General features: G+C 60.0%; 49 protein-coding genes and 1 riboswitch (1 of these 50 cut by a window edge). Of the genes, 27 read left to right on the top strand and 22 right to left on the bottom strand.

Translation table 11 applies throughout. The annotated features are described in order from the left end of the window. Positions 1-176 precede the first annotated feature (176 nt). On the top strand, positions 177-1,427 hold the full coding sequence (gene aztD, locus F3H58_RS08425; RefSeq protein ID WP_149741874.1) for a zinc metallochaperone AztD: 1,251 nt from the start codon (positions 177-179) through the stop codon (positions 1,425-1,427). A 69-nt stretch (positions 1,428-1,496) separates the two neighbouring features. On the opposite strand, the gene F3H58_RS08420 is transcribed toward aztD, so the two are convergent. The 4 genes from F3H58_RS08420 to F3H58_RS08405 are packed head-to-tail and all read right to left on the bottom strand — an operon-like array spanning position 1,497 to position 6,349. Then, entirely contained in the window at positions 1,497-2,495 is a 999-nt protein-coding gene (locus tag F3H58_RS08420) for a TRAP transporter substrate-binding protein (protein ID WP_149741873.1), read from the bottom strand. A 16-nt stretch (positions 2,496-2,511) separates the two neighbouring features. Next, entirely contained in the window at positions 2,512-4,344 is a 1,833-nt protein-coding gene (locus F3H58_RS08415; RefSeq protein WP_188128831.1) for a TRAP transporter large permease, read from the bottom strand. Positions 4,345-4,373: 29 nt separating this feature from the next. After that, a complete protein-coding gene (locus tag F3H58_RS08410; RefSeq protein ID WP_149741872.1) occupies positions 4,374-5,501 on the bottom strand; it encodes an LLM class flavin-dependent oxidoreductase in 1,128 nt (375 codons plus the stop codon). Beyond that, a complete protein-coding gene (locus tag F3H58_RS08405) occupies positions 5,498-6,349 on the bottom strand; it encodes an ABC transporter substrate-binding protein (RefSeq protein ID WP_149741871.1) in 852 nt (283 codons plus the stop codon). The genes F3H58_RS08410 and F3H58_RS08405 overlap by 4 nt, the downstream gene beginning before the upstream one ends. Before the next feature lie 211 nt (positions 6,350-6,560). On the opposite strand from F3H58_RS08405, the gene F3H58_RS08400 reads away from it, so the two are divergent. Together F3H58_RS08400 and F3H58_RS08395 are read left to right on the top strand one after the other, a co-directional pair. Beyond that, positions 6,561-6,926, top strand: coding sequence for an ArsR/SmtB family transcription factor (locus tag F3H58_RS08400; protein WP_149741870.1), 366 nt, complete (start codon positions 6,561-6,563; stop codon positions 6,924-6,926). A gap of 1 nt (position 6,927) precedes the next feature. Beyond that, positions 6,928-7,557: a glutathione S-transferase family protein gene (locus F3H58_RS08395; protein WP_149741869.1), complete on the top strand. Its 630-nt coding sequence runs from the start codon at positions 6,928-6,930 to the stop codon at positions 7,555-7,557. On the opposite strand, the gene F3H58_RS08390 is transcribed toward F3H58_RS08395, so the two are convergent. Beyond that, positions 7,554-9,389, bottom strand: coding sequence for an ABC transporter ATP-binding protein (locus F3H58_RS08390; protein WP_149741868.1), 1,836 nt, complete (start codon positions 9,387-9,389; stop codon positions 7,554-7,556). The genes F3H58_RS08395 and F3H58_RS08390 overlap by 4 nt on opposite strands. 203 nt (positions 9,390-9,592) lie before the next feature. Continuing rightward, the gene (locus F3H58_RS08385; protein ID WP_149741867.1) at positions 9,593-10,789 is read right to left on the bottom strand and encodes an aminotransferase class V-fold PLP-dependent enzyme; all 1,197 of its coding nucleotides are present in this window, start codon (positions 10,787-10,789) and stop codon (positions 9,593-9,595) included. Between the two features lie 88 nt (positions 10,790-10,877). Here F3H58_RS08385 and F3H58_RS08380 point away from each other — a divergent pair, with 88 nt between their 5' ends. Further along, on the top strand, positions 10,878-11,714 hold the full coding sequence (locus F3H58_RS08380) for an IclR family transcriptional regulator (RefSeq protein ID WP_149741866.1): 837 nt from the start codon (positions 10,878-10,880) through the stop codon (positions 11,712-11,714). A gap of 6 nt (positions 11,715-11,720) precedes the next feature. On the opposite strand, the gene F3H58_RS08375 is transcribed toward F3H58_RS08380, so the two are convergent. The 5 genes from F3H58_RS08375 to F3H58_RS08355 all read right to left on the bottom strand — a co-directional run bounded on the left by F3H58_RS08375 (position 11,721) and on the right by F3H58_RS08355 (position 17,080). Next, the gene (locus F3H58_RS08375; protein WP_003519868.1) at positions 11,721-12,215 is read right to left on the bottom strand and encodes a RidA family protein; all 495 of its coding nucleotides are present in this window, start codon (positions 12,213-12,215) and stop codon (positions 11,721-11,723) included. A gap of 88 nt (positions 12,216-12,303) precedes the next feature. After that, positions 12,304-13,527: an amidohydrolase/deacetylase family metallohydrolase gene (locus F3H58_RS08370; RefSeq protein ID WP_149741865.1), complete on the bottom strand. Its 1,224-nt coding sequence runs from the start codon at positions 13,525-13,527 to the stop codon at positions 12,304-12,306. Between the two features lies 1 nt (position 13,528). Further along, complete coding sequence (locus F3H58_RS08365; RefSeq protein ID WP_065655629.1) at positions 13,529-14,404, bottom strand: ABC transporter permease; 876 nt, start codon at positions 14,402-14,404, stop codon at positions 13,529-13,531. Further along, positions 14,404-15,345: an ABC transporter permease gene (locus tag F3H58_RS08360; RefSeq protein WP_188128830.1), complete on the bottom strand. Its 942-nt coding sequence runs from the start codon at positions 15,343-15,345 to the stop codon at positions 14,404-14,406. Before F3H58_RS08360 ends, F3H58_RS08365 begins: the two co-directional genes overlap by 1 nt. Before the next feature lie 208 nt (positions 15,346-15,553). Further along, positions 15,554-17,080: an ABC transporter substrate-binding protein gene (locus tag F3H58_RS08355; RefSeq protein ID WP_149741864.1), complete on the bottom strand. Its 1,527-nt coding sequence runs from the start codon at positions 17,078-17,080 to the stop codon at positions 15,554-15,556. A gap of 502 nt (positions 17,081-17,582) precedes the next feature. Here F3H58_RS08355 and F3H58_RS08350 point away from each other — a divergent pair. From F3H58_RS08350 to F3H58_RS08330, 5 genes are all read left to right on the top strand, one after another. After that, positions 17,583-18,707, top strand: a complete 1,125-nt coding sequence (locus tag F3H58_RS08350; protein ID WP_149741863.1) for a glycosyltransferase family 4 protein — start codon at positions 17,583-17,585, stop codon at positions 18,705-18,707. A gap of 54 nt (positions 18,708-18,761) precedes the next feature. Continuing rightward, positions 18,762-19,769 carry an acyltransferase family protein gene (locus F3H58_RS08345; protein ID WP_188128829.1) on the top strand — a complete coding sequence of 336 codons (1,008 nt, stop codon included), beginning with the start codon at positions 18,762-18,764 and terminating at the stop codon, positions 19,767-19,769. A 521-nt stretch (positions 19,770-20,290) separates the two neighbouring features. Further along, complete coding sequence (locus tag F3H58_RS08340) at positions 20,291-21,487, top strand: polysaccharide biosynthesis/export family protein (protein ID WP_149741861.1); 1,197 nt, start codon at positions 20,291-20,293, stop codon at positions 21,485-21,487. Between the two features lie 289 nt (positions 21,488-21,776). Next, positions 21,777-23,054 carry an efflux RND transporter periplasmic adaptor subunit gene (locus F3H58_RS08335; protein WP_149741860.1) on the top strand — a complete coding sequence of 426 codons (1,278 nt, stop codon included), beginning with the start codon at positions 21,777-21,779 and terminating at the stop codon, positions 23,052-23,054. Then, the gene (locus tag F3H58_RS08330) at positions 23,051-26,191 is read left to right on the top strand and encodes an efflux RND transporter permease subunit (protein ID WP_149741859.1); all 3,141 of its coding nucleotides are present in this window, start codon (positions 23,051-23,053) and stop codon (positions 26,189-26,191) included. The genes F3H58_RS08335 and F3H58_RS08330 overlap by 4 nt, the downstream gene beginning before the upstream one ends. Before the next feature lie 102 nt (positions 26,192-26,293). Here F3H58_RS08330 and smoA read toward each other — a convergent pair whose 3' ends face one another. Genes smoA through F3H58_RS08315 form a run of 3 tightly spaced genes read right to left on the bottom strand, consistent with a single transcriptional unit; the run spans position 26,294 to position 28,868 of the window. Continuing rightward, positions 26,294-26,818, bottom strand: a complete 525-nt coding sequence (gene smoA, locus F3H58_RS08325) for an NADH-dependent FMN reductase SmoA (protein WP_003519878.1) — start codon at positions 26,816-26,818, stop codon at positions 26,294-26,296. Then, entirely contained in the window at positions 26,818-27,711 is an 894-nt protein-coding gene (locus tag F3H58_RS08320) for an aldo/keto reductase (protein ID WP_065655621.1), read from the bottom strand. Before F3H58_RS08320 ends, smoA begins: the two co-directional genes overlap by 1 nt. Next, positions 27,711-28,868: an LLM class flavin-dependent oxidoreductase gene (locus tag F3H58_RS08315; protein ID WP_003519880.1), complete on the bottom strand. Its 1,158-nt coding sequence runs from the start codon at positions 28,866-28,868 to the stop codon at positions 27,711-27,713. Before F3H58_RS08315 ends, F3H58_RS08320 begins: the two co-directional genes overlap by 1 nt. 100 nt (positions 28,869-28,968) lie before the next feature. Between F3H58_RS08315 and F3H58_RS08310 the strand changes: the two genes are divergently transcribed. The 6 genes from F3H58_RS08310 to F3H58_RS08285 all read left to right on the top strand — a co-directional run bounded on the left by F3H58_RS08310 (position 28,969) and on the right by F3H58_RS08285 (position 36,339). Beyond that, complete coding sequence (locus F3H58_RS08310) at positions 28,969-29,673, top strand: GntR family transcriptional regulator (RefSeq protein WP_149741858.1); 705 nt, start codon at positions 28,969-28,971, stop codon at positions 29,671-29,673. Between the two features lie 335 nt (positions 29,674-30,008). Next, positions 30,009-31,085 carry an ABC transporter ATP-binding protein gene (locus tag F3H58_RS08305; RefSeq protein WP_149741857.1) on the top strand — a complete coding sequence of 359 codons (1,077 nt, stop codon included), beginning with the start codon at positions 30,009-30,011 and terminating at the stop codon, positions 31,083-31,085. Between the two features lie 52 nt (positions 31,086-31,137). Continuing rightward, entirely contained in the window at positions 31,138-32,388 is a 1,251-nt protein-coding gene (locus tag F3H58_RS08300; protein ID WP_137004687.1) for an ABC transporter substrate-binding protein, read from the top strand. A 173-nt stretch (positions 32,389-32,561) separates the two neighbouring features. Continuing rightward, complete coding sequence (locus tag F3H58_RS08295; RefSeq protein WP_020810525.1) at positions 32,562-33,473, top strand: carbohydrate ABC transporter permease; 912 nt, start codon at positions 32,562-32,564, stop codon at positions 33,471-33,473. A gap of 4 nt (positions 33,474-33,477) precedes the next feature. Continuing rightward, positions 33,478-34,332 (top strand): carbohydrate ABC transporter permease, encoded by an 855-nt coding sequence (locus F3H58_RS08290; RefSeq protein WP_003519886.1) that lies wholly within the window; start codon positions 33,478-33,480, stop codon positions 34,330-34,332. A 12-nt stretch (positions 34,333-34,344) separates the two neighbouring features. Then, positions 34,345-36,339 (top strand): alpha-glucosidase, encoded by a 1,995-nt coding sequence (locus F3H58_RS08285; protein WP_149741856.1) that lies wholly within the window; start codon positions 34,345-34,347, stop codon positions 36,337-36,339. Between the two features lie 25 nt (positions 36,340-36,364). On the opposite strand, the gene F3H58_RS08280 is transcribed toward F3H58_RS08285, so the two are convergent. Further along, entirely contained in the window at positions 36,365-37,654 is a 1,290-nt protein-coding gene (locus F3H58_RS08280; protein ID WP_149741855.1) for a pilus assembly protein TadG-related protein, read from the bottom strand. Positions 37,655-37,873: 219 nt separating this feature from the next. Next, positions 37,874-37,976: riboswitch (TPP riboswitch) on the top strand. 124 nt (positions 37,977-38,100) lie between these two features. Between F3H58_RS08280 and F3H58_RS08275 the strand changes: the two genes are divergently transcribed. From F3H58_RS08275 to thiD, 5 genes are read left to right on the top strand one after another with little or no spacing between them, the layout of a single operon-like run. Continuing rightward, complete coding sequence (locus F3H58_RS08275) at positions 38,101-38,886, top strand: ABC transporter permease (RefSeq protein ID WP_149741854.1); 786 nt, start codon at positions 38,101-38,103, stop codon at positions 38,884-38,886. Continuing rightward, entirely contained in the window at positions 38,883-39,833 is a 951-nt protein-coding gene (locus F3H58_RS08270) for an ABC transporter substrate-binding protein (RefSeq protein ID WP_188128828.1), read from the top strand. The genes F3H58_RS08275 and F3H58_RS08270 overlap by 4 nt, the downstream gene beginning before the upstream one ends. After that, the gene (locus F3H58_RS08265) at positions 39,830-40,570 is read left to right on the top strand and encodes a hydroxyethylthiazole kinase (protein ID WP_149741853.1); all 741 of its coding nucleotides are present in this window, start codon (positions 39,830-39,832) and stop codon (positions 40,568-40,570) included. The genes F3H58_RS08270 and F3H58_RS08265 overlap by 4 nt, the downstream gene beginning before the upstream one ends. Then, positions 40,557-41,219, top strand: a complete 663-nt coding sequence (thiE, locus tag F3H58_RS08260) for a thiamine phosphate synthase (protein WP_149741852.1) — start codon at positions 40,557-40,559, stop codon at positions 41,217-41,219. Before F3H58_RS08265 ends, thiE begins: the two co-directional genes overlap by 14 nt. Continuing rightward, positions 41,216-42,013, top strand: a complete 798-nt coding sequence (gene thiD / locus F3H58_RS08255) for a bifunctional hydroxymethylpyrimidine kinase/phosphomethylpyrimidine kinase (RefSeq protein ID WP_149741851.1) — start codon at positions 41,216-41,218, stop codon at positions 42,011-42,013. Before thiE ends, thiD begins: the two co-directional genes overlap by 4 nt. A gap of 218 nt (positions 42,014-42,231) precedes the next feature. On the opposite strand, the gene F3H58_RS08245 is transcribed toward thiD, so the two are convergent. Further along, positions 42,232-42,690: an Lrp/AsnC family transcriptional regulator gene (locus F3H58_RS08245; protein ID WP_003500727.1), complete on the bottom strand. Its 459-nt coding sequence runs from the start codon at positions 42,688-42,690 to the stop codon at positions 42,232-42,234. 127 nt (positions 42,691-42,817) lie between these two features. Here F3H58_RS08245 and alr point away from each other — a divergent pair, with 127 nt between their 5' ends. Then, positions 42,818-43,984, top strand: coding sequence for an alanine racemase (gene alr / locus F3H58_RS08240; RefSeq protein WP_149741850.1), 1,167 nt, complete (start codon positions 42,818-42,820; stop codon positions 43,982-43,984). A 7-nt stretch (positions 43,985-43,991) separates the two neighbouring features. Continuing rightward, a complete protein-coding gene (locus F3H58_RS08235) occupies positions 43,992-45,248 on the top strand; it encodes a D-amino acid dehydrogenase (RefSeq protein ID WP_149741849.1) in 1,257 nt (418 codons plus the stop codon). A 47-nt stretch (positions 45,249-45,295) separates the two neighbouring features. Here F3H58_RS08235 and F3H58_RS08230 read toward each other — a convergent pair whose 3' ends face one another. Then, positions 45,296-46,006, bottom strand: a complete 711-nt coding sequence (locus tag F3H58_RS08230) for a GntR family transcriptional regulator (RefSeq protein WP_003519916.1) — start codon at positions 46,004-46,006, stop codon at positions 45,296-45,298. A 179-nt stretch (positions 46,007-46,185) separates the two neighbouring features. On the opposite strand from F3H58_RS08230, the gene F3H58_RS08225 reads away from it, so the two are divergent. Beyond that, complete coding sequence (locus F3H58_RS08225) at positions 46,186-46,662, top strand: BA14K family protein (RefSeq protein WP_149741848.1); 477 nt, start codon at positions 46,186-46,188, stop codon at positions 46,660-46,662. A 223-nt stretch (positions 46,663-46,885) separates the two neighbouring features. On the opposite strand, the gene F3H58_RS08220 is transcribed toward F3H58_RS08225, so the two are convergent. Both F3H58_RS08220 and F3H58_RS08215 read right to left on the bottom strand, forming a co-directional pair. Next, positions 46,886-48,250, bottom strand: a complete 1,365-nt coding sequence (locus F3H58_RS08220; protein ID WP_149741847.1) for a sigma-54-dependent transcriptional regulator — start codon at positions 48,248-48,250, stop codon at positions 46,886-46,888. 1 nt (position 48,251) lies between these two features. Further along, complete coding sequence (locus F3H58_RS08215; RefSeq protein WP_149741846.1) at positions 48,252-50,093, bottom strand: sensor histidine kinase; 1,842 nt, start codon at positions 50,091-50,093, stop codon at positions 48,252-48,254. Positions 50,094-50,329: 236 nt separating this feature from the next. Between F3H58_RS08215 and F3H58_RS08210 the strand changes: the two genes are divergently transcribed. Continuing rightward, complete coding sequence (locus F3H58_RS08210; protein ID WP_149741845.1) at positions 50,330-51,676, top strand: dicarboxylate/amino acid:cation symporter; 1,347 nt, start codon at positions 50,330-50,332, stop codon at positions 51,674-51,676. A 183-nt stretch (positions 51,677-51,859) separates the two neighbouring features. Then, positions 51,860-52,297, top strand: coding sequence for an EamA family transporter (locus F3H58_RS08205; protein WP_065655604.1), 438 nt, complete (start codon positions 51,860-51,862; stop codon positions 52,295-52,297). A gap of 39 nt (positions 52,298-52,336) precedes the next feature. Here the strand turns inward: F3H58_RS08205 and F3H58_RS08200 are convergent, their stop codons facing one another. Both F3H58_RS08200 and F3H58_RS08195 read right to left on the bottom strand, forming a co-directional pair. Further along, a complete protein-coding gene (locus tag F3H58_RS08200; protein ID WP_149741844.1) occupies positions 52,337-53,689 on the bottom strand; it encodes an aspartate aminotransferase family protein in 1,353 nt (450 codons plus the stop codon). Between the two features lie 36 nt (positions 53,690-53,725). After that, a complete protein-coding gene (locus F3H58_RS08195; RefSeq protein WP_065655602.1) occupies positions 53,726-54,460 on the bottom strand; it encodes an SDR family NAD(P)-dependent oxidoreductase in 735 nt (244 codons plus the stop codon). Positions 54,461-54,694: 234 nt separating this feature from the next. On the opposite strand from F3H58_RS08195, the gene F3H58_RS08190 reads away from it, so the two are divergent. Both F3H58_RS08190 and F3H58_RS08185 read left to right on the top strand, forming a co-directional pair. After that, positions 54,695-56,341 carry a GNAT family N-acetyltransferase gene (locus F3H58_RS08190; protein WP_149741843.1) on the top strand — a complete coding sequence of 549 codons (1,647 nt, stop codon included), beginning with the start codon at positions 54,695-54,697 and terminating at the stop codon, positions 56,339-56,341. A 60-nt stretch (positions 56,342-56,401) separates the two neighbouring features. After that, positions 56,402-57,556 (top strand): amidohydrolase, encoded by a 1,155-nt coding sequence (locus F3H58_RS08185; RefSeq protein WP_149741842.1) that lies wholly within the window; start codon positions 56,402-56,404, stop codon positions 57,554-57,556. A gap of 37 nt (positions 57,557-57,593) precedes the next feature. Here the strand turns inward: F3H58_RS08185 and F3H58_RS08180 are convergent, their stop codons facing one another. After that, a protein-coding gene (locus tag F3H58_RS08180; RefSeq protein WP_188128827.1) for a tetratricopeptide repeat protein crosses the window boundary here: on the bottom strand, positions 57,594-57,671 show its 3' portion. The gene runs 2,256 nt beyond the window's last position; 78 of the gene's 2,334 nt are visible here — the last part of the coding sequence; the start codon falls outside the window, past its right edge; it ends in the stop codon at positions 57,594-57,596.

Here is a 57,671-nt window from a genome sequence, read left to right as displayed (position 1 = left end):
CTCCCACCTCACGGCCCCATCCAGATTTTTCCGCGCCAGTACGTCGGCGTCGGTTGACATGGCCCCCGCACGTAATGCTAATACGCAATCTTGTAACGTAATAACATTACAATCATCCTTCAGAACCTGTACCGGTTCAACTCCGCAAGAGGATGACAACGTCTGGAAGGAACACCATGAGATTTTCCCTTCATCACCATCTCGGCATGAGCGCGCTTGCAACATGCCTTGCCCTCGCCATGCCCCTTGCCCCAGGCATGGCGCTGGCCGAAGAAAGCGGCGACAGCGTCAAGGAATGGCGGCTGTTCGTCGCCGATCACAGCCAGCCCGTGGTGCGCGCAATCAATTTCGAAACCGGCAAGGAACTCGGACGCTACGATCTCAAGGGCTATGCGGCGCTGACCGCCAGCGCCTCCGGCAAGACGGTCTTCGCGACGCAATCGGATGCCGACATGGTGCATGTGATCAAGACCGGCATCGTTTTCTCCGATCATGGCGAACATCGCGATCTGGATGTGGAAGATGCAGCGCTTTTGCCCATCACCTTCAAAGGCAAGCGCCCTTTCCACGTCGTGCCGCATGACGATCATGCCATTCTTTTTTATGACCGTGGCGGCAAGGCAGAGATCATCGATGAGGCTGCCCTGCTGGACGGCAAGGCCAAGGTCCGCACCGTCGATACGACCGCCCCGCATCACGGCGTGGCGGTGACGATGGGGCGTTACGTTCTGGTTTCCGTGCCGAATACCGAGGTCGAAACGAAACCCGATACGCTGCCGCCACGCATCGGGCTGCGTGTTCTCGACAGGGAGGGCAAGCAGGTCGGCGAACAGGCGGCATGCACCGATCTGCATGGCGAGGCGACATCCGCGCGGCTTGTCGCTTTTGGCTGCAAGGAAGGCATTCTCGTTGCCCGCCCCGGCGGCACCGATGGCCCCAAGCTCGAAATGCTGACCTATCCGGAAGATTTCCCGAAAGCCTATACCGGCACGCTTCTTGGCGGCAAATCCATGCAGTTCTTCCTCGGCAATTACGGTGAGGACAAGGTCGTCCTGATCGATCCGGACAGCAAGGACGCCTTCCGTCTGGTGGAACTGCCGACCCGGCGGGTCGATTTCATTCTCGATCCCGCCAATCCGCGCAACGCCTACATCCTGACGGAAGACGGCGACCTGCATGTGCTTGACGTGCTGGAAGGCGCCATCACCCGCAAGGCGAAGGTGACCGAACCCTACAGCAAGGATGGCCATTGGCGCGATCCGCGTCCGCGTCTCGCCGTTGCCGACGGGCAGATCGCAATTTCCGATCCGCGCCATTCGCTGGTGCGCGTGGTGGATGCGGAAAGCCTGACGGAAACCCGCACGCTTGCGGTGGAAGGTCAGCCCTATTCAATCGTTGCCGTTGGCGGCTCCGGCGCTTCGCACTGATACCCAACAAAAGAAACCCCGTGCGCCTGAGGGACACACGGGGTTTCCTGATTTTGATGGGCCGTATTATCAGGCCGACTGCACAGCCTGTATCTTCTCGATGCCGCCGACAATGTCTGAGAAATCCTGCCAGACGCCCTGCGCGCCCTTGCGCCATTCGTCCAGCGCTTCCGGCTGCAGCACCTTGCCGCCCTTCGAAAGCGCAAGCTCGACGGACTTCACTTCGTCCTCGACGATCAGCTGGTTGAAATATTGCGCGCCTTCGCTCGATGCTTCCAAGAGAACCTCCTTCTCTTCGTCGTCCAGCTGGTTCCAGAAAGTCGCACCGTAATAGACGACGCCTGAAGCCCAGATGTGGCCGGTTTCCGTCAGATAGGGCACGACCTCGTAAAGCTTGAAGCCGGCATAAGCGGACTTGGTGAGATCCATGGCATCAGCCACGCCGGTTGCCAGCGCATTATAGGTCTCGGTGATCGGAATACCGACCGGGGTGGTGTCGAAGGCGCTCCAGAGCTTGGTGTGCAGCGGGCTCTGGATAACGCGGATTTTCTTGCCTTCCAACTGCTCCGGTCGGGTAATCGGCTCCTTGGTCAGAAGATGGCGTGCGCCGTAATTGATGAAATCGACGGCGATGAATTGCTGGGCGGCGAGCTTCGTCTTCAGATCAGTGCCAGTCTCGCCCGTCACCACCTTGCGCACATGCTCGGCATCGCGGAACAGGAAGGGCAGATCGAGGATCTGCAATTCCGGTACCCAGCCGGAGAGCGAAGAGACGGTGGAAAGGCTCGCCTGAACCGATCCCAGGCGGATATTTTCCGCCACTTCCTTTTCGCCGCCCAGCGCGCCGCTCTTGACGATATTGAAACGGAAACGGCCGGGCAGCTTCGCCTCCACCAGCTCGCTGATCTTCACCCAGATTTTCGTTTCCGGCTTGTCGTCGGCGAAAAGCGACGCGACGGTGAGGCTGCGGGTTCTGGCATTTGCCGTGCGCACAAAGGCGGGCGCGGCGAGCGTTGCCGCGCCAATGGCGGAGAGTTTGAGGAGATTGCGGCGGTCGATAATAGTCATGAATGAAACCCCGGATTTAGAAGAAAATGGCCCAGGCGCACAGAATGGCGAGGGAAACGAGAAGGGAGACGAGATAGGGAACAACAGCCCGGAAAAGTGCTGTCGCCGGAATGCGGGTGACGCCGCTGACCACAAAGATCAGCATGCCGAGCGGTGGTGTCAGGCCATGGATCATCAGATTGACCACGAGGATGACGCCGAAATGGATGGGATCAATGCCGGCCGCCACGGCAGCGGGCAGCAGGATCGGCCCGAAAAGCAGGATGGCCGCACCAATGTCCAGCACCAGTCCCACCACGAGCAGGATGAGGTTGGAGAGCAGCAGCACCGCGATCTTGCTGCCGCCGAGCAAAGTCACAAAATCCGTGACGAGGCCCGAGACATTATCAACCGCCAGCAGGAAGGCGAAAGGCCCGGCCGTGCCTATCAGAAGACCAATGGCCGCCGCCTCACCGGCCGATTGCCGGAAGGTCGCAAAAATGCGGCCCGCCCCCAACCGGTAACCGAAGCCGAGAAGCAGCGTGTAAAGTGCGGCAAGTGCTGCCGCTTCCGTGGTGGTGACGATGCCGATGCGGATGCCGACCACCACGATGACGCCAAGACCGAAGGCCGGTATGGCGGCGACAGCCGAGCGCCAGCGCTCCGCACCCGTGGCACGCGGCAAGGTATCGACGCTGCGCACGCTGAAATGGATTGCCGCTGCAAGGCAGACCGCCATCAGCCCGCCGGCAAAAAAGCCGCCGACCAGCAGCGAGCCGACCGAGAGATTGGTGGCCGTTGCGAGGATGAGAAACGCGATGGAGGGCGGAATGACATTGTCCAGCACGGAAGTGGCGGCAATGATCGCACCGGCCTGCGCCGGCGGATAGCCATGTTTCACCAGTTCCGGCTGGAAGGTGGAGGCGCCAAAGGCGGCATTGGCGACCGATGAGCCGGATGCGCCGGAAAACAGCACGCTGGTCAAAAGCGTCGTCTGCGCCAGCCCTGCCCGCCGGTGCCCGACCATGGAGGCGGCGAAACGCACCAGCTGGTTGGCCACGCCCGATTCCGTCAGCAGGCTTCCGGCCAGCAGGAAGAAGGGAATGGCGAGCAGCAGGAATTTCGACATGCCGGTCACGGTTGACGAAACGATGGCCGGCTCCGGCAAGGTGCTGCCGAAGGCAATCGCCACATAAGCGGCGGCAAGGAAGGCATGGGCAAGCGGCGCGGCGAGCACCAGCCCCACGGCCGCCGTCAGCGCCAGAAACAGGCTCGGCGGCAGGTTCGTATCGACGAAAACTTCCGGCAGGCCAACATAGGCCACCACTGCGATGGCGAGAGATGCGAGAACGGCAAGCGCCTTGCCTTCACTGACACGCTGAAGCGCCAGATAGAGAAGGATAAGCGCGCCGCCTGCGCCGAGAAAGCCGAAACGCACCCATTCCGGCAGACCAAGCGTCGGAGACGTGCCGCCAAGCATCGCCGCGATCTCCACTCCGCCGAAAGCGAGGATGAGTGCTGCGATAAAGGAGAAGGCATCGGCCAAAACTTCGGTCGCCGCGTGAAATCGTTGCGGAAGGAACCGCACGAAGACATCGAGCCGCATGGCGAGCGCACTTTTGAGACTGAGCGGCGCACCGACAGCGATCATGGCCACATGCAGCCAGATGCCGAAGTCTTCCGCGCCGATGAAGCCTGTATGAAACAGATAACGCAGCGTGACATTGACCAGCACCACCACGAGCAGCGCTGCAAGGATTGCTGCCGCGACCGCGCCGAGCACCGTGTCCAGAACGGCGAGCACCCGCTCGGCCACGCGTTGCGGGCCGATGCGTCTTTGTGCGATTGTCGTTGCCGGACTTTCCGTCATGGGTTTCTTCTCCACTCCCGAAGCCATGCTCAGGAGGCCTTGGCCGAGAGGTCACGGTCGAACAAAGTCGACCATGTGAATTGTTTTGCCGCCGAGACCTCACGCGATACGTCGAGCCGCGGCAGAACCTTTTCGCCGAAGCGGAAAGCCTCTTCCAGCAATGGCATGCCGGAAAGGATGAAGGTATTCACGCCCGCCTTCTTATAGGCCTCCAGCGTGCGGATAACAGTATCCGGCGAACCGACAATCGCGGTTCCCGGTCCCGGCCGCACGAGGCCGATGCCGGCCCAGAGGTTGGGCGCGATTTCAAGATCGCGCAGGTTCTCCGGCTTCTGGCCGCCGTGCATCGCCGTCATCCGCTGCTGGCCGACGGAATCGGTCTTGCCGACGAAACGCTGGTTGGCGGCAATGGCCCGCTCATCCATGCGGCCGTATAGATCGGCCGCAGCGGCCCAGGCCTCTTCATCCGTATCGCGGACAATAACATAGAGACGAATGCCGTATTCCAGTTCGCGACCGAGCTTTTCCGCGCGCGCCTTGACCAGATCGACCTTCGCGCCGATCTGGTCCGAGGTCTCACCCCAGGAAAGATAGGTCTCGACATGTTTGGCCGCAACATCGATGGCCTTGTCCGAGGAACCGCCGAACCACAAAGGCGGCGGCTCGATGCCCTGCCCGACCGGAAGAGCGAGCTTTGCGCCCTCCGTCTGGAAATGCCGGCCCTTGAAATCGACCGTTTCGCCGGCAAAAAGACGGTGCCAGATTTGCAGATATTCATCCGCCATATCGTAGCGCTCATCATGCGGCATGGTCATGCCGTAAGCGCCGAGCATCTTCGCATCGCCCGAGACGACATTTATCAGCAGGCGGCCGCGCGAAAACTCCTGAAGCGTCGCCGCCATCTTGGCGAGCAGCGTCGGCGCGACAAGGCCCGGATGAATGGCGACCAGAAACTTCAGCCGCTCGGTATAGGAAAGCAGCGCGCCCGCCAGAACCCAGACATCATGCGCACCGGTGGCAAACAGCGCACCGGTATAACCCAGCTCGTCATAAGCGAGCGCCAGCTGTTTGTAATAACCGAGATCGACCTTGCGGGACCCTTCCGGCTGCCAGGGATAGGCACCATCGGGTGCGCACATGTACCAGAAAACATTCATCTGCCGCCTCCCGTGCTGGCTGATTGCCCGGTCAGAACCGGTAAAGAGAAATGACCGTGCCTGTAAAGCGTATCGGCCTCCTCCTGCTGTTCGGCAAGGATATTTTCGGCAGCGGCCACGACAGAAAGGTCTCGCGACCTCAGCACCTTGGCCCAGGACTGTGCATCACCCTCGCTGCCCGGTTCGGCGGCGAGAAGGGCAGCGGCTTTGTCGATATCCGCCATCACGGCCCGGCCAACGCGATCCAGTTCGGCCGCAATTGCCTGCCCTGTCTCGCCCGCTATGTTGTGGCGCGCAAGCGTCCAGAATAGCGAACGGTTGGGAATGGTGGAGCCGCAACGGACAAGAAGGCTGATCTCCTCATGGGTCAGAGCCTTTTCCAGCCGCGGCGACATCGTCACCCAGGCATCGACACGGCCTTCCACGAGATCGCGCAGGCTGTCGCTGTCGCCGCTTTCGATACGGGTCACATCCTCAAGGCCAAGCCCCGCCCCTTCCAGGCTGCGCGCCAGAAGATAGGTGTGAAACGATCCATCGATCAGCGATATGCGCTTTCCCGAGAGATCAGCGGCTGAGCGGATCGGGCTGTCGCGCCGCACGAGGATTGCGCCATTTGCGGGCCTCGGTGCGGAAGCAGCGATATAGACCGCTGAAAGCCCGCGCGCATCCGCTTCTATGGGCGGCGTCGAGCCGGTGCCACCGAAATGGATGTCGCCCTTTTCCAGCAGAGCTGCCGTATCGCGGCCTTCACGATAGGCCACGAATTCCGGATCGAATTCTTCAAAGGCGCCGGGCCAGAGCCGGGCAAGACGTAAATGCAGATTGTTGGGATGAACCCCGATTTTCATGTCGACACCTCATTTCGCATTCAATCTACTTTTTTATAGAATGTTTTCGAGAAACGTTTTGGCGATCCTCCGCCGGAAAATGAAAGAGAAATCTACCAATCCTGTAGATTTTAAAAAATGCCGGATAGAGCTGAGATGAGACTCATTAAGCCATTGAAATTTATCACCATACAATCTACTTTTTTGTAGTTTGAAAAATGGGCCTGTAGTCGTGACGAAACCGGTTTCCAGTCTCATCTGCCGCAGCGTGGTGGACGCGAGCGAGCTTTTGAAGCTTGTCGCCAACGCCAATCGTCTGGCCATCGTCTGTTATCTCATGGAAACGGAAGCCTCCGTTTCCGCGCTGGAATATGAACTCGGTATCCAGCAACCCACGCTTTCGCAGCAGCTTGCCGAATTGCGCGACGCCGGTGTGATCGAGGGCTCACGGGAAGGTAAAGCGGTGATCTACCGTGTCACCGATCCGCGCATCGTCCAGCTGGTTTTGACATTGCGCGGTCTTTACACGGACCTCTCCGACGTGACCGGCAAGAAAGGCAGACGGGCACTGCCGCTGGATGAGGCAATGTTCGACTAGCATGATCGACCTTTACACCTGGATCACGCCCAACGGCCTTAAAATCTCGATTGCGCTGGAAGAACTTGGCCTGCCCTATACCAGCCACCCCATCGACATCGAACAAGGCGAGCAATTTGCCGCGGATTACGTCCGCATCAATCCCGGCTCGAAAATCCCTGCGATCGTCGACGATGAAAACGGCACCGTCCTGACGGAATCGAACGCGATCCTGATCTATCTGGCCGAAAAGGCGGGCCGGCTTCTGCCCGCCTCCGCGACCGAGCGACTGGTCGTCACGGAATGGCTGATGTGGCAGGCCGCCAATTTCGGCCCGACACTCGGTTATGCCCATTATTTCCTGACCTATCATGCCGGACAGGCCCCCTTTGCCGAGACGCGTTTCGCGGCGGATGTCGCGCGGCTTTACCGGACATTGAACGACCGCTTGAGCGGGCGGGAGTTCGTGGCCGGCGATTTTTCAATAGCCGATATTGCCATCTGGCCATGGGTCTCGCGTTTCGCGCGCCACAAAATCAATCTCGATGATTTTCCGGCGGTAAAGCGGTGGTATCGCCAGATTGGACAGCAGGAGAGTTTTCAGCGCGGTTATCGCGTCCCCTTCGCAATGTCGGACGTACCGGGACTTTAACAGGCGACGAGATGGCCGGGCGAAACCTCCCGATATTCACGCGGCTTGACGGCATAATCAACGGCGCGGATCGGGCTTTTCAGCTCGTCATTCGCCGCACCGCGCCTTGTGTTGCGGCGATCCGGATCCGGCACCGGCACGGCCGCCATCAGCTTGCGGGTATAGTCATGTTGCGGATTGTCGAAGACAGCAGCACGCGGACCGATTTCGACGATCTCGCCGAGATACATCACCGCAACCCGGTGGCTGACGCGTTCCACCACCGCCATATCATGGCTGATAAACAGAAAGGCAAGGTCGAGGCTCTGTTGCAGGTCCAGCATCAGGTTGATGACCTGCGCCTTGATGGAAACATCCAGCGCCGAAACGCTTTCATCCGCGACAATCACCTTGGGCTGGAGCGCCAGCGCGCGGGCAATGCAGATGCGCTGGCGCTGACCACCGGAAAATTCATGCGGGTAACGCGACGCCATGTCCGGTGAGAGACCAACCTTTTTGAGCATGTCGGCCACCACATCCTTCGCCTCGCGAGCGCTTCCCATGCGGTGTTCCAGAAAAGGTTCGGCGATCGCCGCACCCACCGTCATACGCGGATTGAGCGAGGCGAAAGGGTCCTGAAAGATCATCTGAACCGTCTTGCGCATGTCCCGCATGCCCGTCTTGTCGAGTGCGAGAATGTTTTCGCCGTTGATCACGACCGAACCTGCATCCGGCTCGATCAGCCGCATGATGGCGCGTCCGGTGGTGGATTTGCCGCAGCCGCTTTCGCCCACCAATGACAATGTTTCACCGGCCCTGAGATCGAAAGACACGTTTTCCACCGCATGCACCCGGCCGCTGAGACGCCCCAGAAGACCGGAGTGAATATCGAAGCGCTTGGTCAGCCCCTCCACCTTCAGGACCGGCTGTGCAGCTGCGTCAACGGTATCGGCCGGACGCGCCGGCTCCTGCGTTTCCCCCGTGGTGGTGTTGACGATGGGAAAACGGAGCGGTCTTTCCTCGCCTTTCATCGACCCCAGAACCGGAACGGCGGACAAAAGTGCGCGCGTATAGGGATGTTTGCCGCGATGGAAAATATCGGTCGTGGCACCGACTTCCACCTGCTCGCCGCGATACATGACGACCGTGCGGTCGGCGATTTCGGCCACAACACCCATGTCATGGGTAATGAACAGGACCGACGTGCCCTCCTCTTCCTGCAGCGTCTTGATGAGGTCGAGAATCTGGCCCTGAATCGTCACGTCGAGCGCGGTGGTCGGCTCGTCGGCGATCAGCAATTTCGGCTTTGAAGCAAGAGCCATGGCGATCATCACGCGCTGGCGCATGCCGCCGGAAAAGCGATGCGGATATTCATCGAAGCGCGAGGCGGCGGAGGGTATACGGACCTTTTCCAGCAGGCGGATCGTCTCTGCCCGCGCATCGGCTTTCGACATCGGCTGATGGCACAGCAGAGCCTCGGAAATCTGGTCACCGATGGTGAAGAGCGGATTGAGACTGGTCATCGGCTCCTGGAATATCATGGCCACCTCATTGCCCCGCACCCGCCGCATGGCGTCTTCAGAAAGGGAGAGCAGGTTGCGACCTCCGAGCAGTATTTCACCCTGCACCCTGCTGCTTTCCCGATCCAGCAATCGCATGATGGAAAGCGAGGTAACGCTTTTGCCGGAACCGCTTTCACCGACGATCGCAACAGTCTCGCCCGGCCCGACATCGAAGGAAATATCACGCACCACCGGTTTCCAGCCGCCATCCACGTGAAAGGACGTGGTGAGATTGCGGACGGAAAGCACGGCATCTTCGGCACCGAGCGGTGCTGCCTGCGGCATGGTCATGATCGTTCCCTTTTCTTTATTCTGGTTGCAATGCTTGGGCGGGCAGTTACCGCGGGTTTCTTCTCCCCGCCGGGGAGAAGGTGGCCCGAAGGGTCGGATGAGGGGGCAACGTCAGCGATTGACAGCACCCTTGCCCCCTCATCCCGCTGCCGCGACCTTCTCCCTCTCGGGGAGAAGAAATAAGCGGCACCCGCTCGTTTCACTTAGTCCGGCCAGCGCAGCATGCCGTCGAAGCGGTGGCGGCTGCGGTCCTCGAACGGTGTTGCAATCACCTCGTTGGAGGCGCGCGCCTTGTCCAGCTCCTCGGCCAGCCGGGAAGCCACAACGGTTTCCTGGCCGGGATGCAGGTTGCAGGGGTCGAGATAGAAATAGCGGTGCTCCACCTCGTGGTCGCGGGCAATGATCGGCGGGCTGCCTTTGGCCAGCGCCGTCGTCAGGTCCCAGGCGGTGATATGGGCTTCTTCGGCATCGATGATGACGCGCAGCCGGTCGAGCGGGTTGTTGGTCGGGTCGGGTTCGATCAGCGCCGTCACGCCAGGGCGTCCGTCCAGCGTCTTTTTCCAGAGGTTGAGGTAGCCGGTTTCACGCTCGCGAATGCCGGCATGGTCACGCTTTTCCCAGGCTTCCAGCGCCGCCATGACACCGTAAATGCTTTCCTTGCCGACCTTCATGCCGCGGCCGACGCCCATATTCTGCAGGAAGGTGCTGCGCACCAGCTCCTTTTTGCCGGCGACGATGCCGGAAGTCGGGCCACCGAGGAACTTGTGGCCGGAATAAAGCACCACATCCGCGCCCGTCGCCAGAAACAGCTTCAGATCATATTCGGACGCCGCATCCACGATGACGGGCACGCCCCTGGCATGGGCGATCTCGACGAATTCGGAAAGATGCAGCAGGCCATAATCCACCACATGGTGCGAGACGACGTAGACCGCCGCCGCCGTCTTTTCGGTGATGGCGTTTTCCATGTGGAAACGATGGGCCGATGTTGCCTGCCCGATCAGCACCACCTTGCCGCCGCCGAGGCGGATCGCCTGATCCACCGGCGCGCCATAGCTCACCACATGGCCCATCTGCACCAGAACCTCGTTCTTTTCCGGGGTCACATCGGGCAGCTTTTCGATGGCCAGCAGATTATTGCCGGTAATGGCGCCCGCCACCGCAAGGCTTATGCCCGAGGAGCAGGAGGCTGTGACGAAACCGGCCTCGCCGCCCGTCAGCCTCGATATCACCGCGCTTGCCTTGCGTTGCAGATCGTTGATCTCGACGAATTGCGGCAGGATGGCCGCCATGGCCTCGACCGCTTCCGGAACGACGATAGAAGCGCCGAGCGAGGTCATGGTGCCCGAGACGTTGATGACCGGGCGAAGGCCGATCCTGCTTCTGATATCCTCGGTCATGTCTTTCTCCTGTCTTTGCGATGCGATGGGCATCGACATATATGCCATAATAATGTAATAGCTTCTCAAAACCCATGAGGAGCCAAAATTGGACGCCCATAGACTGGACGAAACGCCTTCAACCGCCCTGTCCGACGCCGCCGAAAACGCAGACGCGAAGGCGGCCAAGCGCTCGCGCGTCAGCGGCATCGACCGCGCCCTTCAGGTTATTGATTATCTTTATGAAACCGGATCGCCGGCTGGCGCCTACGCCATCGCCAAGGCGATCAAGGCGCCGCTTTCCACCGTCTATGTGATCATCGACGATCTCATCGAAAAGAACATGCTGGCGCGCAATGCCGATGGCAATATCTGGCTTGGCGCGCGGCTTTACCATTATGGTCTTGCCTATGCCCGCTCGCTGGATTTCATGGGTGTCGCCACCCACGAAATGCACGATCTGTGCCGCCATGCGGGCGAGACCGTGCAGCTTTGCGGCCGCGATGGCGACCATATGCTGGTGCTGGCCATGGCCGATGGTCCGAGCCATTTTCAGGTCGCGTCGCGCGTTGGCACCCGTGTTCCCCTGAACTGGACGGCATCCGGCCGCCTGCTCGTCGGGCATCTGCCGGAGGTAGAGCGCCTCGAACTTTTCCGACGCTGCGCCCGCTCCTCCCCCACTGGCCGTGCGGAAATCAATCCCGAGACCCTGTCGCAATCGGCGGCGGCCGCTTTCCATGACCGGCTGTCGATACAGGTCGCCGAATCCGACTACGCCGTCGCCTGCATCGCCTCGCCGATCTGCGACAACAGGGGCGAATGCGTGGCGACGATTTCCATCGTGCTGCCGGAGCAGAAGGTGCTGGCGGACGAAAACCATTATACCGAACAGGTGAGGGTTTCGGCGGAACGGATCGAAAAGCTGATGGGCTGGCGCAACCATTGAACGGCCTCAATCCTTGAGTGCGACGATGGCTTCTATCTCAACGGTGATGTTGCCCGGCAGTGAGCCGAAACCCACGGCGGAGCGGGCGTGCTGTCCCGCATCGCCGAACACATCGATGAAGAGATCGGAACAGCCATTGATGACGCTCGGGTGATCGCGGAAATCGCTGACGGCATTGACCATGCCAAGCAGCTTGACCACTTTTTTCACCCGCGACAGATCACCCAGCGCCTCATGCATGACGGCAAGCAGATTGATGCCGGTGAGCCGTGCGTGGTTATAGGCCTCTTCCAGCCCGATTTCCGCGCCCACTTTACCGGCATAAAGATGGCCGTTTTCCTCCCGCGGCCCCTGCCCCGAAAGATAAAGCATGTTGCCTTCCACCACATGGGTGACGAAATTGGCGATCGGCGGCGGCGGCGGCGGCAGGGAGATGCCGAGCGCGGCGAGCCGGTCATAGGGCGAATGACGCCCCTCTGCCTCAAGCGAAGACTGTTTCACGCGAATTCCTCATAATACAGGGACGGGTATTCCTTAATCTCTGCGGAGGACGGAGGGGATTGGCCTCCTCCGCCTTGTCCATTTGGGTTCAGCGCCAGGAATAACCATGGCTGTGGCGCACGAGCTTGCGCGCCCTTGGAATGTAACGGCTGGCAGCAATCGCCTCCGCGCCGATGACCGCGTAACGCGGCTCGAACAGGCGCTTCAGGCGCGAGACGTCGCCATTGGAATCGGTCGCTTCCAGATCGGCATCGACAAGATCGAAAATCGTGAAATCGGCTTGGCTGCCAACATCGAGACGGTTTTCCATATCGAGGCGAATGACGGAGGCCGGATTGCGGGTAACGGCCTCGATGACATTTTCGAAGGGCATTTCGACCGACAGCAGCTTCGACATGGTGGTCGCCAGATCCCAGACCGGGAAATTCATCGAATGGCCATGCAAATCCGTGGAAATCGAGAACGGCAGCAGCCCGCGCGCAATCGCCGCTTCCGCCACCTTGAAGGAGAAGGATGCGCCGCCATGGCCGATATCCAGCCGAATGCCTTCGCCCGCGCAGCGTTCGGCAAGGTTGAACAGGTCCTCGTCTTCCATGATGCTGGAGCCAGACTTGCCGTTGAAGCAATGGGTCACGACATCGCCGGGGCCGAGAATTTCCAGCACCTCGTCATAAAGTGCGGGCGGTTCGCCGACATGCACCATCATCGGCACTTTCAGGATCTTGGCGATCTTCTTGCCGAGCTTGACCGGCGTAACACCCCAGGAGCCGGTGATAACATGGCTCGCCCGCACCTTGAGGCCGACAATATGTTCGCTGTTTTCGGCGTAACATTCGAGGATACGATCGAGATCGATATCCTTGATGTCGCGCAGTTCCGGCACGCGGTTACACGCGACCAGACCGATGGAACCGAGATTGAGGAAGGCCTTGATGCGTTCCCTCGAGGGCTCGATAATATATTCACGGAAACCGTGGAAATTCGCCTCACCCGCCGAACCGGCATCCACCAGCGTGGTCACGCCGCGCTCGGCCCCGCATTCGGAGGGGCGGATGGAGATATCGGTGCCGCCATGCCAGATATGCACATGCAGATCCACCCAGCCGGGCGAGACGAAGGCACCCTTGGCATCGATGCGCTGCGCATCAGCAGGCGCCTGAAGGCCCAGCCCAACCGCAGCAATCCTGCCATCGCCGCCGATCAGAATATCGGTCGAAGCCTGTGGCGCACCCTTTTCGAAACCGACGGGTTTGACATTGGTGAGAAGAATGGGAGCTTGGAGAGGCGTTTTCGCCTGTTCACCGGACGTCATATTACAAATCCCTTCGCAGTCTTGGGTCGAGCATGTCCCGCAGCCCGTCACCGACCATTTGCAGCGACAGCACGGAAAGAATGATGGCAAAGCCGGGGAAATAGGTCATCCAGTCCGCCTGGCCGATATATTGGCGGCCGGCGGAGATCATGGTTCCCCAGGTCGGAATTTCCGGGCTGACACCGAGCCCCAGAAACGACAGGCCGGCCTCGGCCAGCATGGCGCTGGCAAAAAGGAAGGTGCATTGAACGAGGATCGGCGAGACCAGATTGCGCAGCACATGCCGCGTCATGATGTGGAAGGTGGAAATGCCGAGCGCCTTCGCCGCCTCCACATAGGGCAATTCGCGGATGACCAGCGTCGAGGCGCGCACGATGCGGGCAAGGCGCGGCGAATAGACCACGGCAAGTGCAATGATGACAGTCGTCAGCGAAGGACCGAGCGCGGCGACCAGCGCGATGGCGAGCAGAATATCAGGGAAGGCCATCATCGCGTCGATCAGCCGCGCGATCGGCGTATCCAGTTTTTGGAAGAAACCGGCGAGCAGGCCGAGCGTAATGCCGATCAGCGCCGAAAGCGCCACCACGGCGGCACCGACCAGAAGCGACAGCCTTCCGGCATAGATGGTGCGCGAGAAGACGTCGCGGCCGAACTCGTCGGTGCCGAACCAGTAAAGCTCGCTTGGCGGCTTCAGGCGGTTCACGATCGACAGTTTCGACGGCGAATAGGGCGCAATCATCGGCGCGAAAACCGCGAGCAGCACGAAGACGAGCAGTACAATGAGACCGGCAGCGACCGTCTTGCGCTTCAGGAGACGCCGAATGAACAGGACGGTCGGATTGCGTGCCGGCGGAGCGGTGGAAACGATATCGGCCATCAGTAACGAACCCTCGGATCGACCAGCAGATAGAGCATGTCGATTGCAAAATTGATGAGCACGTAAAGCCCGGCGATGATGAGAAGCGCGCCCTGAATGACCGGATAATCGCGCCGGAGAACGGCCGAGACGACGAGATTGCCGACCCCCGGCAGACCGAAGACGGTTTCCGTCACGACTGCGCCGGAAATCAGCACGGCGGCGGTGAGCCCGAGTACGGTGAGGATGGGAATGAGCGCGTTTTTCAACGCATGTTTCATCACCACGCGGCGCTCCTTAACGCCTTTGGCGCGCGCGGTGCGAACATAGTCGTCACCTAAAACATCCAGCATCGAGGCGCGGGTGAAGCGCAGGATGAGGGCGGAGGAAACGAGGCCGAGCGCGATGGCCGGCAGGGTCAGGTGATACATGCGCTCAAGGAAGCTAGCACCCGGCCCGCCATAACCCGATACCGGGAACATATCGAGCCGGACGGCGAAGACCTGCATGAGGATAAGGCCGAGCCAGAAGCTGGGAATGCTCGCCGCCAGCATCGCCACCGTCGTCGCTGCCTGATCGACAAAAGAGCCACGCCGGTACGCGGCATAGATACCGATGGGAAGCGCGATGACGCTGGCGATCAGCAGCGAAAAAATCGTCAGGAAGAAGGTCGGTTCCGCCCGGTCCAGCAGGGCTGATCCCACCGGCATATTGAGGAAGATAGACTGGCCGAGATCGCCCTTCAGCAATTGCCCGATATAATAGACATATTGCACGCCGAGCGACTGATCGAGGCCGAGCCGGCCGCGCAGCTCCGCAATATCCTGCGCCGAGGCATCCGGCCCGAGCATCACGGCTGCCGGATCTCCGGGTGTTACGCGCAGGATGACGAAAACGATGGTTACGACGAGGAACATCACCACGATCATTCCCGCAAGTCTCTGGAAAATATACCGTATCACGTATGAAGGCTCCGAAGCGCGTGATTGCCGCTATCAGGCGACGGTTGAACCGGGTTGCTTAAAGATCGACTGCTCACTTCCGTCATGCCGGACTTGATCCGGCATCCGGCCACCACGCGTCCGCGTGGTGAAAAGGTCTCTTGCGATCAAGGACTTGATCGCGCTGGACCCCGGCTCAAGGCCGGGGTGACGGCGTGCGGTGCCGGCCTTATTTCGTAACCGATGCATTCCAGAAGTAAGGCCATGGAGCCGGATCGACGCCTTCCAGCTTGTTGGACTTGGCCGCCACGGCATTGAAGTCGCCGATCTTGATGAGCGGCAGCTCGGCATAGATCGTCTTCTGCACATTGGCCCAGAGCGAAACGCGCTTCTCCGGATCGGCCTCCGAGGTGAAGGCGTCAACCGCCGCCTTGCGCGCCGGCGTATCCCACCAACCCGGTGAGCCGGTGGAGAGCGCACCGATCAGCGCCGGCTCAGGCAGGAAGGGGCTGTGGGTGATGTAGATATCCCAGAGCTTCGGGTCGGCGCGGCGCTGCGTCAGCGTCGCCCAGTCCACCACCTGCATATCCACCTTGAACCCTGCAAGTTTCAGATATTCCGCCGCGACCTGCGCCATCTTGTAATGGAACTCATACTGGCGGCTGGTGAGGATGCGCAGCGGCTCGCCATTGTAACCGGCCGCCTTCAGCTTTTCGGCGGCGGCTTCCGGATTGCCGAGATTGTAATTGCCCTCGACACCCTCTTCCGAATGCCAGGAGAAATTATCGGGATAATAGGCGCCATCGAGCGCATAGAAATCCGTGCTGCCGAATGCGGCCGCCAGCATGTCTTCCATGTTCAGCGCTTCGGTCACCGCCTTGCGGACCTCCAGCTTGGAAGAAAGCCCCTCCTTCGTGTTGAACACGAAGACCGGATAACCGAAAGGCTTCAGCATCAAAGGCTGCGAGGCAGAGGACGACTTCACCTTGTCGAAGGATTCCACCGGAATGGAATCGACGTAATCATATTGCCCGGAAACGGCGGCTTCGACGCGAGTATTCGGATCGGGCACCGGAACGAAGCGGATTTCATCGAGATACTGATGGCGAGCGCCACCATAACCGTCGCTTTCGCCATCGCGGGACTTGTAGCCATCGAAACGGACGAGCTGGATATACTGGTCGGCCTTGCGTTCCTTCAGCATATAGGGCCCGGTGCCGATGAATTCGGCCATCGGCTCCGCCTGCTTTTCAGCGGGCAGGATGATGGCTGCGGAATTGTTGAAAGCGAGCAGCGAAGCGAGCGGCGCATAGGGCTGCTTGAGGGCGATCGTCACCGTTCCGGCATCCGGCGCGGAAATATTCTCGATAAAGCCTGCGGCCTGCTTGCCGCGCGAGGCGATCTTCATCCAGCGGCCGAGCGAAGCGACGACATCTTCGGATGTCATGTCGCTGCCATCATGGAACTTGATGCCCTGCCTGAGCTTGATCGTGTAGGTTTTGCCGTCCGCACTGATCTCGGGCAGGCTTTCCGCCAGAAGCGGCGTCACCTTCCAGCCCTTGTCGAAGGTATAGAGCGTTTCGAAAATATGCTGCGTGACGATACCGACGAGATCGGCGGTAGACGCCATGGGATCGAGGGTCGGCGGCTCGCCGATCGTGGCGACATTGATGACGCCGCCCTTCTCCGCAGCCATCATTACACCCGGTGCAAGCAGCAAAGCGGCGGTGGCGAGAAATGCAAGTTTACGTCTCATGGTCAAGCTCCCAGCTCTTATGTGTTCCATTATTATGTTATATGCATCTTTATAACAGAATATCTCGATAAGACGCCTTGTCAATGACAATGCGGCGCGATGATGGGTTTCCATGATCGGCAAAACGCAAGACAAGTCTTCAGGAGAGGCGGCAGCACCATTCAAGGCAATGAAAAAACAGGAGTTTCGCCAAAAATACGGCGCGCGGTGATATCCATCTCTTCCGGCTGGGAGAGAGGGAATGACGACCGTCGTCTAACTGCAAAGGAAGAAAGGGAATTAAGAAGGTTGGATATTTCGCATTTGCGAACAAAGTGCTATTAAAGAGCGGACTAACGCTAGGCCATCACAGACATACCCGCATATTCTTATTAATCGTTACGCCATTTGACGCCGTCAGCCGTATTTTCAAGGGCTGAAAACAGACCTGATATTCTAGACCGCCAAACTTTATTCCACGGCGGAACATAAATTTTTAGTACGTTGAGTTATTGAGGAAATTATGAAGACGGCAATCGTGCATGACTGGCTCACCGACAGAGGCGGGGCCGAAAAAGTACTTCACAACCTTCTTGAAATTTATCCTAACGCGGATCTGTACTGCCTTGTCGATTTCATGAGCGAGCGCGACCGGGGGTTTCTCGGCGGCCGTACCGTCAACACCTCCTTCATCCAGAAGCTGCCTTTCGCCCGGAAAAAATACCGCTCCTATCTGCCGCTGATGCCGCTCGCTATCGAGCAGTTCGATCTGAGCGGCTACGATCTGGTGATTTCCTCGAGCTATGCGGTCGCAAAGGGCGTCATCACCGGCCCAGGCCAGTTTCACGTTTCCTATATCCATAGCCCCATCCGCTACGCCTGGGACCTCCAGCACCAGTATCTCAAGGAAACCAGACTGACGCGCGGCTTCACCTCATGGATCGCGCGCGCCATTCTCCACTATATCCGCATGTGGGACATCCGCACCGCCAACGGCGTCGACCTGATGACGGTCAACTCCAAATTCATCCGTAACCGGGTGCGCAAGTGTTATGGCCGCGATTCCACCGTGATCTATCCGCCGGTGGACACGTCCCATCTTTCCCCGTCCGAGCTTAAGGGTGACTATTTCGTCACGGCGTCGCGGCTCGTGCCCTACAAGAAAGTGCACCTGATCGTGGAAGCCTTTGCAAAGATGCCCGACAAACGGCTGGTCGTCATCGGCGACGGGCCGGACATGAAACGCATCCGCGAAATCGCCACGCCGAATGTCGAAATTCTCGGTTTCGTCGGCAATGACGAGCTTCACAAATACATGGCCGAGGCAAAAGCCTTCGTTTTTGCAGCGGAAGACGATTTCGGCATCGTACCCGTCGAATCCCAGGCGCTCGGCACACCGGTCATCGCCTATGGCAAGGGCGGCGTGCTGGAGACCGTTGTTCCGCTCGGCGCCTCCAACCATCCGACCGGCCTTTATTTCGGTGAGCAGACACCGGAGGCAATCTGCGCCGCCGTACAGGAGTTCGTCGACAATTCCGACCGCTTCGACAAGAACGCCTGCATCAACAATGCCGCCCGCTTCTCACGCGAGCGTTTCCTGCGGGAATTCGCGGACACTGTGAATTTCGCACTGGCTGAGCGGGCGTAGTTAAGAAACGCCTTCGGCCAACATCTACACATGAAACTTCCATTGAGTGCTTGGATGAAACCTAAGAATCCGCGTGACTATAGTTATGATGTCGCCAAAGGTCTGTGTATAATCCTTGTTGTTTTCGGCCATGCGGAAAGAGGCCTAAATGGCTCTGTCGCGCCGCCGCACTTCAGTCTTATGGGCTTCGCCGACTATGCAATTTACACCTTCCATATGCCGTTTTTTTTCTTCGTGTCGGGACTGTTCTTCTCAGGACAAGATACCGCCCGTAGAGATTTTTTCGCCAAGCTCGTAAGAAATATCGCTTATCCCTATCTATTCTGGTCAGTCCTGCATGGCAGCCTGATGGTGGTGATGGGGCGTTTGGGTCTTACAAACACGACCATCGATTTTAACAGAGTCCTGGAAATCCTATGGAGCCCGATCAGCCCCTTCTGGTTTCTTTACTCACTATTTTTCTGCCAACTTGCCTCTCATGTATTCGTTCGGATGCCGACCCTCGTCCGAGCGGCATTCGCGCTTATTCTGTTCATTTTCTTTTATCTGCAAGACCAACAGGTCCCATGGGACATTGCGTACGGCTTGATCTATTTCACACTCGGCGTTCTCGCAAAACAATACGGCTTTCAGCAGAAGCGATACACGATGCCCTCATTTCTCGCGCTTCTGGCAGCCTTTGCGATTTCCACCTATGCCTCGTGGCAAATTGAAATCCCCGAACGGTTTCCTTTCTTATCGGCGGGTCTCGGCATAGTCTTAATGATCGCAATTTCGCAGGCGCTAGTTATTCGTGAAAGCCCTATTTCATCGATGGTCAAGACGCTCGGCCAGTTGTCCGTCGGAATTTATGTGATGCATATCATCGCCATCGGTTTTGGCCGAGCTGTCGCGGTCAAGTTGCTTCATGTAACGGACATAGCGAGCCTGTTGGCAATCACGACAATTATTGGCGTTGCCCTGCCGGCCATTGTTCAGATGGCCGCAATACGTTTCGGGATACATGAATGGGTGGCTCTGCCTGCTTCGGCATATCGCCGACACAATGCCAGTGCTGCATAGCAGTCCAAGGGTCTGACGAATAGCGTGGACGCGAACCTCGCGATTCCGGGACTTAAAGAACGACGTGAAGTTGCGGGCGGGCTCTTTATTGCATAAGCATTTATACTGAAATAAAAAAAATGTTCTATAAAACAAATGATTAGGTGTCACCTAAGTCCACAGCAAAAGAAACCGCGCAAGCGTGACAAAACTGCACTAGCGCAATGCAGCAATCAAAGAGATTATGGAATCCAACTGAATATTGAAGCGCAACAATACTGACACCATCAGGGGATTCGAACATCGTGCCTCGCCCGGAATTTTTCGGCGCAGTTGAGCGATGATGAACTTGAAGCATTGTCTGAAATTGGGCATATGCCTGAAAGGGGACGTAAACATCCCGGGATGCGATTCCGCTGAACGGATGTAATGCCGGTTTGGATTTCCTTTACCGGTGTCATTTATGAAGTGCTTATTTTTAAAAACTTATACGATGTCCGGATTATTTCTGCTTTCCGGACGGCATTCATTTCGAGGACCAAATGCGTTTATTGAATGTTTCGATTCTGCTTGCCTCTGCAGCACTGGCGGGTTGCACGGTGACCGCGGCCTCCGGCCCCGATGCAGCCTCGATCGAATCTAACGCTTCCGTGAAATTCGCGTCCAAGGACAAGAAGAAAACCGCCGGTGTCGACTACGCGCTGCTCGACATCAACAGCTCCGTCCTCAATTACGTCGGCGACACCACAACCACCACCCTGCTCGGCAGTTTCGGCGGCGGCAAGGGCGGTGTTCCGGCGCTGCCGATGGGTGTCGGTGACGTGGTGCAGGTCGCGATCTTCGAAAGCCAGGCCGGCGGCCTGTTCATTCCGAACGACGCGGGCAGCCGTCCCGGCAACTTCATCAGCCTGCCGAACCAGACCGTGGACCGGGAAGGCAATATCAGCGTTCCCTATGCGGGCAAGATTCGCGCCACCGGCCGCAACGTCGAGGATGTGCAGAGCGAAATCGAGGAACGGCTCGCCAACCGCGCCATCGAACCGCAGGTTCTCATCACCAAGATTTCCAGCCGCTCCGCACAGGCTTCCGTCTTGGGCGATGTCAAGGAGCCGACGAAGGTTCAGCTTTCGGAAGCGGGCGATCGGGTTCTCGACGTCATCTCCTACGCAAAGGGCCTCAGCGCCCCGAATATCGAATCCTATGTCACGCTGATCCGCCGCGGCAAGACCGCCCGCGTCAACTATAACCACCTCGTCAGCACACCGTCCGAAAACATCTATGTGGTTCCAGGCGACACGATCATGGTGGAGCGTGAACGCCGCACCTACCTTGCTTTCGGCGCTTCGGGCCTCAACGGACGTTTCGAGTTCGAGGATGCCGATCTCAAGCTTTCGGATGCACTCGGCAAAGCCGGTGGACTGCTCGATTCCCGTGCCGACCCGGCGCAGGTCTATGTCTATCGTATCGTCAAGCGCGATCTTCTCGTGAAGCTCGGCATCAATACGTCGAAGTTCCCCGGACAGGACGTTCCAGTCATCTTCCGCGCCAATCTGCGCGATCCGTCGACCTTCTTCGCCGCCACGAAGTTCCCGATGCAGGATCGCGACATCATCTATGTCACCAACTCGCAGGCCACCGAACTTTACAAGTTCCTGGATCTCGTCGGCTCCGTACCGGCAACGACCGGTAATGTCGCCGAGGACGTGCTGGCGACCCGCAACGCCATCCGGGCCTTCTAATCGGAGGCTTCTCGCCGTTCATACCAAAGCCGCCCCGGAAACGAGGCGGCTTTTTCTTTGGCCGGAACCAGCGGCGAAGAGAAACATGGCCAAGCATTGCCTGGGGCATGAACCGAAACCGTCTGCCTCCTGAAAGGCAAGGGATATAGCGACGGTCATTGTCGCCGCCATTACAAAAGTTTAAGGTGATTTCGCAGCGCATTGGGTGTCTTGTGGGGGAAAGCTGCTCCCAAGGCTTACCGCACATGTTCGGGAAACATGTATCGCTCTCATTACGCGGAATCGTCAGATGAAACGTTTCTGGACCGCTCTCAGCGTTCTTGCCATCGCAGCCGCCGGTGCCTGGTATTTCAAGGATCGCCTGCCGCTCGATCAAGTCCCCTATCTCAAGCAATTTGCCAGCGTGTCTCCCAGGGCCGACGCCGAAACGGCGACGCAGTCCTCCCAAAGCGGCCAACCAGCCCGGCAGCAGGGACAAAAACAGGGTGGAGGGCGGCGCAATGGCGGGCCACCCACCGTCAGCACCATCGCCGTCGACAAGGCGACGCTGCCGATGGATGCAACGGCGACGGGCTGGGCGGTTGCGGCCGACATCACCAATATCGCGCCGCTTCAGGCCGGCCTCGTCATGGAAATCGAGGCGAAGGACGGTCAGCATATCAAGGCGGGCGACCTTATCCTCAAGATGGATGACCGCATCGCCCGCGCCGCTGTCGACAAGGACAAGGCCAATATCGCCGCCGATCAGGCAACGCTGGAGCAGACGGAGGCCGCCTTCCAGCGCGCCGCCAATCTCGTCAAGCAGAGCGCGGAATCCCAGCAGGTGCTGGATCAGGCAAGGGCGGCGCGGGATAGCGCCAGCGCCAAAATCGACGCCGACAAGGCAACGCTTGCCTCTGACCAGGTGACGCTCGAGCACATGGAAATCCGTGCCCCCTTCGATGGGCGGCTCGGCGATATCAGCGTCAGCCCCGGTGCCTATCTCAGCGCCGGCGTCAATATCGTGACGATCACCAAATACGATCCGATTTCGGTCAGTTTCCGGCTCTCACAGCGCTATCTGCCGCAATTGCGCGAAGGTGTGGCGAAGAATACCGCAGTCGATGTCGACCCCGCGGCGACGGGGGGCGAACCGATGAGCGGTGTGCTGCGGTTCTACGACAATACGGTGGACCAGACCTCCGGCACGGTGCTGGCCAAGGCGGAATTCAAGAACGATCGCGGTCTTTTATGGCCCGGCCAGTCCGTCAACGTCACGGCGCACTTCGTTTCGGACGATGAAATGATCGTCGTGCCGACGGTTGCCGTGCGGCCGGGACCGAAGGGCAATTTCGTCTATACCGTCGATAGCGAGCATCATGCCCATATGACGCCGGTGGAAGTTGCCCGCTCGAATGGCGATCTTACCGCCATCGCAAGCGGCCTCAATGGCGGCGAGCATGTGATTATCGAGGGTCAATCCGAACTTGCCGACGGCCAGTTCGTGGTCGAGCAATTTTCCGACAAGGGCGGCGCGGCCGGCAATCTGGCCGCCAATATTCCGCAGGAAAAGGTTGGCGGCCAATGATCCCGAATTTCTGCATCAACCGGCCCGTCGCCACCACGCTTCTCGCCATCGGCCTGGTGCTGGCCGGGCTTGCCGGCTTCCGCCTGCTGCCCGTCGCCGCCCTGCCGAAGGTGGATTTCCCAACGATCAACGTTTCCTCGTCGCTGTCAGGCGCTTCGCCGCAAACCATGGCCACATCGGTCACCACACCGCTGGTCAAGCAGTTCGAGACCATTCCCGGCGTCAGCGAAATCAGCGCCACTAATACGCTCGGCAACAGCTCGATCGTGCTGCAGTTCGATCTTAACCGCGATATCGATGCAGCGGCGGCCGATGTGCAGGCCGCGATTTCCCGCGCACAACGGCAATTGCCGAGCAACATGACGACAACACCAAGCTATCGCAAGACCAACCCGGCCGATGCCCCGGTGCTGCTGCTTGCCGTCAATAGCAAGGAGATGCCGACCAGCAAGGTGGACGAAATCGCCGAGAACATCATTTCTCCGCTTCTTTCCACCATATCGGGCGTCGCACAGGTGAGCATCTATGGCGCGCAGACCTATGCCGTGCGTATCGGCCTCGATCCGGCCCAGCTTCAGGCAAGAGGGCTTGGCGTCGACACCGTCACCACGGCCATCGCCCAGGCGAATAATCAGGTGCCCGTCGGGGCTTTGCAGAACGACAATCAGCGCCTGACGATCGAGGCCGATACCCAGCGCACCAATGCGGCCGCCTTCCGCTCGCTGGTCGTCTCGACGAATAATGGCGCGCCGATCCATCTCGGCGATATCGCCAATGTCACCGACAGCATCGACAACACCAATGCCGGCAGCTGGTTCGACGGCGAACAGGCCATCGTTCTCGCCGTGCAGCGCCAGCCGGACGCCAATACGGTCGACGTGGTGGACGCCATCAAGGCCAAGCTGCCGGCGCTTCACCAGCAATTGCCGCCTTCGGTTAATATCAACGTCATGAATGACGCCTCGACCGCCATCAAGGACGCGATTTCGGACGTGCAGTTCACGCTGTTTCTCACCATCGGGCTGGTGGTTGCAGTCATCTATCTCTTCACGGGGCACCTGACGGCGACCATCATTCCGGGTCTTGCAGTCCCCCTGTCTCTCATCACCGCCTTCGGCATGATGTATGTTCTGGGCTATAGCATCGACAATATTTCGCTGCTCGGCCTGACACTTTCGGTGGGGCTGGTGGTGGACGACGCCATCGTCATGCTGGAAAACATCCTGCGCCTGCATGAAAAAGGCCTGCCCATGCGCGAAGCGGCCCTTCAGGGCGCGGCAGAGGTCAGCAGCACCATTCTCTCCATGTCCATCTCGCTGGTTGCCGTCTTCATCCCCATCCTGTTGATGGGCGGGGTTATCGGCAGGCTCTTCAACGAGTTCGGCATGGTCGTCACGCTCGCGATCATGGCCTCGGCGCTGGTCTCGCTGACGGTGACGCCGATGCTTGCTTCGCGCCTCTCCGGCCACTCCTCCAGACCACCGGCGATCATCCGCTGGTTCGATGCGGGTTTCGAACGGACGCTGCGCGCCTATGGCCGCGCCGTCGGCTGGTGCCTCTCCCATCGCCGCATCGTTTTGGCATCGTTTCTCGCCTCGGTCGCGGCATCGCTCTATCTCTTCGAAACCCTGCCCTCCAGCTTCTTTCCCCAGGAAGATATCGGCCGTCTTTCGGTTTCGACGCAGGCGCGTGAGGATATTTCCTATACCGCGATGCGCGATCTCCAGGCTCAGGTCGCCGATCAGATCCGCAAGAATCCGGCCGTGGTGCACGTCACCTCCATTGTCGGCGGCAATTCACGCAATCCGCTGAACAACGGCTCGATGTTCGTGGAGCTGAAGCCCAAGGAAGAGCGCGCGCCGCTCAGCCAGGTGCTGGCGGAACTGGGGCAGGCCACATCGAAAGTGGCGGGCATCCGCACCTATATCAATCCGCAGCAGAGCCTGCGTTTCGGCGGGCGCAGTTCCGCCAGCCAGTACCAGCTCGTCGTTCAGGGCCTGAATGCCGACACGACCAATGAATGGTCGAACAAGCTGATGGAAGCGATGCGCCGCGACCACACCTTTACCTCCGTCACCTCGGACGCCCAGAACGGCGCGATCGCCGCGACGATTTCCGTCGACCCGGAAAAGGCCGCCGCCTTCGGCATCACCAACGACCAGTTGCGCAAGACGCTGGAAATGTCCTTTGGCGGTTATACGGCGGCACAGATCCAGTCCACCGGCGACAGCTACGACGTGATTGTGGAATTCGACAGCTCGAAACCTTGGAATGATGATTTCCTCAGCGATATCAACATTCTTTCGGCAAAATCGGGCGTTCTGGTTCCGCTTTCAAACTTCGCCAGCCTCACCCGCACACAGGCGCCTGTCACCATCAACCAGACGGGCCAGCTCGTCTCCACCACCATCTCCTTCAACCTGCCGGATGGCGTGGCGCTTTCCGATGCCACAAGCCGGATCGATCAGATCAAGAGCACGATAGGCCTGCCGCAGGATGTCTTCACCAGCTATGGCGGCACGGCGGCGATCTTCCAGCAGAGCCAGGGCAATACCGGCCTCCTCATTCTGGCGGCGGTGCTGACCATCTATGTCGTTCTCGGCGTGCTTTACGAGAGTTTCATCCATCCGCTGACCATCCTCTCCGGCCTGCCGGCTGCTGCCTTCGGCGCGCTGGTGGCGCTGAAGGTGATGGGCATGGATTTCTCGATCATCGCGCTGATCGGCCTGCTGATGCTGATCGGCATCGTGAAGAAAAATGCGATCATGATGATCGACGTCGCGGTGGAACTGATGCGCGAAAAAGCCGAACCGCCCACAACCGCCATTCACGAGGCCTGCGTGCGCCGTTTCCGGCCGATCATGATGACGACCTTCTGCGCGCTGCTTGGGGCGCTTCCCATCGCGCTCGGCTCGGGCGCAAGTTCGGAACTGCGCCAGCCGCTCGGCGTCGCCGTGGTTGGCGGCCTTATCGTCTCGCAATTGCTGACGTTGTTCATCACGCCTGTCATCTTCGTGGAAATGGACCGGTTCGGCCATTTCCTCACCGGGCTGTTTTCCCGCCGGAAAAAGGCGGAAAAACACGCCGAACCGCAAAAGCCGGAAGGGACCGGCGAACCGGATTCTGTTGCCGCTTAACGCAGATCTTCGAGGCGCTTCAGCGCCTCGAAACCCGCTGCGGCACTACGGCTGCAATAACAGAGCCTCTGTCAGAGAATATAAAAATCCAGCCGGGCCCTTCTATTGCCGCGAAAACCTTCCAAAGGCTCCGCCCGAAAAGCATAGCGGGTCCCCGTCGCGATGGGCGGCGCGCAGCACCTCGCCGACGATAATAGTGTGGTCGCCCGCATCGTGGGACGCTGCCTGCCGGCATTCGAAACGGGCGAGCGTGCCGGGAATGACGGGAACGCCCTCGTCATTCATTTCCCAGTCGAGATCGTCGAAAGCGCGGCCATTGCGGGTAAAGCGGGCGCTCAGCACATCCTGATCGGCGCTCAGCACGTGGATGGCGAAATGGGTTGCCCCGCTGAAGGCCTGATAACGCGACGAGCTTTTGGCCGGCGACCACAGCACCAGCGGCGGATCGAGCGACACGGATGCGAAGCTGTTGACCGTCATGCCGATCGGCCCTTCCGGCGTCGTGGCGGTCACCACCGTGACACCTGTCGTGAAAGCGCCGAGCGCATTGCGGAAGCTGCGGCTGTTTTCGCCGCCGGGAACGAATACATGCTCATTGGGCATTTTGATCGCCTCTGCCACTGTCATCACGGCACCTCTTTTCCAATCGCAAGGGTGTAGAGTTCGAACCAGGTCTGGCGGTCCATCGTCACGTTGAGCGCATCGGCCGCCGTTCTGATACGCTCGATATTGTTGGTGCCGAGCACAGGCACGATTTTGGCCGGATGCCGCAAAAGCCAGGCGATCGCCACTGCCGTGGCATCCACGCCCTGTTCCTTGCCGATGCGCTGCAAGGCGGCCATGGTGCCGCCATGAGCACCGGAGAACAGCGAGCCGCCGCCAAGCGGCGACCATGCCATTGGAGAAACGCGCTTTTCCTGCAGGAAGGCCAGATCGCCATTGGTAAAGCAGTCCGTGGCAAGAAGGCTCATTTCGATCTGGTTGGTCACGAGCCGGTTGCTCATCGCCGATTGCAGCAGGGAGAAATCCCAGGGGCGGAAGTTGGAGACGCCGACGGCCTTGACCTTGCCGGATGCCACCAGCGCATCAAGCGCCTTGCCGGTTTCTTCCGCATCGATCAACGGATCGGGACGGTGAATGAGCAGCAGATCAACGTGATCCGTACCCATGTCGCGTAGCGACGCCTCGACCGAGGCGTTGATGTGGCCGGCCGTCGTATCATAGTGCTTGACGCGGGCGGCGGCGTGACGGCCTGCGGGTGCAACGATGCCGCATTTGGTGACGATTTCTATTCTGTCACGCAGCCCCGGAGCGGCTTTCAGGCCGGCACCCAGAATGGCTTCCGCCGTGTATCCGCCGTAAATATCGGCCTGATCCATGGTGGTGATGCCCTGCGCGAGGCAAGCCTCGATCTTGGCCTGCACGTGGGCGGGCGAGGTATCGGCATCGTCGCCGATGCGCCACATGCCGTAGACGATGCGGCTGAGTTCGAGTTTGTCGGAAAGAGCGATGCGTTCCATCAGTGGCGTTCCCCGTTGCCGAGCGGCGTGGCCGGCGTTTCAGAAGGCACCCGGCCATAGGCATGCGGCAGGGAGCAGGTTTTCATCTGCGGCAGAACCTTGGTGCCGAAGTGCTCCGCCTCATCGAGATGCGGATAACCGGAAAGGATGAAGGCGCGAATGCCCATCTTCTGGTATTCCTCCAGCGCCGAAAGCACCTTGTCGGTGGAACCGACCAGCGCCGCACCGCAGCCCGAACGCGCCCGGCCGATGCCGGTCCACAGATTGGGTTCGACATAACCGAACTTGTCGGCGAGTTCTCGGGCACGCGCCTGATGCGATACGCCGAGCGAGCCGCTGTCATGCGCGCGGTTGCGGATCAGTTGCCCATATTCGTCATCGAGCTTCGAGACAAGATGTTCGGCATATTCGCGGGCTTCCTGTTCGGTATCGCGCACCACCATATGGACACGCAGGCCGTAATCCAGCGTGCGGCCATGGGCGGCGGCGCGTTCATTTGCGGCACGCATGCGGTCTGCAAGCTGGTCCTTCGTTTCCGGCCACATCAGATAGACGTCGCATTGCGCGCCGCAGAGTTCGAGCGCATCCGGCGAATAGCCACCGAAATAAAGGAGCGGTCCGCCATTCTGCTGGTAGGGTCTTGCCGGCTCGGTGGAGACGCCCTTGAACTGGTATATTTCGCCGTCATGGTCGATGGTGTCGCGCGTCCAGGCCTGACGCAGGATCTCAACGACCTCGTGGCTGCGCTTGTAACGAAACGCACTATCGGCCACTTCGCCAGGGAAATCCGAGCTGATGACGTTGAGCGTCAGGCGACCTTTCAGCATGTGGTCGAGCGTCGCCACCGTGCGCGCCAGCATGATCGGCTGCATTTCGCCGCAACGGATAGCAGCAAGAAAATTGATGCGGTCGCTGATCGGCGCGCAGCCGGCGACGAAGCTCAGCGTATCCTGCCCGACCTGATAGGATGAAGGGCAGAGAATGTTGCGAAAACCGAGTTCTTCGGCCTTTTTGACGATATCGGAACAATGCTCGAAACTGGAGCGCAGGCTGCCATCCGGCACGCCAAGATAGGCGTAGTCATCGGAACACAAAGCGGAAAACCAGGAGACCTCGGCAGCATCGAGATCAGCGGATGTAACGGGTACGACGGTCATGCAATTCCTCCTCAGGGCCGCTCTCGTTTTTCTTGCATAACATCAAGAAATATGTAAATCAATGATGTATCAATTTTTGTTTCGGGGGAGGAAACGGCATATGAAACACACTGGCGGCAGCCTGCCAATGTATATGCAGATCGCCGAAATGCTGGTGCGCGAAGTGGCGGCGGGCCGGCTGATCGATGGCGAAAAGCTCGCGCCGGAGCGCGATATGGCGGCCGACCTCGGCATCGCCGTTGGCACGCTTCGCAAGTCGCTCGCCGAATTGCAGGAGCGCGGCCTGCTGGAGCGGGTGCAGGGTTCGGGCAATTACATTCGCGCCGTCAGCGATCCGCAAAGCGTCTACGCGTTCTTCCGGCTTGAACTGATCGAGGGCGGCGGCCTGCCGACGGCGGAGGTTCTGGATGTGGCCCGCCTTGCCAAGCCCGCCGACCTGCCCGCCTTCGGCACATCGACCGAAGGACACAGGATTCGCCGCCTGCGGCGCATTGCCGGCAAACCGGCGGCCATCGAAGAAATCTGGCTGGACGGTTCTTACGTCGACACCATCGCCATCGAGAACATGTCGGAGTCCCTTTATCTCTATTACCGCACCCGCCTCAACCTCTGGATATCGAAGGCGGAGGATCGCATCGATCTCGGCGAAGTACCCGAATGGACACCCGAGTTTTTCGGTCAGAAATCAGGCGCGCTGGTGCCGCGGGTGTTGCGTCTGAGCCAAGCGCAGGACGGTGCGGTGGCCGAAGTTTCATGGACCTGGTTCGATCATGCCGTTGCCCGATACGTTTCTCGCATACGTTGAGACTGCACAAAATTCGCGTGATCCAGATGAACGGAGAAATTTGACGGGAGGCAAGCAAGCAGCGGCCTGTCCTGGGGGCAGTTTTGCGACTATATTTCTTTAAATCAATGACTTAATAGTTTTTGATTTCTGTCAGAAATAAAATTGATACACTATTGATTTCCTTTTTTTGAAAGGTAATATCACCTCCTTAGGGAGACAGGCGTTTCGCCATCCCACGATATCGCCAGACAATCGGGATCGATTTTCGACGATGCGATGCGTGGAACTTGAAGGTTGATACCGGCAATGGCGTCCATCCAAATTCTGGACGCGCCGGTCGTGAGGAGGAAAATATGGCTTCGGTCAGCCTGCGCAAGCTGGACAAGAGTTACGGTGCGCTTCGCATTGTCAAGGGCATAGACCTTGAAATCAACGATGGCGAATTCGTCGTGTTCGTCGGCCCTTCCGGCTGCGGCAAATCGACGACGCTGCGCATGGTCGCGGGGCTTGAAAGCATTACCGGCGGCGAAGTGAAGATCGGCGACCGTGTCGTCAACCGGCTGCCGCCGCGCGAGCGTGACATCGCCATGGTGTTTCAGGATTATGCGCTTTATCCGCACAAGACGGTGCGCGAAAATATGGGTTTCAGCCTGAAGGTGCGTGGTGTCAGCGCCTCCCAGGCCAATGCCAGCATCGATGAAGCGGCGAAGATGCTCGGCATCGAGCACCTTCTCGACCGTCGGCCCGGCCAGCTTTCCGGCGGCCAGCGCCAGCGTGTTGCCATGGGTCGCGCCATCGTGCGCCGCCCGCAGGTGTTCCTGTTCGACGAACCCCTTTCCAACCTCGACGCCAAGCTGCGCGGACAGGTGCGCACGGAAATCAAGCGGCTGCACCAGCAGCTCGGCACGACCATCATCTACGTTACCCATGACCAGGTTGAGGCCATGACGCTGGCCGACCGCATCGTCATCCTGCGCGGCGGCGATATCGAACAGGTCGGCACGCCGGACGAGGTCTATAACCGTCCGGAAAGCGTCTTCGTCGGCGGTTTCGTCGGCGCGCCGGCGATGAACTTCGCCCGCGCCAAGGTGAGCGGCGACCGGCTGGTATTTTCCGACGGCAACGCCCTGCCGATGGCAGCCATCCGGCCATCCCGCGAAACGGGGCTCGACGGGCGCGAAGTCATTGTCGGCATTCGTCCGGAACATTTCGGCCCCGTCGAGGGCTTCGACACGCAGCTTGCGGTCAAGGTGCAGGTGGTGGAGCCGCTCGGCTCGGACACGCTCGTCCATTTCAGCCTTGGCGATGCGGCGCTGACCGCACGCATGCCGCCGCAGCTTCGGCCTGCGCCGAATGAGGAACTGAAGATCGGCGTCGATCCGTCCAAGGTCCATCTTTTTGACGCGACGACGGAACGCTCGATCCACTGATTGCCGGGCGAGGAAACGCTGCGGCCAACAGGTTTAATAACGGGAGGAACACATGACATTTAAAACCATCAAGGGCAAAGCCCTCATGGGTGCCGCGCTCTGCGCAACCATGCTCGCCTTTTCGGGACAGGCCTTTGCCGACGCCGAACTGAAAATTTTCGTTTCCAGCCAGCATCAGCCCGATGTGTGGCGCAAGGCGCTCGATCAATATGAGGCGAAGACGCCCGGCGTGAAGGTGGTCATCGAGACCGGCGGCAACACCTCGGAAATGCAGGCGCAATATCTAAACACCGTGATGTCGGCCAAGGATTCGAGCCTTGACGTGCTGATGCTCGACGTCATACGCCCCGCACAATTCGCCACGGCCGGCTGGACCAGCGATTTCTCCGGCAAGGACATGTCCGCCTATCTGCCGACCTATGCCGAAGCCAACACGGTGGACGGCAAGATCGTGGCGCTTCCCGCCTTTGCCGATTCCATGTTCCTTTATTACCGCAAGGACCTGCTCGACAAATACGGCATCAAGCCGCCAACCACCTGGGACGAGCTGAAGGAAGCCTCCAAGAAGGTGATGGAAGGTGAAAAGAACCCCGAACTTCAGGGCCTGTCCTTCCAGGGCAAGGCGATCGAGGGCGCAGTCTGCACTTTCCTCCTGCCCTATTGGAGCGAGGGCAAGTCGCTGGTTGAAAACGGCAAGCTGAATTTCGACAACAAGGCAGCGGTGGATTCGCTGAAGCTGTGGAAGAGCTTTGTGGACGAAGGCATTTCCAAGAAGAATATTTCGGAAGTTGCGACCGACGACACCCGCAAGGAATTCCAGGCCGGCAAGGTTCTCTTCGCCGTCAACTGGTCCTACGCCTGGACCCATTTCCAGGGCAAGGAATCACAGGTGAACGATAAGGTCGGCGTCGCCCGGCTGCCAGCCGTCAAGGGTGGCGAGCAGACAACCTGCCTCGGCGGCTGGGAATTCGGCGTTTCCGCCTATTCCAAGCAGCAGGAAGAAGCCAAGAAGCTGGTGGAATATCTTTCCGGTCAGGATGTTTCGAAGTTCATGGCCATCAACGCCGCGCTTCTGCCGACCTATGCCGCACTCTATAAGGATGCGGATGTGACTAAGACGATCCCTTGGTTCGCGGATGCCCTGCCCGTCGTCGAGACCGCCAAGGCCCGTCCCGTGACGCCGCGTTACAACGAGGTCAGCGAAACCATCCGTACAACCGTCAACGGCGTGCTTGCCGGCGTAATGACGCCGGAGGATGGCGCAAAGCAGATGGAAAGCCGTCTGCGGCGTGTTCTGCGCTAAGCTTTGGGCCGGAAAGCGGCGTGCCTGCCATGCCCTTTCCGGCCGCTTCGACTGACAGGAATAAAGCCGCCTGAAGGGCGCGATAAACGGGCCGGATAGAACCGGTCTGCTCGGGAGACGACGACGTGAATCCAGTTGCGGGAGTGGCAGACGTGACAATGCCGGAAAGAACCATGGTTCGGGTGGACGAGAAACCGCAGCCGCGCTGGACGCGGTGGCTCGATCTCGGCGACCGGCCGCTGGCCGTGCTTCTCTTGGCGCCGGCGGCGATCCTACTGTCGCTCATCATCGTCTATCCGGTGGCGCGGCTTGTCTACACATCGTTTTTCAGCCTTTCGCTGACGTCGGGCCTGCCGGCGGAATTCATAGGCTTTGAAAACTACACGGCGATGTTCGACGACCCGATCTTCTGGGAAACGACCTGGAACACGGTGCTGATAACGCTGATCACCGTTCCCGGCGCGCTCATCATGGGCCTTGGCCTCGCACTGCTCGCCAACCTGCCTTTTTCCATGCAGTGGCCGATGCGGCTTTCGCTGCTGATCCCGTGGGCGCTGCCGCTATCCTTTGCTGGCCTCATCTTCGCATGGTTTTTCCATTACGAATATGGCGTGGTCAACGATGTGCTCAACCGTTTCGGCTTCGAAGGGATCATCTGGTTCAATTCGCCGAACTGGGCCTTTGCGGCGATCTGCCTGACCATCATCTGGAAGACATCCTCCTTCATGGCGCTGATGATCCTTGCCGGCCTGCAGACCATTCCGCGTTCGCTCTATGAGGCGGCGGATGTGGATGGCGCCGGCAAAATCCGGCAGTTCTTCGAAATCACCCTGCCACTTCTCAAGCCCTCGATTGTCGTCGCGCTCATCTTCCGCACCATCACAGCGCTGCAGACCTTTGATATTCCTTACATGATGACCGGCGGCGGCCCCGGCACATCCACCACGACGCTTGCCATGTATATCCACCAGAACACCGTCTCCTTCCTCGATCTCGGTTACGGTTCAGCGCTGGCGGTCATGATGTTTGCGCTTTCCATGTGCGTCACCGCCGTTTATCTCCGCATTATCAGGACGAAGGACTGATCCCATGAGCACCGTTGCGAATTCCGGTCTGTCCTCCTTCTTTTCCGGCAAGCCGCTGCGCTTCATCGCGGCCTCCATTCTTCTGGTCAACGGCCTGTTTCCGGCGATCTGGATCCTTTTCACCTCGCTGAAGACCGAAGCAGAACTGACGGTCAAGCCGATCACCTGGTTTCCGCACGCGCCGACGCTGGCCAATTACATGCAGGCCTTTTCCGACCAGCCGCTGCATCTCTTCCTGTTCAACAGCTTCATGGTAGCGCTGCTTTCCACCGCCCTCACCATCCTGATTTCGGTGCTGGCGGCTTACGCGCTGGCGCGGCTGAACCTCAAATATCGCGCGCTGATCCTTTCGCTCATCATCGCCGTTTCCACATTCCCGCTGGTGACGCTGCTGGTGCCGCTGTTCGAAATCATGCGCGCCTTGAACCTGCTCAACAGCTGGACGGCGCTGATCCTGCCCTACACGGTGCTTTCGCTGCCTGTCTGCACGCTGATGCTGGTCTCCTTCTTCGAGAGCATTCCGCGCGATCTCGAAAACGCCGCCATGATCGATGGTTGCACCCGCATCGGCGCGCTGTTCAAGGTCGTCGTGCCGCTCTGCGCGCCGGGCGTTTTCACCGCCGGCATCCTTGCCTTCGTGAATGCCTGGGATGAGTTCCTGCTGGCGCTTTCCTTCAATTCCAATCCGGCGCTCCGCACGCTTCCTGTCGGCATCCAGCTTTATCAGGGTGAATTCGCCTTCCCCTGGCCGGTCATCTCGGCGGCGCTGGTGGTGGGTATCGTGCCGGTCGCCATCCTGATCGTCATCTTTCAGGAACGGGTTGTCTCCGGCCTCACCGCCGGCGGTCTCAAGGGCTAAACAGGTACAGTCATGCATTTCGAAAAGACTAAAGACGGCTTCGCGCTCACCATCGGCAATCGCACCATACTTTCCCATTCCCCCGAAAATCCGGCCTTCTTCGCCGGTTTCGGCAAGGAGAGGATGGATATGTATCGCGGCAATTTCGATATCGAGGACTACCTTATCGAACGAACCGCCCTGCGCCACGCCGAGGTCAGCGGCGAGAGCATCACGCTCTCATCCGCGCCGGGACAGGCACCGCGCCTTCGCCTGACGCTCGATGGCAACGCGATGCGGCTAACGGCGCTGGATGACACCGTCAACCGCCTCTGGCTGCGCATCGTTGCGGAAGCGGATGAGCACGTCTGGGGCGGCGGCGAGCAGATGTCCTATTTCGACATGCGCGGTCGCCGCTTTCCGCTCTGGACTTCCGAGCCGGGGGTCGGCCGGGACAAGACCACCGAAATCACCTTCAAGTCCGATGTCAGCGGCAAGGCGGGCGGTGATTATTACAACACCAACTACCCGCAGCCGACTTACCTGTCGTCGCGCAGATACGCCCTCCATGTCGAGACAAGCGCCTATTCGGTCTTCGATTTCCGCAACGGCGATTTCCACGAGATCGAAATCTGGGCCATCCCCGAAAAGATCGAATTCTTCGCCGGCGATCATTTCACGGATATCGTTTCCGCCCTGTCGCTGCGGTTCGGACGCCAGCCTGAACTGCCGGAATGGGTCTATAACGGTGCGATCATCGGGTTAAAGGACGGCGTCAACTCCTTTGCGCGACTGGAGAAAATCCGCGCGGCCGGAACGAAGGTGTCCGGCCTCTGGTGCGAAGACTGGGTGGGTCTTCGCCAGACATCCTTCGGCGCGCGCCTGTTCTGGGACTGGCAGGCGAATGATACGCGTTATCCGCATCTGCGCCAGAAGATCGCCGAGCTTGCCGATCAGGGCATCCGCTTTCTGGGTTATGTGAACCCCTATCTCTGCGTCGATGGCCCGCTGTTCCCGGTGGCCGAAAAAGCCGGTTATTTCGCCACTGACGCCGAGGGCAAGACGGCGCTGGTGGATTTCGGCGAGTTCGATTGCGGCGTGGTCGATTTCACCAACCCGGCCGCCACCGACTGGTTTGCCGAGGAGATCATCGGCAGGAATATGCTCGATTTCGGCCTCTCCGGCTGGATGGCAGATTTCGGCGAATATCTGCCGATCGACATTACCCTTTCCAACGGCGTGGACGCCAAGCTGATGCACAATGCCTGGCCAACGCTCTGGGCCGAGGTCAACGCCAAGGCCGTCGAAAGCCGTGGCAAGACCGGCGAAGCGCTGTTCTTCATGCGCGCCGGCTTCACCGGTGTGCAGGCCCATTGCCCGCTCATCTGGGGCGGCGACCAGTCTGTCGACTTCTCCCGTCACGACGGTCTGGTCACCGTCATCTGCGGGGCGCTCTCCTCGGGCCTCATGGGCAATGCCTATCACCATTCCGATATTGGCGGTTACACCAGCCTGTTCGGCAATGTCAGAACCGCAGAACTCATCATGCGCTGGACGGAGATGGCCGCTTTCACGCCGGTCATGCGTACCCATGAGGGCAACCGGCCGCGCGACAATCTCCAGATCGATCAGGATGAGGCGGTTCTTGCCCATTTCGCCCGCATGACATCCATCTATGTCGCGCTGGCTCCCTATCTGAAATCACTCTCGGCGGAAGCGGCCAGGACGGGCCTGCCGGTGCAGCGTCCGCTCTTTCTTCACTACGAGAATGACCGGCGGACCTATACCATTCAGGACTGCTATCTCTACGGGGCGGACATGCTCGTCGCGCCGGTCTGGAAAGCGGGCGAAACGCAACGCTCGCTCTATCTTCCGGGCGACGGCGAATGGGTGCACCTGTGGAGCGGCGTGCACTCTCCCGGCGGACAGGACGTCACCGTCGAAGCGCCGCTCGGCGAGCCGGCGGTGTTCTATCGTGCAGATAGCTGCCATCGGCCGCTGTTTGAAGAGCTTCGTACCATCGGCTGAAAGATGGCCGAGATCGTCCCTGCCATCACCCCGTCAGGCGGGGTGATGTGATGGCCTTTTTGAAAAGGGCGGTCATTGCATCGCTGATGCCCTGCGATGGGCTGACCTCGAAGAACAGGCCCGGCGAAGCGCATTGCTGCATGCGTGCACCGATTTCCGGCTGAAAGGGCGCGATCCAGCTATTGTACCAGTCATTGGTCGGCAGCGGCAGATAGGTGGTATAAAGCACGGCGATGCGAAAACCCTTTTCCTTCAGCTTCGTGCAATATTTGATATCGATCGGTTCCTGGCAGCGGCCGCTGGTCGTTTTTTTGGTGCAGGCGGATGGCTTGTAGCTATCGCCGACGCCGTCTGACACGAAGAAGACGATCTTTTCGGGGCTGGCTGAACTTGCACCAGTGCCCGAACTGCCGATCCTGTCGCCAATCTGGGTCAGTGCCCGGTCAAAATCGGTCTGCTGGTCGTTGTTGAACCCCTGCTTGGGGATCGACATCAGGTCGACTTCAGCGGCTTTCTTCTTCGCGGTCGCCAGATCCGAGGTCAAGGGAACGACTTCGAGCAGCTTCGTATCTTCCGCTTTCTCTCCGAAGGAGTAAACCGCCATACGATATTGATTGCTGCTTTTGCGCATGGACTTCGCCGTATCCATCAGGCTTGCCGTGGCCTGCGCCACCACATTGATGCGCGTCGTGACCCCGAGGCTTTTGGCTTTGTAGTAATAGCTATTTGTATCGACCACCCCGTTTTTCACGATGTGACAGGCGAAAGCGCATTTGTCGCTTGTATTGGCTACCATGGTGGCAACGTCGGTTGGCGTCGCGCCGACACCCATCGAGGGGGTGTTATCCAGAAGGACATAGAAGTCGCTGAATGTTTCCGTCTCGTATTTTGCCGTCGCCTTGCCCGAAATGGTGATCAGATCCTCTCCGAGTATCCGTGAAAGCGTGGTGCCGACGGATGCCGTGAAATTGACCGAGGATTCGATGGCATTACCGTGCTTGATCACCGACACGTCAAGAGACAGGAGCTTGTAGTCGGGATTGGCCCGCTCGTTGCTTTCAAAGAATGCGGAGGCTTCATCAGTGCCAAGCGAAATGACACCGTCGCCCGACATTTCCTTTGCCTTGTGAACGCTCGACGACGTATCGGCAACCACCGCAAGCGCCGCGGCATCCGCCGCCATCTGCAGGTCCGATTTGACGGCCATGCCACGCGTTATATCAAGGGCCACGCCGGCGGCCCCAATCAGCGGCACCATCAATAGGGCGCTGAGAATGCCGAAATTTCCCGATTTATCCTGCCAGATGTTCTTCAAATTCGCCCCCGGAACTTTTCCCCGGAGCGAAAGTTAGCCGAACAATATTGAAAGGCAGTTTCAAGAGATAACTAATTTTCGATAAATCTAATTTCCTTAATAACTAATACGCCAATGGGAGATGCGCACCAGCGCGAGGCCGTTCAGGCATTCACGATCACGCCTGACGACGGATCGGCGGCGGGACGTTGACATTTATGAAACTTGACCTACAAAACAAACTCTTCCGAGGGGAGCACCGAACGGTGCTGAGATGGCGATGAGCCGGACCCTTGAACCTGATCCGGGTCATGCCGGCGTAGGAACGGAACTGCCGCGCCAGGAGGCGCTGCCCTTTCTCTTCTCCGCTTTGCCTGATCTCCGAGATTGTCACATCTGGAGACGAATGATGATGCTGAACCCTTCCGCCCTTCGCACACGGTGCGTCTGCGTCTGAGGTCCGGCTGATGCGTGCCACCCATGCGCTAAACGGTGTCGGTCTTCTGCTGGTTTTCTGGCAGGCGGGAACGTGGCTGTTTTCACCGCCCCGCTACATCCTGCCATCGCCCGCCTATGTTGTCGGCGCTTTCTGGCGCCAGCCTGGCTTCCTGTTCGGGCAGGCGCTGATAACGCTCGGTGAAATGGCGCTGGGGCTTGCGGCGGGCATCACCGCCGGCATTCTCGTCGCTTTCACGATTGCCGCCATCCCGCGCCTCGGCCGCCTCGTCTGGCCCATGGTTCTGGTGTTGCAGGCCTTTCCGGTCTTCGTGCTCGCCCCCATCCTCGTCCTCTGGTTCGGTTTCGGCATGGCTTCGAAAGTGGTCATGACGACGATCATCATCTTCTTCCCTGTGACCTCCGCTTTCACTGACGGGCTCAACCGCACCGATCGCGCCATCCTCGACGCCGCCTCGCTGACGGAGGCGAGCCACTGGCAGATCCTCACCCGGTTGCGTGTGCCGCTGGCGCTGCCCTCGCTCATTTCCGGTCTCAGGGTTGCCGCGCCGCTCGCCCCGCTCGGCGCCGTCATCGGCGAATGGGTGGGCGCATCGGCCGGGCTTGGGTTCGTGATGATCCAGTCCAATGCCCGCATGCAGACCGACATCATGTTCGCCGCCATGGCCATTCTCGCCATCATTGCGGTGCTACTGCGGCTCATTGTCGACCGGGTGACCGCCAATCTGACCCCCTGGGCCAAGGAAACAGAACACACCATTCCTTTCAGATCTTTACGGAGACTTTCGGTACCATGAGACGAACTCTTCTTTCCCTCGTCGTCGCGGCGGCAAGCGTACTTTCACCTATGCAATCGCATGCGGCAGACAAGCTGACCGTGTTGCTCGAATGGTTCGTGAACCCCGATCATGCGCCGATGGTGATCGCCAAGGAACGCGGCCTGTTTGCCGATGCGGGGCTAGAGGTGGAACTGGTTCCGCCCGCAGACCCCTCCGCCGTGCCGCGTCTCGTCTCGGCCAAACAGGCCGATATAGGCGTGCACTACCAACCGAACCTCTATCTCGATCACGATGCCGGCCTGCCGCTCGTGCGTTTCGGCACGCTGGTCGAAACCCCGCTCAACACCGTCACCGTTCTGGCCGATGGCCCGATCAAGAGCCTGAAAGACCTGAAGGGCAAGAAGGTCGGCTTTTCCGTTTCCGGCTTCGAGGATGCCATGCTGAAGCGCATGCTGGAAAAGGACGGTCTGACGAAGGACGATGTCGAACTCATCAACGTCAACTTCTCGCTCTCGCCGTCGCTGATCGCCGGCAAGGTGGATGCCACGCTTGGCGGCTTCCGCAATTTCGAACTGACGCAGATGAAGCTCGAGGGACATGAAGGCCGCTCCTTCTTCCCGGAGGAACACGGCGTGCCGGCCTATGACGAGCTGATCTTCGTCACGCACCGCGATCTCGCAAAAGACAACCGCCTGCCGCGTTTCCTCTCCGCCGTTGAACAGGCCGCGATCTTTATCACCAACCATCCGCAGGAATCCTGGCAGCTTTTCATCAAGGCCTATCCGAACCTTGACGATGCGCTGAACAAGCAGGCCTTCTTCGACACGCTGCCGCGCTTCGCCAAACGCCCGGCCGCGCTCGACCGCGCGCGCTATGCCCGTTTCGGCGCTTTCATGCAGGAGATGCAGCTGATCAAGCAGGCGCCGGCGGCGGACGACATCGCCGTGGAGCTGCAACAGCCATGACCATGACTTTTCCGACAGCGGCAAAGGCCGCCGAGATTCTGGAGCGCGTGCGGCAGACGCGCCCGCGCGTGCATTGCCTGATGAACACCGTGGTGCAGAAATTCACCGCAGACGGCATCACCGTGGTCGGCGGCATCCCCTCCATGACCACCTCGCTCGAGGAAATCGAGAGCTTCGTCACCAAGGCGGATGCGCTGACCGTCAATCTCGGCACACTGGATGCCGAGAGGCGCAAGGTCATCCGGCTGGCGATCGAAATCGCCAATGCATCCGGCAAGCCATGGATCGTCGACCCCGTGCATTGCGATTATTCGCCGTCACGGCTGGAATTCACGCGCGAACTCATCGCCCTTTCCCCCACCATCGTGCGCGGCAATCGCGCCGAAATGAGCCTGATCGGCGATGTGCCGGATGCTGTCCGGATTGAGACCGGGCCGGTCGATCATCTGCGCGACGCCACCCGCAGCATCAGTATCGTCAACGGTCATCCGTGGATGGCAAAGGTGACGGGAACGGGGTGCCTTTCGGGCGGCGTCATCGCCGCCTTCATGGCTGTCGAAAAAGACGCGTTGACGGCGGCGGCCTCCGCCCTTGCCGTCACTGGCGTTTCCGCCGCACTCGCAGCCAAGCACGCCAGAGGCCCGGGCAGCTTCGAACCGGCGTTTCTAGATGTGCTTTCCGAAATTTCCGATGAGGACATCACAAATCACGCAAGGATAGAGCATGAACAAGGTTGATTACCGCCTCAACGCGCTGGTCGATGCGAGCCTTGGCGATGTCGCGCCGCTGCCGGAGCTTGCTCTGGCCGCCGCACTCAACGGCGCGACCATTCTGCAATATCGCGACAAGCACGGCTCGACGCGCGAGATGATCGAAAACGCCCGCGCCATTCACGAGGCTATCGCCGGCACAGGCGTGCCGCTTGTCATCAACGATCGGGTGGATGTAGCCCTCGCCTCGGGCGCGGACGGGGTGCATCTCGGCGCCGACGACATGGACGCTAAAACCGCAAGGCGTATTCTCGGCGAAAAGGCGATCATCGGCCTCACCGTCAAGAACCGCCCCGATGCCGAACGGGCAGCCTCGATGCCCGTCGACTACGCCTGCATCGGCGGCGTGTTCGAAACCGTTTCCAAGGTCAATCCGGACAAGCCCGTCGGTATCGACGGTTTTACCACGCTGCGCGCCCTGCTGAAGGAGTGGAAACCGGATATGCCCGTCGGCGCTATCGCCGGCATCGATCTTGCCCGCGTGCCACCCGTCATCGCCGCCGGTGCGGACGGCGTCGCGGTCATTTCCGCCATTTTCCGCGCGGGCGATATTGCCAGCGCAACCAAGGACTTCCGCTCTAGGATTGACGCGGCGCTGAAAGCGAGACAGCCATGACAGCCATTGCATTGACCATTGCCGGCTCCGACAGCGGCGGCGGCGCGGGCATTCAGGCGGATATCAAGACCTTCTCCGCGCTCGGCGCGTACGCCGCCAGCGTCATCACCGCCATCACCGCCCAGAACACCAAAGGCGTAACGGCGGTTGAGGATATTTCGGTCGCCACCATTATCGCGCAAATGGATGCGGTATTCTCCGATCTCGCCGTCAATGCGGTGAAGATCGGCATGGTCTCGCGGATCGAAACCATCGCCGCCATCGCGGAACGGCTTCGGCGGCAATCGCAGCCGGTGGTGCTCGACCCGGTCATGGTCGCGACCTCCGGTGACAGGCTGCTGCATGAAGACGCCATCGAGACATTGCGGCGCGATTTGCTGCCGCTCGCGACCATCGTTACGCCGAACCTGCCGGAAGCGGCGCTGTTGACCGGGTCTTCGATGGCGAAAACGGAGACGGAGATCGCCCGCCAGGCCGAGGCGATCCTGAAGGCGGGCGCAAAAGCCGTGCTCATCAAGGGCGGCCATGGCGACGGGCCTGAGAGCACGGATTACCTGTTTGCGGACGGCGGTATGCAGGCTCTTTCCGCGCCGAGGGTCGAGACGAAAAACGACCACGGCACCGGCTGCACATTGGCGGCGGCGATTACGGCTCATCTGGCGAGGGGTCGTGAGTTGCGGGAGGCGGTGGGGCTTGCGAAGGAGTATCTGAATGGGGCGCTCGATGCCGGGCGGGGTCTTGCTGTTGGGCATGGGCGGGGGCCGGTGCATCATTTTTATCGGTGGTGGGGGTGACGTGAAGGGGCGGAGCGTGGGGCTTACCCCCCTCTGTCCTGCCGGACATCTCCCCCTCAAGGGGGGAGATCGACAAGTGGCTTGCTCACCGCATTGAGTAAGCCACTGTATCGATAGCAAGGCAGTTGCGAGGGAACGAGCGGTCGGCCCCATCCGATCTCCCCCCTTGAGGGGGAGATGTCCGGCAGGACAGAGGGGGGTGGCCGCGAACTCCGATGCTACCGCGCCTTCGGCGTCGCTAACACATTCCGGATCGCAAAACTCGAGTGAATGCGCGAAACCCCCGGCAGCTTCGACAGGATCTCCTTATGAATTCGCTCGAAATCCCCAGCACTTTCCGCCTCGCAGCGCAGGAAATAATCCGAACCGCCCGTCATCAGATAACATTCGCGGATTTCCGGATAGCGCCGCACCGCATTTTCGAAACGGTTGAGAAAATCCTCCGTCTGGCGGTCGAGCGTGATCTGGACGATAACCGAAATCACCTCGCCGCCAGCAAGGCCGCTCGTCAGCGCCGTATAACCGCGGATAATCCCTTCCCGCTCGAGAATATCGACGCGACGAAGGCAGGCAGATGCGGAAAGCCCGACTTCGGCTGCCAGTTTCGCATTGCTGATGCGGGCATTGAGCCGAAGCAGGCGGATAATGTGGCGGTCGGTCGCATCGAGTGACGACATAGAAGATTCCAATCAGCAAAAGAAAATTGCGTGATTACTAGCTCTATCGCATTTCGTTCGAACAATCGCCAAGAAATTCGACAATCGTTGCAATACCCTCATGGGATAAAAATGAGGGTGAACGACCATGGACATGCAGATCAGCCGCCAGCAGGCCGCCGGTGGTGCAAGCGGCCATTTAACCATCGATCTCGGCGCATTGCGCGACAATTATCTGACCCTTGCGGCCATGGCGCCCGCATCGCAGACGGCAGCGGTCGTAAAGGCCGATGCATACGGTCTCGGCGCGGATATCGTCTCGCAGGTCCTGTTGGAGGCGGGCTGTCGCAATTTCTTCGTCGCCCATATCGATGAAGCGCTGGCGTTGCGGCTGCGGCTTTCGGCAGAAGCGCGGATTTTTGTTCTCAACGGTCTTCAGCCCGGCAACGAGACCTCCTGCACCGCCATGGCCGTCACCCCGGTTCTGAATTCGCTGGAGCAGATCGCCCAATGGTCGGCCCACGCCAGGAAGCTTGGCAAGACGCTCACCGCCGCCGTGCAGATCGATACCGGCATGTGCCGTCTCGGCCTCTCTCCCGAAGAGCTTGAAATCCTAGCCTCCCGGCCGCAGTTGCTGGATGGTATCGACATCGCCTTTGTCATGAGCCACCTCGCCTGCGCCGACGAACCGGAGCATGCCTCCAATGCCGCGCAGCTTGCGGTGATGCGCAAAGCCGCCATTGCCTTTTCTGAAGCGCCCGTCTGCTTTTCGAATTCCGGCGGCATCTTTCTGGGCAATGATTACCACAACCACCTGCTGCGCCCCGGCATCGCGCTTTATGGCGGCGCGCCCTCCGTGGCACGCCCCAACCCGATGAAGCCGGTCGTTCGCCTCGATCTCGCCGTCATCCAGACCCGCACCGTTCCGGCCGGTTCGCTGGTCGGTTACGGCGGCTCCTTCGAAGCGGCCGGGCCCACGCGTCTGGCAACCATCGCCGCCGGTTACGCTGACGGCCTGCCGCGTTCGCTCAGCAATCGCGGCGCAGCGTGGTATAACGGCGTGCGCCTGCCGATTGCGGGCCGCGTTTCGATGGACAGCATCATTCTCGACATATCCGCCCTGCCCGAGGGAACATTGACCCAGGGCAGTCTCGTGCAGATGATCGGGCCTGAGCAGACGCTGGAAGACATCGCCGAGGATGCGGGCACGATCGCCTATGAAATCCTGACCGGCCTCGGACGCCGCTATCGACGCCTTTATATTCAGCCGGGAGAAACCCCGGCAGCCGCTTCAACATCAGTCAATCACAAGTGAGACGATCATGAACGTCACTATCCTCGGAGCCGGCGTCGTCGGCGTGACATCTGCCTGGTATCTGGCCAAAGCCGGACACAAGGTGACGGTGATCGATCGCCAGCCGGCCGCAGCGCTCGAAACCAGCTTCGCCAATGCCGGCGAAGTATCCCCCGGCTATTCTTCGCCATGGGCTGCCCCCGGCATTCCGATGAAGGCGATGAAATGGCTGTTCATGAAACACGCGCCTCTCATCATCCGCCCCACGGCCGATCCGGCCGCATGGCGCTGGATGAGCCAGATGCTGCGCAACTGCACCTCAGCGCGTTACGCCATCAACAAGAGCCGCATGGTGCGCATTGCCGAATATAGCCGCGATTGCCTGATGGCGCTTCGCGAAGAGACCGGCATTGAATATGACCAGCGCATGCAGGGCACGCTGGAGGTGTTCCGCACCCAGAAGCAGTTCGACGCCATCGGCAAGGATGTCGACGTGCTGACGGCGGGCGGCGTGCCTTTCGAGATTCTCGACCGCGACGGCTGCGCCGCCATCGAACCCGGTCTGTCTCCTTCGAAGGAAAAGATCGTCGGCGGTCTGCGCCTGCCCGGCGACGAGACCGGCGATTGCTTCATGTTCACGACAGAGCTTGCCCGCATGGCCGAAGAGGCGGGCGTTACCTTCCTTTACGATACCGGCATCATGCGCCCCATCGTCGAGGCAGGGCGCGTCAAGGCGGTGGAGACCACCCGCGGGCTGGTGGAGGCCGATATTTTCGTGGCGGCACTGGGCAGCTATTCGCCGCAGTTCGTGCGCCAGCTTGGCCTTACCCTGCCGGTTTACCCGGTCAAGGGTTACTCCATCACGGTTCCAATCGTGAAAGAGGAGCGCGCGCCCGTTTCCACGGTCATGGACGAGACGTTCAAGGTGGCGATTACCCGCCTCGGCTCACGCATCCGCGCCGGCGGCATGGCGGAGATCGCCGGCTTCAGCAAGGATTTGCCGGCAGCACGGCAGGAAACGCTGGCCCACTCGGTGGAAGACCTGTTCGGCGGCGCAGGCGACCAGAGCCAGGCGAAATTCTGGTGCGGCCTGCGCCCAATGACGCCGGACGGTACGCCCGTCATCGGCGCCACCCGCTACAGCAATCTTTATCTCAACACCGGCCACGGCACGCTTGGCTGGACCATGTCCTGCGGTTCCGCCCGGGTGCTTGCCGATCTCATCAGCGGCAACAAGCCGGAGATCGACACGCACGATCTGGCGATCAGCCGTTACGCCGCCTGACGCGCAATCAACCCGCCATTCCCGTCCCGCGACGGGATGGCGATCAATCAGAGCGCCAGCGCATCCTTCAGCGCCAGACCTTCCATCATGCGCAGATCGAGATCGGCTTCGATGTGGTCGAGATGCTGCAACATCAGCGCACGCGCCTTTGCCGTATCCTTCGCCTCAAGCGCGTCCAGGAGATCGGCGTGATCATTGTGGCCGCAGCTTGAAACACCCGAGCGCCCGTAAAGCGCAATGACCAGCGACGAGCGGGCGACCAGCTCGTCCATGAATTTTTCCAGAATGGCGTTGCCGGCAAGCGAGGCCAGCATCAGGTGGAAATCGCCCGATGCCTTGATTTCCGCGCGTCTGGCACTCGGGCCGCGCTCATGCTGGTGGCGGCTTTCCTGCACCAGATGCTCACGCAGCCGCTTCACCGCCGCAGGCGTGATTTTTTCGATTGCGGCATCCACGACGCCGGGTTCGATCAACCGTCGCGACGCGAACACCTGCCGCGCTTCATCCGGCGTGGGATTGGAAACGAAGGCGCCCCGGTTGCGCTCGGCCTTCACCAGCCCTTCATAGGCCAGCATCTGAAGTGCGGCGCGCACCACCGTACGGCTGACATCGAACAGCGTTCCCACTTCCGATTCCGACAGTTTGGTTCCCGGCGCCAGCCGCCGGTCGACAATGGCGTCACGCAGCGTATCGCGAATGGCCTGGGCACGGTCTTCATGCGAGGTGTCGGAATTGACGGTTATCTGGGAAAGGCTCATCGGTGCGTCCTGTTTGTTCTTGAGTTCTAGCGCGAAGTGCGTCGCGCGCAAACAGGAATTGCGGGCCGCCGCCGGTCTGCCACAATTCATTCAGCGCCCGTTCAGCAGCCGGGCTGTATTTCCTTAACCATCGAATTTGCAACTGGCAGCGCCCTGCCACCTGTATGGAAGAACACACCATGTCGTCCTTTGCAGCTAAAACCGTTCTGGCCGTCGCCGTCGCCGCCGCCACCATCGTTCCCTTGAGCAGCGCATCTGCTGGCGACTGGGACCGCCGCGACCGTCGCGATGCCGCCATTCTGGGTGGCGTGCTCGGCCTTGCCGCCGGTGTCGCCGTCGGCTCCGCAATGTCGCGTCCGGCGCAGGCCTACGAAGAGCGCGTCTATGTCGACGAGCCGAGCTATGTCTATGAAGAGCCGGATTACCGTTATTATCGCGCAGCACCGCAGCCGGTTTACCGCCCCGCACCCGTCTATCGCGCCCAGCCGGTTTACGACAGCCGCCCGGTCTACAACCAGCGCCGCACCTATCGCACCATCGAGCCCTGGACCAACGCCTGGTACGATTATTGCTCGCAGCGTTACCGGAGCTTCAACACGCGCACCGGCACCTATACGGATTATGATGGCCAGCGCCATTTCTGCGTCGCAGGTTGATCCGCCAGCCATTGAGCACATTTGTAGCTGTTATTGTCAGGCCGCAGACGGAAAAGTCTGCGGCTTTTCAGTGAGAGCCACCCCGAACTCTGCGTCGTCCTCGGCCCTGTGCCGAGGATCCATTCACGCCTCATAAAATCAGAAGGTTGCAGATGTTCGGGACAGGCCCGAGCATGACGATCAAGATTCTAGGCGGTCGCCATAGGTCCAACACTACACCATTTCACGCCGCGCCATTTCTCACATAATCCGCCCGGTTGATGCCATGGCGCTGCAGCTTGTCGTAAAAGGTCTTGCGGGCGATGCCGAGCGTGGCGATGGTCTCCGCCACATCGCCATTTGATTGTTCCAGCGTTTCGCGGATGATGCGCGCCTCGATCTCGTCCATGCGCTCCGGCAGCGTTCCGGAAGCGGGGATTGTGGATTGCAACGCAGGCGCCGTCGCCGGTTCCGTCTCCAGCCCCAGAACCGCCCTTTCGGCGAAATGTCCGAGTTCGCGCACATTACCCGGCCAGTCATGGTCATTGAGGCGGCGGGAAATGCCGGCGCTGATCTGCGGCACCGCCATGTTGAAACGGTTGGCCGCCTTGGTGACGAAGTGGGAAAACAAGAGCGGAATATCCGCCTTGCGTTCGCGCAGCGGCGGAATGGACAGCGTCACCACATTCAGCCGGTAATAGAGATCCTCACGAAACGTGCCGCGCTCGGACGGATCGCCAAGATCGACCTTCGCCGCCGCGACCACACGAATATCGACCGGCCGCTCTTCATTCGACCCCAGCGGCGAGACCTCGCGCATTTCCAGAACGCGTAGCATCTTTACCTGTACGGCAAGCGGCATGCTTTCGATTTCGTCCAGAAACAGGGTGCCGCCGCTCGAATGTTCGATGCGGCCGACGCGCTTTTTCTGCGCGCCGGTGAAAGCCCCCGGCTCATGGCCGAAGAGCTCGCTCTCGATTACCGTTTCCGGCAGCGCCCCGCAATTCAGCGCCACGAAATTGCCCTTTGAGCGTTTCTTGCTCCAGCGGTGAAGGGCCGTCGCCACCACTTCCTTGCCGCTGCCGGTCTCGCCCGCCACCAGCACATCCACATCCGTATCGGCAATGTGCCGCAGCGTGGTGCGCAGGCGCTCCATGGCGGGCGTCTGGCCGATCAGCGGTAAATCGTCCTCAGCCTGTCCCGCCGCCCGGCGAAGCGCCCGGTTTTCCAGCACGAGGCGGCGCTTTTCCAGCGCCCGGCGGGCGCTTTCCACCATGCGTTCAGCGGGAAACGGCTTGGCGATGAAATCATAAGCGCCATTGTGAAGCGCATCGACCGCCATCGGCACATCGCCATGGCCGGTGATGAGAATGACCGGCAGATCGGCATCGATCTTGCGAACATGGTCGAAAAATTCGAGCCCGGTCATGCCGGGCATACGTACATCGGTGATGACGACGCCGTCGAAATCCTCGTTTAAGGCCGCAAGCGCCTGTTCTGCGCGTGAAAACGACGTGACCGGCAATCCATCGAGTTCCAGCGTCTGCACCATCGCCTTGCGCAGCTGGGAGTCGTCGTCCACCAGGAATATGGTTCCATCCGCCGTCATGTCATGCTCGCTTCAGAAATACGGAAAAACATGTGCCCGCCTTGCTGCTTACCACCTCGATGCGCCCGCCATAGTCCGAGGCAATATCGTTGGAGATGACGAGACCGAGGCCGAGGCCGCTTTCCTTTGATGTATTGAAGGGCGAAAAAAGCTGGGCGCGGATGGCTTCGGGAATGCCCGTGCCATTGTCGCTGACGGAAAGCACGACCATGTCGCCCTCCTCCCGCACACGGACCTCGACACGCGCGGTCTCAATCGTTTCCGTGGCTTCCAGCGCGTTTTGCAGAAGGTTGATGAGAATTTGCTCGAGCCGGATACGGCTGCCGAGCACTTTCAGGTCCTGATCCGGCAGCACGATATCCAGCGCATCCATCTGCCCGGAAAAACGGCTGCGCAACAGCATGACCGCACCTTCGATGACCAGTCGAACACTGACAGGCTCGGCGGCGGTGCGGCCCTTGCGCGCCAATATCTTCAGGTCGCCGGTAATGGTGCCGATACGCTCGGTCAGCGCCGCGATGTTTTCGAGATTTTCGGTGGCCTCGGACATGCGGTCGCGCTTCAGCAGGGTGCGGGCATTGTCGGCAAAGGCGCGGATGGTCGCGACCGGCTGGTTGATCTCGTGCGCCACGCCCGCCGCCACCTGCCCCAGAATGGAAAGGCGGTTGGCCTGCACCAGTTCTTGCTGCACATTGCGCAACTCGCCCGAGGTCTTTTCATGCAGGGCGATTTCGGCCTGCAGATGATCGCGGGTTTTGGTCAAATCACGGGTCCGCTCCTGCACCTTCATCTCCAGCTCGGCGCGGGCACGCTGCTCCTCTTCCTTTTCCTTGAGCGCCTTGTGCCTGCGCCACAGCCACAGGGCCGAAAGCGCCATCAACGGCATCAGCGTCGCCAGCGCCACCACCCTGCCCTCGCGGATGGCGGCATTCAGCGCCGGCGCGACCGGTTGGAGATAGTGCAGCGTCCATGAAGTGGTCGGCACCGGCACTTCCAGCCGCAGATAATCGCCGCGCTCCCTCCCCGGCTCATCGACATGAATGAGTGGAACACCCTCGTTCGCACGCCGCGCCGCATGAAACGGCAGCGTTGCAAGCGCCTCATTGCCGAATTGCAGGCTCTCGGAGATGATTTTCCGTCGCGCCTCATCGATCGGTGCAACGGTCTTGAAGCGCCACTCCGGCACGCTGGTCATCAGCACGACGCCGTTTCTGTCGACCACATAGACCGGCTTGCCGCCGATGTTCCAGTCTGTCTCCAGCCGGTTGAACTCGACCTTGGCAATGACGACGCCAAGCGGCCGCCCATCAGCGGCATCGATGCGGCGGGAGATATAAAGACCCGGCCGACGGCTGACATTGCCGAGAGCATAATGTTCGGACATGCCGGTCTTCATCGCAGCCTGGAAATATTCGCGGAAAGCGTAATTGGAGCCGACAAAGCTGTCGTCCTGCCGCCAGTTGCTCGACGCGATGGTCAATCCGGTCGGCCCGGTCACATAAATCACCGAGGATTGTGTGCCTTCAATCAGCCCCTCCAGCTTGCGGTTCAACCGGTCGAGGACAGGAGCACCGCCGCCATCCAGCGCAGCAGCAAGATCGGGATCTCCGGAGAGGACAAGCGGAATGGCGCGCGGCCGCTCCAGCGCGACATTCAGGAGCGCGATCTTCAGTTCGGCATCCGTGGCGGCCTCGGAACCGGCCATGCGCATCGCCTGATTGCGGGCGAACTCATCGGCCACCAGCAGAACGCCAAGACTGACGAGCAGCCACAGGCCCGCCAGCGCCAGCCATTGCGCCCGTCGCTTCGCATGGGAATGAGATGCCTGATCCTGATAAGTCATGCGGCAATTGTGCGGATTTACACACAGACCGCAAGATATTTTGTCCGGAATTCCGCACAAATGCAGGTGGACCGATGAAGCGCCAATAAAAACTACTTTTGAAATCAGCCAGTTACGCCAAATAAGCAAGTCTGGCATGCGTATTGCACATGACTCCGCAATCGGCGCGAAGCCGTCAACGTCACGGCGATCCCGGGAGGCCAATAAAGGCAGGGTGAGGCCGAGGAGGAAAAAACATGATCGATACGACAGCCGTGGCCGCGGGCCACGCCAAGCAGCCATTCTACAAGCACCTGTATTTCCAGGTTCTGGTGGCCATCATCGCCGGTATCGCGCTCGGCCATTTCTATCCGGCCTTCGGCGAACAGCTGAAGCCGCTCGGCGACGGCTTCATCCGCCTCGTCAAGATGATCATCGCGCCCGTCATCTTCCTCACTGTCGCAACCGGCATCGCCGGCATGAACGACATGAAAAAGGTGGGTCGCGTGGCCGGTAAGGCCATGATCTACTTCCTCGTATTCTCCACGCTCGCGCTCATCGTTGGCCTCATCGTCGCCAACACCGTGCAGCCGGGCGCGGGCATGAATATCGATCCCGCCACGCTGGATGCCAAGGCCGTCGCGACCTACGCCGACAAGGCCCATGAGCAGACCATCACCGGCTTCCTGATGAACATCATCCCGACCACCATCGTCGGCGCTTTCGCCAGCGGTGACATTCTGCAGGTGCTGTTCTTCTCGGTTCTGTTCGGTATCGCGCTCGGCATCGTCGGCGAAAAGGGCAAGTCCGTCACCGATTTCATGCACGCCCTGATGTATCCGATCTTCAAGCTGGTCGCGATCCTGATGAAGGCCGCCCCCATCGGCGCTTTCGGCGCCATGGCCTTCACCATCGGCAAATACGGCATCTCTTCCGTCACCAACCTTGCGATGCTGATCGGCACCTTCTACGTCACGTCCTTCCTGTTCGTGTTCGTGGTTCTCGGTGCGGTATGCCGCTATAACGGCTTCTCCATCGTCGCGCTCATCCGCTATATCAAGGAAGAACTGCTTCTGGTTCTCGGCACGTCTTCTTCCGAAGCCGCCCTGCCGGGCCTGATGAGCAAGATGGAAAAGGCTGGGTGCAAGCGCTCCGTCGTCGGTCTCGTCATCCCCACCGGTTATTCCTTCAACCTTGATGGCACCAACATCTACATGACGCTGGCGGCCCTCTTCATCGCGCAGGCGACCGGTATCCACCTCTCCTTCGGCGAACAGATTCTGCTGCTGCTGGTGGCCATGCTCTCCTCCAAGGGTGCCGCCGGCATCACCGGCGCGGGCTTCATCACGCTCGCGGCAACCCTCTCCGTTGTGCCTTCGGTTCCCGTCGCCGGCATGGCGCTGATCCTCGGCATCGATCGTTTCATGTCGGAATGCCGTGCACTCACCAACTTCGTCGGCAACGCAGTTGCCACCATCGTCGTCGCCCGCTGGGAAGGCGAACTGGATCAGGATCAGCTTGCCCGCGTGCTGAGCGGCCAGGAAGAGTTCACCGGCATCGCCGATGTGGATCAGCTTCCGGCTTCGGTACAGCCCGCCGAATAATAAGACCTCCCAAGGTCCGGCCTGTCCCGGTTTCTCCGGGCAGGCACATATGGAAAGCCCGGCGCATCGACAGGATGCGCCGGGCTTTCTTTGTTCAGGCTCGCGCCCACTAAACGGGGTTTTTATCGGCCGGAAGATGCGGTAGAGCCGAAGCGGAACAAATGCGATAAGCGGAGTGGCGGCATGAAGAACCTGTTTCTGGCCTGGCAATTCTGGGCGCTGCTATCGGCAGCCTTTGCGGCGCTCACCGCCATCTTTGCGAAGGTCGGCATCGAGAACGTCAATTCCGATTTCGCCACTCTCATCCGCACCGTCGTCATTCTCGCCGCCGCCGGCCTGATGGTTTACATCACCGGCAACTGGCAGCAGCCTTCCACCATCTCGGGTAAAACCTGGCTGTTCCTCGTGCTTTCGGGACTGGCCACCGGCGCATCGTGGATATGTTATTTCCGGGCGCTGAAACTCGGAGACGCAGCCCGCGTCGCGCCCATCGACAAGCTGAGCGTCGTGTTTGTCGCCATCTTTGCGGTGCTGTTTCTGGGCGAAAGGCTGTCTTTGCCCAACTGGCTCGGCGTGGTGCTGATCGCCTGCGGCGCGGTACTTGTGGCCTATCGGGGATAGGCCGGCCGGATAAACCGGCCGGCACAATCGCTAAAGTTATCAGCCTCGGGCAGCCGCAACCTTGTCGAGACCACGCTTCACACCGGCAAACAGCTCGTCCAGCTGTTCGGCCGTAATGATGAGCGGCGGGCAGAAGCAGATGGATTCACCGATAGGCCGCGTGATGACACCCTCCTCTTCGATGGCCGCGGCAAGAGCCAGCGTCGTATCGCCGGGCTTCATGCCCTCCCATGGCTTCACCTCCAGCGCGCCGATCAGGCCGACACCGCGCGAGGAATGAATGAGCGTGTGATCGGCGAGCGCCTTCAGATGATCGAGGAACCTCCCCTCCAGCCGGGCGACATTACCGACCAGATCGCGCTCCTGAATGATCTTCAGGTTCTCCAGCCCCACAGCCGTTGCGACGGGATGGCCGGAGGCGGTGTAACCATGGCCAAAGGAGCCGATACGGTCGGACTCATCGGCGATAGGCTGGTAGAAATTGTCATTCATGATGATCGCCGAAAGCGGCATATAGGACGACGAAATCTGCTTGGAGACGACAAGTACATCCGGCTTGATGCCATAGGTCTCGCAGGCGAACATCTTGCCGGTTCGGCCGAAACCGCAGATCACCTCATCCACCACAAGCAGAATATCGTATTTCTTCAGGATCGCCTGTACGCCTGCCCAATACCCTTCCGGCGGCAAAAGAACGCCGCCGGCGCCCATTACCGGCTCGCCCCAGAAAGCGGCGATGGTTTCCGGGCCTTCGCGCAGGATCAGATCCTCCAGCTCTTTCAGAATACGCGCGGTGAAATCCGCCTCGCTTTCCCCTTCCTTTCCGAAATGCACATAGGAGGGGCAGGCCGTATGCAACATGCGGTCCAGCGGCAGGTCGAAGCTTTCATGGTTACGCGGCAGGCCGGTGATTGAGGCCGAGGCAATCGTCACACCATGATACCCCTTGATGCGGCCGATGATCTTCTTCTTGTCTCGTCTGCCCAGCGCGTTCGAGCGATACCAGACCATCTTGGCGACAAGATCGTTAGCCTCTGAGCCGGAGGAGGTGAAATGCACCTTGGACATCGGCACCGGTGAAAGCTCGATCAGCAGCTCGGCGAGATCAACCGACGGACCGTGCGTCTTGTAGGAAAAGGTGTGGTAATAGGGCAGCTTCTGCATCTGCTTCGTCGCCGCTTCCACCAGCCGCTGTTCACCGAAGCCGAGCGCCACCGACCACAAACCCGCCATCGCCTCGATATAGCGCTTGCCGCTGCTGTCGGTGACATAGATGCCCTCGCCGCTCTCGATCACCAGACCGCCGGTCTTTTCGAATTTGCGCAGATTGACGTTCGGATGCATCTGATAGGCGATATCGCGTCCCTCGACGGAATTCGGCAGGATGGTCATCGATGAAGGCTCCATTTTCGGTTGATGCTCGGCGTGTCAGACGTGCTGTCCGCCATTGATGTGAATTTCCGCGCCGTTGATATAGCTCGACTGTTCCGAGCACAGGAAATAGATGGTCTGCGCCACCTCGGCCGTGGTGCCGAGCCGCCCGAGCGGCACCTGGGCTTCCACCAGTTCCGCCGTTCCGGGTGAGAGGATGGCGGTGTTGATCTCGCCCGGCGCAATCGCATTGGCGCGCACGCCGCGCGGGCCGAACTCATGCGCAAGCTCCCGCGTCAGCGCCGCAAGCGCCGCCTTCGAGGTGGCATAGGCCACGCCGGCAAAAGGATGCACCCGTGAGCCGACAATCGATGTGACGTTGACGATGGAGCCTTTTGCCGCTTCCAGTTCCGGCAAAAGCGCGCGGGCGAGCAGCGCCGTCGAAACGAGATTGACGTTCAGCACTCGCGTCCAGATTTCCGCCGTCGTATCCATCACACCGAGACGGCTGCCGCCCTCGCCCTTCGGCGAAATTCCGGCATTGTTGACAAGCGCGGCAAGCTTTCCCTCCGGCAGGCGTGAACGCACCTCGTCCGCCAGGTCGTCAATGCGGGACAAGTCCTCCAGATCGGCCTGAATATGGCTCTCCCGCGCTGACGGCCAACGGCATTCCTCGGAGAAGGGTTGCCGCGATACGGTGAGAATTCTCCAGCCCTTTTCCTGAAACAGCTTGACGGTGGCGTGCCCTATTCCGCGGCTTGCGCCGGTCAGAAGCATGTACGGAACAGCCATATGAGAACTCCTATGCCATGCGGACCGTTGAGCCGGCCGCGCATTCAGCCCCGCATGTTAGAGCGCTGCCACCGGCTGACAAGGTCTTTTTTGTCGTGGCGCAGCGATGGCGGATCGGCGACGGGCTAATCCCATTTGATGCAAGGCTTTCACCCGAAGGGAATATTTGAAGCCGACCGTTTACCCATAAAATGAAGCCTCCCGAATGTGTGATCAGTATTGGGAGGGGGACGAATGCGTATCGATATCATCGACACGGACGCCGGCTTCGAGGCGATCCGCGAAAACTGGGATGCGGTTTTCATGGCCGATCCCCATGCCCGGCATTTCCTCTCCTGGGGGTGGCTGAGGGACTATATGCCGCGCCGCAGGCGCTGGTTCATTCTTGCGCTGCGCGAACGGGCGGAAGGCTCGCCCTATGTGGCGTTTTTCCCGCTGCGCATCGTCACCGAACCGGACAAAAAAACCGGACGCTTCCACGACAGCATCGTCATGGCCGGCAATGCTGCGGCCGATTACACCGGTTTCATCACCCTGCCGGACTATGAAAATCACGCAGTCGCCGGTTTCTGTGCCTATATACGCCAGCAGAACTGGACAGAGCTGAAGCTCGATTATCTTTCCGGCCCTCCGGAACGCCGCGACGCGATGATCCGCGCACTTCAGGGCCCGCTCGTCATGTTTCGCGACAACATGCCGACCAACCCCTACAACATCAACAATTGCATCTGTCCGGTGGTGACGCTGCCGGACACGTTCGACGGCTATCTCGACAGCCATATGAGCAGCCAGACCCGGCAGAAGCTCAGGCGTTTCCTGAGAAAAGTGGAGGGCGGCGACGAATATCGCATCACCTTTGCAACGAGGGAAACAATCAAGCGGGATATGGACATCCTGTTCGATTTCTGGCGCATCCGCTGGGCGCCGCACAAGGGCAAGGAACGCACGGAACTCCTGATCGGTGCGACACGGCAGATGCTGATGGATGTCTATATCCGTGGCGATCTGGAAGTGCCGGTGCTGTGGTTCGGCGACCAGCCGCTCGGCGCGCTCGCCAATATCATCGACCGCCAGAAGAAATCGGTCCTGTTCTACATTACCGGCCGCGACGAGAACTGGAAGACCCCTTCCCCCGGCCTCGTGCTGCATGGCCATTGCATTCGCAGGGCAATCGAGCAGGGTTTCAAAACCTATGATTTCCTGCGCGGCAACGAGCCTTACAAATATTTCTTCGGGCCGGAGGAGCAGAAGCTGAGCTGCACGCTGTTCCGCACCCGCTCGGGCGACAATCTCGGCGGCACGCTGCACCCGCGCAGCATCCGGTTTGTCTACGAACAGGCCCTCAAACTCTATAAGACCGGCCAGAAGGCGGCCGCCAATATTGCCTTCGCGCAGGTGCTGACTGCGGCACCGGACCATCTCGGCGCGCAATTTGGGCTCGCCAATCTGTTGTTCGACCGGGGCGAATTCCGGGAGGCCGAAATCGCCTTTCTCAGCCTTCTGGCCGCCGGGCAGGAACCCGTCGTCCTGTGGCTGCGTATCGGCGAGGCTCGGCTGGCGCAGCAGCATTACCACGAGGCATCCGAGGCCTTCCGTCAGGTGACCAATCGCGCGCCCTTCCACCGGGAAGCGCTTTACAAATGCGCCGTAGCGCTGATTGCCGCCGAAAGAACGATGGAAGGTGCGGAAATCCTCGACAGGCTGCAGCACTATCATTCCGACGATGCAGCGCATCTGGAATATGCGGAAAAGGCCCGTGCAGCCCTTGCCCGGCTGGAACTGGCAAAAGCCAAGGTTCCGCTGCCAGCCGATGTCGTCACGCTCGCCATCAAGCCGAAAGCGGCGGGCAAACGCTGGCACCCGCCAAAGGTTTTGCATTAAAGGCAACGCCCTGTAAGTTGCGGCAGGAAAAACCGGCCGGACGACTTGCAAGGATTTTTGATGTTTCTGACCAACAAGGACATGCTCGATCTCATTGAGCTTCGCCATGATCTGCACCGTCATCCGGAAATTTCCGGCGAGGAGAAGGAAACGGCGCGGCGCATCCGCGCTTTCCTCGAGCAGGCGCAGCCCGACCGGCTTTTCGCCGATCTCGGCGGCCATGGCGTGGCTGCGGTCTATGACAGCGGCAAAAGCGGCCCGGCGATCCTGATCCGTTCGGAACTCGATGCTCTGCCCATTCACGAAAAGAGTGATGCCGAATACCGCTCCGGCACTGATGGCAAAGGCCATCTTTGCGGCCATGACGGCCACTCCACCATTCTGACGGCGCTGGCGCTTGGCCTTTCCCGGCAGCGGCCCGCGACAGGCCGCGTCATCCTTCTGTACCAGCCGGCGGAAGAAACCGGCGCGGGCGCCGCCGCCGTCCTCGCCGACCCGCGTTTTGAGCAGATAAAGCCGGATTATTCCTTTTCGCTCCATAACCTGCCCGGCCTGCCTTTCGGCCATGTCAGCGTCGTGGAGGGCCCGGTCAACTGCGCGTCGCGCGGGGTCAAAATCCACCTTTCCGGCAAGACGGCGCATGCGTCTTCACCAGAACATGGCATTTCCCCGATGCGGGCAATATCACGGCTGATGCCGGCCTTGGCCGAACTGGGCTCCGGTTTCCCGCCAGAGCCCGATTTTTCGATGGTAACGATCACCCATGCCGTGATGGGCGAAGCCGCCTTCGGCATTTCCCCGGCCGATGCTGAAATCTGGGCGACACTGCGGACACTGACCGACGACCGGATGGAAAAACTCTGCGAGGCTGCGGAAACGCTGGCTAAAAAGGCGGCGGACGAACAGAAGCTGACACTCGACGTCACCTATGACGATATTTTCCTGCATTGCGAAAATGCACCTGACGCGGTCGGGCATATCCGGCGTGCGCTGGACGAGGAGAAAATCTCCCACGGTTCGGAGGGGCTGCCCATGCGGGCTTCCGAGGATTTCGGCCGCTTTCGCGCCGTTTCGTCATCGGCGATGTTCTTTCTCGGCGCAGGCCGGGACTATCCCAATCTGCACAATCCGGATTACGACTTCCCGGATGCGCTGATCGGCACTGGCGCGCGCATCTTCATGCGCATCATCCGCAACCTGACCGACGCGGAATAGCAGCAGTCGGCTTCATCCAGCCGAGATCAACCGCCCGTCAGCCGCCTTGCGGACCGTTGCTCGGCCGGGCGGCGCGCACCGCAGCCAGTCCCCGGATGCCATCCTTGTTTCCGAT

Source organism: Rhizobium sp. NFACC06-2 (genome assembly GCF_900101425.1).
Taxonomy (GTDB): Bacteria; Pseudomonadota; Alphaproteobacteria; order Rhizobiales; family Rhizobiaceae; genus Agrobacterium; species Agrobacterium leguminum.
This window is presented reverse-complemented; position numbering and strand designations above follow the sequence as displayed.

Bases quoted from the DNA above. Each gene is read 5' to 3' on its own strand.
- aztD (WP_149741874.1), top strand. From the start codon at position 177: ATGAGATTTTCCCTTCATCACCATCTCGGCATGAGCGCGCTTGCAACA.
- F3H58_RS08420 (WP_149741873.1), bottom strand. From the start codon at position 2,495: ATGACTATTATCGACCGCCGCAATCTCCTCAAACTCTCCGCCATTGGC.
- F3H58_RS08415 (WP_188128831.1), bottom strand. From the start codon at position 4,344: ATGACGGAAAGTCCGGCAACGACAATCGCACAAAGACGCATCGGCCCG.
- F3H58_RS08410 (WP_149741872.1), bottom strand. From the start codon at position 5,501: ATGAATGTTTTCTGGTACATGTGCGCACCCGATGGTGCCTATCCCTGG.
- F3H58_RS08405 (WP_149741871.1), bottom strand. From the start codon at position 6,349: ATGAAAATCGGGGTTCATCCCAACAATCTGCATTTACGTCTTGCCCGG.
- F3H58_RS08395 (WP_149741869.1), top strand. From the start codon at position 6,928: ATGATCGACCTTTACACCTGGATCACGCCCAACGGCCTTAAAATCTCG.
- F3H58_RS08390 (WP_149741868.1), bottom strand. From the start codon at position 9,389: ATGACCATGCCGCAGGCAGCACCGCTCGGTGCCGAAGATGCCGTGCTT.
- F3H58_RS08385 (WP_149741867.1), bottom strand. From the start codon at position 10,789: ATGACCGAGGATATCAGAAGCAGGATCGGCCTTCGCCCGGTCATCAAC.
- F3H58_RS08370 (WP_149741865.1), bottom strand. From the start codon at position 13,527: ATGACGTCCGGTGAACAGGCGAAAACGCCTCTCCAAGCTCCCATTCTT.
- F3H58_RS08365 (WP_065655629.1), bottom strand. From the start codon at position 14,404: ATGGCCGATATCGTTTCCACCGCTCCGCCGGCACGCAATCCGACCGTC.
- F3H58_RS08355 (WP_149741864.1), bottom strand. From the start codon at position 17,080: ATGAGACGTAAACTTGCATTTCTCGCCACCGCCGCTTTGCTGCTTGCA.
- F3H58_RS08350 (WP_149741863.1), top strand. From the start codon at position 17,583: ATGAAGACGGCAATCGTGCATGACTGGCTCACCGACAGAGGCGGGGCC.
- F3H58_RS08345 (WP_188128829.1), top strand. From the start codon at position 18,762: ATGAAACCTAAGAATCCGCGTGACTATAGTTATGATGTCGCCAAAGGT.
- F3H58_RS08340 (WP_149741861.1), top strand. From the start codon at position 20,291: ATGCGTTTATTGAATGTTTCGATTCTGCTTGCCTCTGCAGCACTGGCG.
- F3H58_RS08335 (WP_149741860.1), top strand. From the start codon at position 21,777: ATGAAACGTTTCTGGACCGCTCTCAGCGTTCTTGCCATCGCAGCCGCC.
- F3H58_RS08330 (WP_149741859.1), top strand. From the start codon at position 23,051: ATGATCCCGAATTTCTGCATCAACCGGCCCGTCGCCACCACGCTTCTC.
- smoA (WP_003519878.1), bottom strand. From the start codon at position 26,818: ATGACAGTGGCAGAGGCGATCAAAATGCCCAATGAGCATGTATTCGTT.
- F3H58_RS08320 (WP_065655621.1), bottom strand. From the start codon at position 27,711: ATGGAACGCATCGCTCTTTCCGACAAACTCGAACTCAGCCGCATCGTC.
- F3H58_RS08315 (WP_003519880.1), bottom strand. From the start codon at position 28,868: ATGACCGTCGTACCCGTTACATCCGCTGATCTCGATGCTGCCGAGGTC.
- F3H58_RS08310 (WP_149741858.1), top strand. From the start codon at position 28,969: ATGAAACACACTGGCGGCAGCCTGCCAATGTATATGCAGATCGCCGAA.
- F3H58_RS08305 (WP_149741857.1), top strand. From the start codon at position 30,009: ATGGCTTCGGTCAGCCTGCGCAAGCTGGACAAGAGTTACGGTGCGCTT.
- F3H58_RS08300 (WP_137004687.1), top strand. From the start codon at position 31,138: ATGACATTTAAAACCATCAAGGGCAAAGCCCTCATGGGTGCCGCGCTC.
- F3H58_RS08295 (WP_020810525.1), top strand. From the start codon at position 32,562: ATGGTTCGGGTGGACGAGAAACCGCAGCCGCGCTGGACGCGGTGGCTC.
- F3H58_RS08290 (WP_003519886.1), top strand. From the start codon at position 33,478: ATGAGCACCGTTGCGAATTCCGGTCTGTCCTCCTTCTTTTCCGGCAAG.
- F3H58_RS08285 (WP_149741856.1), top strand. From the start codon at position 34,345: ATGCATTTCGAAAAGACTAAAGACGGCTTCGCGCTCACCATCGGCAAT.
- F3H58_RS08275 (WP_149741854.1), top strand. From the start codon at position 38,101: ATGCGTGCCACCCATGCGCTAAACGGTGTCGGTCTTCTGCTGGTTTTC.
- F3H58_RS08270 (WP_188128828.1), top strand. From the start codon at position 38,883: ATGAGACGAACTCTTCTTTCCCTCGTCGTCGCGGCGGCAAGCGTACTT.
- F3H58_RS08265 (WP_149741853.1), top strand. From the start codon at position 39,830: ATGACCATGACTTTTCCGACAGCGGCAAAGGCCGCCGAGATTCTGGAG.
- thiE (WP_149741852.1), top strand. From the start codon at position 40,557: ATGAACAAGGTTGATTACCGCCTCAACGCGCTGGTCGATGCGAGCCTT.
- thiD (WP_149741851.1), top strand. From the start codon at position 41,216: ATGACAGCCATTGCATTGACCATTGCCGGCTCCGACAGCGGCGGCGGC.
- F3H58_RS08245 (WP_003500727.1), bottom strand. From the start codon at position 42,690: ATGTCGTCACTCGATGCGACCGACCGCCACATTATCCGCCTGCTTCGG.
- alr (WP_149741850.1), top strand. From the start codon at position 42,818: ATGGACATGCAGATCAGCCGCCAGCAGGCCGCCGGTGGTGCAAGCGGC.
- F3H58_RS08235 (WP_149741849.1), top strand. From the start codon at position 43,992: ATGAACGTCACTATCCTCGGAGCCGGCGTCGTCGGCGTGACATCTGCC.
- F3H58_RS08230 (WP_003519916.1), bottom strand. From the start codon at position 46,006: ATGAGCCTTTCCCAGATAACCGTCAATTCCGACACCTCGCATGAAGAC.
- F3H58_RS08225 (WP_149741848.1), top strand. From the start codon at position 46,186: ATGTCGTCCTTTGCAGCTAAAACCGTTCTGGCCGTCGCCGTCGCCGCC.
- F3H58_RS08220 (WP_149741847.1), bottom strand. From the start codon at position 48,250: ATGACGGCGGATGGAACCATATTCCTGGTGGACGACGACTCCCAGCTG.
- F3H58_RS08215 (WP_149741846.1), bottom strand. From the start codon at position 50,093: ATGACTTATCAGGATCAGGCATCTCATTCCCATGCGAAGCGACGGGCG.
- F3H58_RS08210 (WP_149741845.1), top strand. From the start codon at position 50,330: ATGATCGATACGACAGCCGTGGCCGCGGGCCACGCCAAGCAGCCATTC.
- F3H58_RS08205 (WP_065655604.1), top strand. From the start codon at position 51,860: ATGAAGAACCTGTTTCTGGCCTGGCAATTCTGGGCGCTGCTATCGGCA.
- F3H58_RS08200 (WP_149741844.1), bottom strand. From the start codon at position 53,689: ATGACCATCCTGCCGAATTCCGTCGAGGGACGCGATATCGCCTATCAG.
- F3H58_RS08195 (WP_065655602.1), bottom strand. From the start codon at position 54,460: ATGGCTGTTCCGTACATGCTTCTGACCGGCGCAAGCCGCGGAATAGGG.
- F3H58_RS08190 (WP_149741843.1), top strand. From the start codon at position 54,695: ATGCGTATCGATATCATCGACACGGACGCCGGCTTCGAGGCGATCCGC.
- F3H58_RS08185 (WP_149741842.1), top strand. From the start codon at position 56,402: ATGTTTCTGACCAACAAGGACATGCTCGATCTCATTGAGCTTCGCCAT.